Below are 57,671 nucleotides of genomic sequence, written 5' to 3' on the forward strand. Positions count from 1 at the left end.
TCTCACTTTGGCGGTGGATAGTAACCTTGATGCTAGCGCATCTAGGCCTCTTTTTCACCTGCTGTTTGAAATTGCACTTCACGTGTTAATCTAAGAATAAAAAAAATTCAATAAAAAGTTAAATAAAAAAGGCTGAATTCTCTAGGGGATTTAGCCTTTTTTTGCGATTATTCTATGACAAAATATTTTTACATAGCCTTTTTACATAGCCCCTTTACAAGACATAACTAAATAACCAAAGCAGCCCATTAATAGCGGCAATACCAACCACCATGCTGACTAGTAGCTGACGACTGACATGGTAAATGAATAATACCAACAGCAAGGCACCCATTTGCGCCAATAATAAATGCAGCTCCGTACTACTTAAACCGGTGGTTAGCGATAGATCTTGATAGGCAAGGCTGGTTAAAATTAATAATACCAAAACCGATAGCGGTAAACTCTCGTTAAGACGATGTAACCAGGGCTTATCGAGCATTTTTTGTGGTATCAGGGCTGGAATAGCACGGGTGATGAAGGTGACTCCTGCCATCGCAAAGGTGGCGGCAATCAGGTAGCTACTGGTCATTAGAGTCTCCTGTTACGGTCTGCTGTATCCAAAATGCACGCATCAAAATCAGCACCATGCAAACCGCAATAGCGACCAGCAATAACCAATTATTAGTAAATAGCGAGGCAATAACCAAACCAATAACAGCAATACCAATGGGGAAATAACGTTTGATATTTTGGAACTGCTCATAAGCTAAAATTACAAACAGACAAATCAAGGCAAAATCTAAGTTTGGTACGAGATCATTGAGGGTACTACCTATCATTACGCCAAGGGCGCTTGCCAATACCCACCAACTTTGGTTGAATAAACTCACCGGCAGTATTAGCGCTTGCCGTGTTTCAGTAGGTAAACTGGTCATGACCGAAAAGGTCTCATCAGTGAGCGCGAATAAACAATAGGTTTTGGCAAGCTTGTTGGTTGGCAAGTATTGCAACAAGGGTACGCCATAAAACACATGACGTAAATTAATAGCAGCGATATTAGTAGCGATACTACCAATCGGTAATCCAGCACTTAGCATAGGCAAGCAAGCATATTGAGCAGCACCCGCATATAATACGACGCTGAGCATGATAGTCGCCCATATTGGCACACCAGCGACTTGTGCGAGTACCCCAAAGGCGATCCCTGCCGGTAAATAGCCCATTGCTACCGGAATGCTTTTTTTGAAGCCCGCAGCCCACTGGTAGGTCGGTTGCGGTAGTTGCTTAGATTGAGTGGTCACATGAGGTCCTAAATTGTCTATCTTGGTTGTCTAACTCGTCTGCATTTATGAGAGTACTATTTTTTAAATGAATAGTGATTTTACTGGCTCGATAACACTAGTGCTTGAAGTCAGGTTATTTAATTAGGACAGGCTTCATAAACTAGGCCGTAGCTTTTCGTAGCTACCAGTAAGGTGCGCCCGGTATAAAAAACCACTCAGAATAATGAATCGTAGCAGTAATAAGCACCAGACACTGAGCCAAATGCCGGTCATAGCCCATTGCTGGTATAGTAGCCAACTGAGTGGGAAAAAGACCACGGCTAATATTAGAGCGGCGTTACGGATTATACTTCCTGCAGTTAAACCAAAAAATATTCCATCGAGCCAGTAAGCCCCGACCCCAACTAGGGGTAGCAGTATCGCGTAAATATGATACTCATAAGCCAAGGTAAATACTGGCTCAATATTAGTCATCAGCTGTAAGTAGGTGGGCATTACCAGCCACCATATGGCGCTCAGCATTAAAGCAAGGCCGTAGCTGACCACACCAGTGCGCTTGACAATAATACGAAAACGCGCCCAATCACGGCGTCCTGCTGCCTGACCACTTAAGGTCTCTGCTGATACTGCCACACCATCGAGGGCAAAGGCTGAAATGCTTAATACCTGTAATAAAATGGCGTTGGCCGCCAGTATCAAATCGCCACTTTGAGCGGACAAACGGGTTATCCAAGCAAAGCTTAAGGTCAATATTAATGTGCGAATAAAAATATCTTTATTAAGTGAGAATAGCCTCAGCATTTTTTCTTTGGCGAAATGCTGTGGATCCGCAGTAAAGAACGCTTGCCAAGACAATTGTAAGTGACGACGACTCAGCCATAACGCCAATACAACCCCCAACCAGAAGGCAATAGCCGTTCCTAATGCCACGCCTACCAGGCCCATTTGCATACCGTAGACAAAAAATACGGTTAGGATAATATTAAGTAGCGCAATAAACCCCTGTTGATAGAGCATATAACGGGTCTTGCCTTGTCCGGCAAACCAGCCAATAAATGCAAAGTTCATTAGCTCAGCTATCACGCCCCAAAACCGTACATCTAGATAGGTCTTTGCAGCAACGCCGCTTTCAGGGTTGGCTGATAACGCCTGTAAACCAAAATCAATGAGCCACGGTTTTGCCAGTAGTAGTACTGCACCGATGATAAAAGCCAATAGCAATGCCCGCTGTAAAATAGACAGTAGGGGTGATTGCATCTGCGGCTTATCACTTGCAGTACTGCTTGTCGATGCCTGATCATGATTAGCAAGTTGCCCTAGTGCCTGTGCGGACAGACCGGATGAAGCGTATTGCAAAAAGTTAAAGCTAACCAACAATAAAGACAATAGCTGTATTGCCAAACCCATACCAGCCAACTTGGCAGTATCATTCATATTGCCCACAATTGCGGTGTCAATAACGCTTTGTAGTGGCATGGCTAAATTAGCCAATAACACCGGCAAGGCAATAGCGATAATGCGCGTGTAGCGAGTATCAATCGGTGGCAGGGTACTTAGCGGCGTAGTAGAAGACATAAAACAGTCGCTTATGCGGAAACATAGGGAATATGCCTGCTACTACATCATGTGGTTACAGGGAAGATAGCTCGATGGTTAAAGCTTAACAAAATATAAGACTTATAAAGCATACAACTTATAAAGTAAAAATAGTATAAAAACAAAAGCACCTATTGGGTTAGGTGCTTTTGTTTTACACTTTTTTATAGCCACTCGAAGCAACTTCTTCGTGAAATGCTTATCTTGGCATGTTAGCTTTGAAACATTAGTTTTGAAACATTAATCTTAAAATATTAGTCTTGTTCGAACATTTTTGGGTCATTAAAAGTAACAATCTCTTCTTCAAACTCAGGCTTAACCTTCACAACAAAATCGTCACGTGACAGCCCCATAGCTAAGGGGATAGAGCTTGAAATATAGATTGACGAGTAAGTACCTGCGATTAGACCAATAAACAGGGCCACAGCGAACCAATATAAGCCATCACCACCTAAGAACATCATAGCCAACACTACCAACATCACTGTTGAGATAGTCATAATGGTACGACGCAAGGTTTCCGTTAATGACAAGTCGATGGTTTGGCGGGGGGTTACACCACGCACACGGCGAAAGTTTTCACGGATGCGGTCATAGACCACGATAGTATCGTTCAATGAATAACCGATGAGCGCGAGTACGGCCGCCAAAACTGTTAAGTCGAATGGGAAGCCGAACAGGGCAAACACTCCAACTGTTACAATGGCATCATGGAACAAGGCTGCTACTGCACCCACCGCTAGCTTAAATTGGAAGCGCAGAGCAACATAGCCCAGCATAGAGACGAGTGCTAAGGCCACGGCCATTACTGAGTTTAAGTATACTTCGTTACCGACTTGGCTACCAATAATATTAACATTACTAATTTCAGCTTTGTTGTTGGGTAAATTTAAGGCTTTGCCGAGTGAAAGATTAAGCCCATTAATATTATCTGATTGCGGTGGCAAGCGCACTAATAGCTCTTGACGCGTACCGAGATACTGTACGACAGCATTGTCAAAGCCATTATCTGCTAAGGCTTTAACCACTTCAGTTTGCTCAGCAGGTTGCTCGTAGCGCACATCTGTAGATACCCCACCAGTAAAATCAAGACCTAAATTAAGACCATTAACGGCGATGGCAATAATACTACCGATTATTAGCAAAATAGATAGAATAGCCATTGGCTTTTCTATGTTCATAAAAGGAATAATGCGCTGATTGCCAATGGCTTTAATACCACCTTCCGCTTTTGCCGCCGCATCATCAGCCGCGTTATTCATCGACTCATTAGGGTCTAGATCGACCTCAGAATCGGGCATTTGGGTTGTTAGCGCTTGACTGCCTTGGCCACTGCGGCGAGCCTTATCTTTTTTGCTTAGTGATGCTTGCTTAGTTGAGCCTTTGGTCTGGTTGTTGCTGCCTTTACCGTCGCGGCGTGGTTTATTACGGCGGCGATTGGTTTTATCATTTGGGTCTTTCGGGTTACCGTCTGAGCCACCACCTGAACCAGTAGAAGTTGGCGTATTTTCTTTTCTTGGGGGATTTTTCTGTTCAATCGCCATAGTTTTCTCCTAACCGATGCTCAAACGTTTGATAGATTTACGCTTACCGTAAGCAATTTGTACCAGCGCGCGTGTGACTAAAAGCGCTGTAAATAACGAGCTGACAATACCGATTGCTAAAGTAATTGCAAAGCCTTTAATAGGGCCGGTGCCGATAGCAAATAGAATAAAGGCCACTAATAATGTAGTGATGTTAGCATCGAAAACACTACTAAAGGCCCGATCAAAACCTGCCGTAATAGCAGATTTGGGTCGGACCCCATTTGCCAGCTCTTCACGTATGCGTTCAAATATGAGTACGTTGGCATCTACCGCCATACCAATGGTCAATACAATACCGGCGATACCAGGTAGCGTCAGCGATGAGCCTATAATAGACATAATCGCCATTATGATAATAACGTTAATCGCTAATGCGACGTTGGCAATCAAACCAAACAGACGATAAAAGACAATCATAAAGGCGAATACTAATAGATAGCCGACTTGAGTTGAAAACAAGCCTTTATCAATATTTTCTTGGCCCAGTGACGGACCAATCGTACGTTCTTCAACGAAATACATTGGAGCTGCCAGTGCCCCTGAACGTAGTAATAATGCCAGCTCAGCGGATTCAGCATTGCTGTCTAAGCCAGTGATACGGAATGACGAACCGAGTACCGCTTGAATGTTGGCACGGTTAATGACTTTAGTTTCAGCATAAGGTGTACGTATTTCAATAGTCTCACCAGTAGCGGGGTCTTCCTCATAGGTGATTTTTTGCTTATTTTCAATGAACAATACTGCCATTTGCTCACCAACTGCGGTACGCGTGGCATTTTGCATCAGTTTACCGCCCGCGCTGTCCAAGGTAATATTTACTTCAGGACGACCACTTTCATCAAGGCTAGACTGAGCGTTAGTGACCTTGTCACCGGTGACAATAGCTTGGCGATCTAACAATACTGGCGGACCATCAAGCGTTCTAAACGGGAAGGCTTCAGTACCAGCAGGTGGAATACCACCCATGAAGTTTTCGCTGTCTTGGGCGACCATTCGAAACTCAAGGTTTGCGGTACGACCAAGTACTCGCTTGGCCTCAGCAGTATCCTGCACACCAGGCAGCTCAACAACGATACGATTAGAACCTTGTGACTGCACCAACGCTTCTGCAACGCCAAGTTCACTAATTCGGTTACGTAGAGTGTTCAAGTTTTGGTTGACTGCGTAGCTATTAATTTCATCTAAGGTCGCATCGTTATACGACATAATCAGGGCAGGGCCTTGGTTATCAATAGAGGATTGTAGGTTGAAATCATTACCCGCTGATCCTTGCAAGATATTTTGAGCGCGGTTACGACTGTCAGTATCAGCAAAATGCAGCACGATACCTTGAGCTTCCGTTTTAATGCCCTTAATAACGACACGCTCAGCACGTAGGTCACGACGCACATCGCGACTGGCACTCGTCAAACGCTGCTCAAGTGCTTTATTCATATCCACTTCAAGTACGAAGCGTACGCCACCGCGTAGATCAAGACCTAGCTTCATCGGTTTAGCACCAATATCACGCAGCCACTGCGGTGTAGTCTGCGCTAAGCTAAGCGCCACCACATAATCGTCACCCAAGTTCTGCCTCAACACTTCTTGTGCTTTGAGCTGAGCTACTGGGTTATCGAGACGCACTAGCGCACTATTGCCCTCAAAAGTGCCGTCATGAGAGTCCACACCAGCCTCTTGTAGTAAGGTTTGTGACCGGATCAAGAGATCTTCAGACAGCTGAGTACCTGCCGCTGCACTGGTAACCTGCACCGCAGGCTCATCAGGATAGAGGTTGGGTGCAGCATACAGACCGGCAACGACCAGCACGATGGCAATGAGTACGTATTTCCAAGCGGGATATTGCATAATCACTTCTTTAAGTTGATAAAGTACTGGCGACACAGGCCACAAGTCAGCAGATGGAATGTTAGCGATTGCAATGGGTAACTGCCATGTTTAGCATTTGGCACCTTTATCATTTGCAATTGTCCACCATCGCGACCATCCGCTATGATAATAGAGCGTAGAACGGTAGCGTATAAAATACTATAGGGTGTAAAGCGATATCGCTTCCCAATATAACTATTTAATTTATCTTTAAACATTTTATTAAAGGTTATACAGCCTTTAAAACGATAAATTAGGCTATTTCTAAGGTCACAATGTATAGCGATAAGTCTGCTATTTGAAGCTTGTCCGGCTGTGCTGCCGCTTTATTTGACTGACTAACAGCGGAAAATGACCGTAAACAATGAACGGTCATTTTTATAAATACGATGATAATAGATAAATACAACGATTTTAATAGCAGTCTGATAGCAATCAAATCTGATCGTGATCAATTATTACTATCAACAACTGCAATCATAATCATTAATAACGACCATAAGTCATTATCGCGGTTACTTATACGCTCTCAATAGTGCCTTTAGGCAATACTGAAATCACAGACGCGCGCTGTACCTTAACATCGGTATTATTGTTTAAGCTAACAACAGCATAGACCTCTTCAAGGTCTTTGATACGACCCATCAAACCGCCGGCAAAGATTACTTCACTGCCAACCGTCAAAGAACTGACCATCGCGCGATGTTCTTTAGTACGTTTAGATTGTGGACGGATCACCAAAAAGTAAAAAATGGCAAAAAATGCTACTGGTAATAAGATTTGACCAAATTGTTCCATATCTCTCTCAATGAATAATAGACAATAATAAAATTAGACGCATAGTAACAAAAAATCCCATACTTGGTAACTGTTAATCATGGGATGAGCGTATTTTTCTTGACAGACCGGCATACTATCAGCCGATACCTATCAGGACAATCCTTTTGGGTGGCTAAAAGCAATAAGATCACTATGTAAAAACACCTTAGCAGACAGCTATTAGATTTGTACATTGATATCAAAGGCACTAATGAAAGGCACTGATTATGGTGATAGACTGCAATAATGTTAGTAGCCATACTCACTTTGCTACTATCTTTCTATAGTAGATTGTTTTACTCAAAAAAAGTAGATAGCATGACAAATTATTGTTAAACCTTAGTATCAATGCTAATATCAAATTGCTGCACTTATTACTGTTAAATTTAACAAAAATTGCTTAGTGATATCCAATAACATTATTATATTAGATAGTAGTTTTTTTATTGTATGTAAAGTAATTGCTTGTCCCGTATTTTATCCTTTTTCGTTTTCTCTCTTTGTTTAGGTTACCCAACTTGTTCCCCACTTTTTTGTTTACACCACGTTTGTGTCGTCCACGCGCTTATCGTAAAGAAGCGTCTGCTAAACCTCCCCCGGCGATGCGATATCACGCCCGTTTTGGCGTTATAGGAGTATCTGCAACTTTACTGTTGGCAATATTATTGATGATGTTGCCTCATCCTGCACTGGCAGTTGAAACTCTAGCAGAGCCGACGACAGCTAACGTATTATTCCTGTTGTTGTTCGTTTTGATCGCCATTGGGATTTCATTTATCTGCTCATTGGCAGAAGCCGCATTACTGACCATGACCCCGTCATATATCGCTGACGTCCAGGAAAATAATCCCAAAAAAGCGAATATGCTAAAACGCCTAAAAGTCGATAATATCGATCAGTCGCTAGCCGCTATTTTGACCTTGAATACCATGGCTCACACCTTAGGCTCTATTGGTGCAGGTGCGCAGGCAACTATCGTCTTCGGTAGTGCTTGGTTTGGGGTGTTCTCTGCGGTTATGACTTTTGCCATTTTGATATTCTCAGAGATTATCCCAAAAACACTAGGGACAATGTATTGGCGGCAATTGAGCGGTTTGGTGACCTATTTTGTACGCGGTATTATTATTCTTTTATATCCTATCATCTGGTTGTCTGAGCGCCTGACTAAATTCTTGGTGCGCGGTAAAGAAGCTGATGTCTTTAGTCGCCGTGAGTTTTCTGCCTTGGCCAGTATCGGTGAGGAAGCAGGACACATCGATCCGCTAGAGGCGCGCATTATTCGTAACTTATTAGCGTTTGGCGCGATTAAGGTTGAAGATATTATGACCCCACGCTCTGTAATGCTGGCGTTTGAGCAGACCAAGACTATCGCTGATGTGATGGCAGATCGACCCAAATTAACCTTTTCGCGATTGCCAATTTATGATGGCGATCTCGATAATATCACGGGCTTTGTATTAAAAACCGATATGCTATTAGCGAAGGTCAATCATGCTATGCATAAGCCACTGATTCAGTTTCAGCGGGAGATTACTTATGTATTCTCAAAAATGAAGCTGTTTGATTTATTAGACTTGATGCTAAAAAATCGGATTCATATCGCTGTTACCGTTGGCGAGTACGGTGAAGTAAAAGGGCTGGTTACCTTAGAGGATGTGCTTGAAACCTTGTTAGGTCTTGAAATTGTCGATGAAATAGACCGCGTAGAGGACATGCAGGCGCTGGCACGGCAAATGATGGATAGGCGCGTAGAGCGTCTAGGTATGAAGCTTAGTGACGACGAAGAATATGACAATGGTAATACTTAAACTAAACTTTGAGGTCAAACTCCAAAGCGACCGCACCAACTAGAGCTTCACTCAAACCTAATCTAACAATAGTATTATTATGAGTGAGACAACAAAAGCAGTGGCCAGTAGAAGATGAAACGCTGGCTGTTGCCAATGATATTTACCTCATAATATATGCAAGAACGACACATGCCGTCACACAGCTGTGAGGATTTGATGATAGTCTGAAGCTCTAAATTGTAACAAATTAATTTCTAGTGCTGCAGTATGCTGGCATAGACATTAAAATATAGTCAATCAGCAATATATAGGCACTCAGAATCATGGTACAAACACCGTCGCTTGTGCAAATACTAATTACAAGCATTAATCAAAACTACTCGACTAAAAAATAAATAGATCTCTAAGCAATTTAAAAAAGCGTTATTTGAACACCAGTAACGTCAATCAAATCTCAAATAAAAGAAAATCCTTGATTAACTACAATTACGAGTATGATCTCGCTAAGGCCTATTCGACTAAGGAATATGATGAAACGACTATGGGAAAAAGGGCTGTTGGCTCTGTTTATTAAGTCTGCTAGCGCGACCGCTGTAGTGGCGATAGCAAGTACCGCCAGCATCAGTGCTCAAGCGGCACCGATGACCCAAGGCGCGGTACAAAGCTATGCAACGGCTATGAAGTCAGCGGCCAACAGCCAAAATATTAGCCAAGTGGCAAGCTTAGTTTCTGATGATGCGCTTATTTCATTATCAAGAAAAGGCAAGTCTACTAGCTTAGACAAAGATGCCTACTTAAAGTTATTGCAAAATAGCTGGAATCAAACGTCGAACTATCGCTACGATATCACTATCGATAACATTGTCATTACTGGAGTGCAGGCCAAAGCCAATGTAACGACAAACGAAAGCTGGGTAAAAGAGGGGAGAAATGTTTCATTTGTGACGACCTCACGAGTGACGCTGACCTCACCAACTGGTAATGCAGTACTGTTACGTGCAGTATCGCAAGTGACTATTGAATAATAAAAAACAACGAGTGAATAATAAAAGATAACGAGTGAATAATAAAAGACAAGAAGGATACGCCCTAGTAGCATTACTCCAACCGACTAGTCTTTCTAGTACTCCGGTTTATATAGCCAGCATTTATAGTGTTAGTTTTAAGCCTTAAGACAATCGCTTACGTTTTGTCTGTTATCTTTTATATTACACTGGTCTTTGCTTTACGTTGCATACTATACTGTCAATTAATTTTATTTCCATCTATTCTTGTTGTTAGGAAGCTCCTATTATCATGTCTACTGTGTCATCAACTTCTCGCTCATTTATCGCTTTGCCACTGACGCTTGCGGTGTCAGCTCTGCTCCTCAGTGCTTGTAGTAATACCTCAACAGTGAAAAGTACTGGTGCAACCAATAGCGCGCCCGTGGTCACTAAGCGCCCTGCTACTGCGGTAAAACCAATCACTAGCGCTGACTATTCAACTGCGTATTTAGATGCTGATAGCTTAGATGAGCTGGCAGATTTATTAGAAGCCAGTGATATGACCATGGTTGAAGACAATAGACTTGCCATCCAGCAATACGGAGACTTGTGGAGTCGCTTGCGGGCTGGCTATCAAATGAATGGTAGTAAAGCGGTTTATAATCAGCGTATTGAAGGACAAAAAAGCTGGTTTACCAGCCGTCAGGATTATCTAAACCGTTTGACTGCGCGTGCCAGCCGTTACCTATACCATACCGTACGTGAAGCGGAACGTCGCAATATCCCTACTGAGTTGGCCTTGTTACCCGTTATTGAGAGCTCGTATGACCCTAGTGGCACGAGTAGTGCTGCTGCGGCAGGTTTATGGCAATTTATTCCGAGCACGGGCCGTATTTACGGTTTGAACCAAAGTAGCAGCTATGACGGTCGCCGTGACGTTATCGAGTCCACCCGCGCAGCATACGACTTCTTGACCGCATTACACAATCAGTTTGGCAGCTGGGAGCTGGCTTTAGCAGCTTATAATGCCGGCCCTGGTCGTGTTCAAAAAGCTATCGATGCCAATGCGGCTCAAGGATTGCCAACTGATTACTGGTCACTCAGGCTACCGACTGAAACCATGAATTATGTTCCGCGCTTTTTAGCCGTTGCTGAAATTGTTGCTCAACCTGAGCAATATGGGGTTTATCTGCCAGCGATTGCCAACCGTCAGCATTTTCGTAGTGTGCCGGCCAACTATGGCGTGAGCTTATCTGAAGTGTCGCAATTGACAGGGGTCAGTTACGACGAGCTAGAAAAGCTTAATACAGCTCTAACTTCATCACGTATTGACTCATCAGGTCCACAGCGGGTCATTATCCCTAATGACGTTAACTTGACGGTTGATGCCAAGCTAAGCGCATTGAGAGGTAATGGCACCAGTAATGTTATTGCTTCAAGCAACAGCAATACGGCGGCGCCAAGCTATTCAAGCCCAACGACTCCTAGCTACAATAGCAAGCCTTATAGCAGCTCATCATTGCCTACTACGGGTAGCGGCCTAGCTGATTATGCTGCCAGTGCTAGTGTGCCTCAGCAGACGACCAGTTACATTACCCCAACCAGCACGCCTAACAACAGCTCGGTCTATAGTAGTAACGCGTCCGTCCGTACTGAACCACCACTGACTAGTAAAGAGACCAATAAGATTAACGCTGAGCTAAAAAATAGCAATAGCTTACCAACGACTTCAGCAATGATTACTCAAAATAACACCATTGTTCAAGAGCCACCACTAAGCAAACAAGAGCGCGACTTCATCGTACAACAAATTCAGTCACAAACCCCTGAAACCAACGTGATTAGCGCCATCGATGGTAATATTAAGCTATCTGCAATTCAGACGCAGCAATCTATCTTAGAAGCCAGCGGTAAAGAGAAAACGCTTAGTTTCGCTAAAAATTCAGCAAGCAAACCAAAACCACAAGGCACACGGACTACCTATTCGGTAAAACGTGGCGACACCCTATCTAATATAGCCAGCCGAGCTGGTGTTAGCTGGCGTGATATCACGGAGTGGAACCAAATAGATGCTAGTGCAACTCTATTATCTGGTAGTACCTTATATCTATACAATGCCAAAACTATTGAGCCGCTAAGCAGTGCTGGTGCCACAACAGCAAGCCAACCTGAAAGTTACGTGGTACAGGGAGGTGATACTCTTATTGGTACCGCTAATCGCTTTGGTTTATCAGTGACCCAGCTGGCAACCTACAATAATTTGAGTAGCCGTGCTGATTTGTTAAGAGGTCAAAAATTATGGTTGATTGCCGGTAAAGTGACGGCACCTGCCGTTACCCCTGCCGCTCCGTCTTCAAAACCTAGCCGTAAGTCGACCGCCGCGACTAAGAACTACAAGGTAAAATCTGGTGACGGCCTAATTGCACTAGCACGTCAATTCAATATTTCAACGGATGCTTTAGCCAGTCTCAATAGCCTTGGCACGACCGATTCGTTATATGTGGGTCAAACGCTCAAAGTACCTACCAGCGTAGATTTCACAGCTCCTAGCAGTAGCAGTAATAATAGTAGTAGTGCCAGTGCCAGCAGTTCAACGCCTACTAGTAACTATAAAGTAAAATCAGGGGATACTTTAATTGGTATTGCCAATAGTATCGGTGTTAGTGCGGGGCAAGTGGCTGCTGTCAACAGCAGCTTTGACGCTAACGCGCGTTTACAACGTGGTCAGACGATTAAAGTTCCCGTTTCTAAGATAGAAGTAAGTCGTCAATTAAACAACCAGCCAACCAGTTATAAAGTGCAGCCAGGTGATAGCCTAACAGGTGTGGCCAATCGATATAATATTGGTTTGAGCGACTTGGCATCAGCCAATGGTCTAAGTAACACGTCCAACTTGATACTTGGCCGTACCATCACTATTCCTGTAACTGGTGGTAGTAGCGCGAATGTTTCAGCTAGCAGCAATACCTCTAGCAGTACCGCGACCAACAGTAGTGGTAAGAAGCTTAGTAATACAGAAAACTATAAAGTGCAGTCAGGTGACGGCTTAATCGCTTTAGCGCGCAGTCTAGGGGTTTCAGTAGAAGACTTAGCTGCGACTAATAATCTAGCGCCTAATGCACAGCTACAGCGCGGGCAAACGATTAAAGTGCCAAAAGTCACGGTCAGTTATACCGTAGGTTCAGGTGATAGCTTGATCGGTCTAGCACGTAAATATGGGGTTTCAACCCAAGAGCTGGCTGATATGAACAAGATTGCAGCCGATACTATGTTACAGCGTGGCCAGCGTCTGACCGTACCGAACCGCTAATAGCTGTTTTATAGCCATTACTTTAACTGATGATTTAAACTTGTCCTTATCCCACAAAAAAAGCTGCTCTTATCAAAGAGCAGCTTTTTTGTCTGAAGTTTTTTACTTGAAAGAGTCTATTAAACCATCTCGGTTTTCATGGTTTCAAGATAACTTCTAATATTACTGACATAGTCCATAACCTGACCAAAACGACTATTTGACGCCTCATTTTCTGATAGATAGGCATAAATATTTGCCCAGCTCTTATCATCAATCCCGTCTGCTCTAAGCTTGCGCTGAATACCTTTAACCGCATTCGGCCCCATGTTATAGCCGGCGAGTGCGAACCAAATGCGGTCTGTTTTTGGTACATCTGCAAAGTCGGACTTCATCTGCTCTAAATAACGTGCACCGCCACTAATACTTTGGCCGGGATCAACACGGTTAGAGACCCCCATTGCTTTAGCGGTATTATTGGTGAGCATCATGATACCGCGCACTCCTGTAGGCGATACAGCATTGGCATCGAGATGCGACTCTTGATAACCCATTGCTACCAATAATTCCCAATCATGATTGTAGTATTGCGCTTGCTCTTTAAAAGAAGACTGATAATCAGGGAGTTTTTCAGTCATAGTCTTTTTAAAATGCTGCTGACTGTAGGCATCTTTGAGTAAGTTTTGATTGTAGAACGCCGCTAACTTTTGAGTTTCTTCTAGCTTAATGCCGTTACATAAGAAATAGCTGGCTTTTTTTGACAGTGGGTCATTTGCTTGGTTGAACGTCCAGCTGACTCTGGGATGTAAGCCATTTTTAGTCAAGCTGGTGTCATAACCACAGCTTAAATTTACTGAGGGTAGGCCAAATTGACTTTTTAGTTGGGTGCTAGCAGTGGTTAGTGCCATATCAGCATTACCTGATTGTAGCGCTCTTAGTGCTGCTTCCTCGCTAGCGTAGGCTTTTAGGTCAATAGTTACCCCAAGCTGATCAGCATAGCTACGCAACAAATCATAGCCGAAGCCATGTTGGAAGCCATCGGTGGCAAAGTAGGTGCTATCACCAGGCACGGCTGCAATAGTCAATGTCTGTTCTAGCATCACATGATCATAGGCTGGCACAGGGTCGCTCATGGTCGTGAGACTCTCAGCGGGTAGGGATAGTAATGCAATGCCGGATACTTGTATAAATTTCTTAGACTTGGCAAAACGAGTAGATGGAACGAGGTTACTTCTGGTGTTAAGCAAGCGTCTAGCAGGATGCAGTAAATAAGAAATACGGCGTTTGGCACCTTGCGCGGATACTTTGACACGATAAGTAATACGTTGCATGCATGTCTCCTAATTTTAGCCATCCTGCTTACCGTAAAATGAGTCATTAACGAATGCTTATATCGCTAGCATTCGCTAAATTTACATTTTAAGTGCTGTTCACTCCTCAATAGGAAAAGTGAATATCACCTTGCTTAAATATAAAAGCCACCATTATCAATGTTATTTGTATTGGTTATTGATACAAATAGCTAATATGAAGATGGGGTTCAACCTATCCGCTAGCGTCAATTTAAAAAGACTTAAACGCTGCACAACCAAAGATACGAATCACACAATTCGTTAGCAAAGCTCGCTACAAAAATAGGGTAAAAATTATATTAAACATAGGTAAGGCCATGAATAAGTTATTGAGACATAGGCATAAACAGTAATATTGATATGGTAGTGGTAAAACCCAACTAAAAATCTAAATCAACGTCTACTGTGCTCATATTAACGACCATCTGCTCTACAAGTAACTTATAGAGTAGAAGACGTAATAATATGCCATCGTCTAGCAATACAGATAAATAATGAATTTTATGACCGTCACGTTTCAAATAGAAAGTGAGGTCAAAAAATCGTTCTATACTGTTATTGCTACGCTAAATATAGGATACATAGTGATCATTAAATATATGGTGTCATCACAGGGTACCACTGCAAGTCGTTACTCAGATTTTCATCAGTACTAGTAGCCTTTACAAAAATAGGCTAACGCATAACACGGATAAATAGCCACCTGCCTCAGAAAACTGCAGGTAGAATCATAGGCCGTATCATGTAATGAATATATGAATAACTACCGCATCATTTAGCACTATAACCGGAAGCTATAATAAATGGGAAGTTTCATGACAAAACATTCTCTTACAAGTTGCTAATATGCGGGTATTAGTTGCAGTATTCAAGTTAAGTTAAGAAAAGAGTGATAAAACTTAACAATTAGGTGGTAGACGGTCAAAAATAGATATATTTTGCTTAATTTTTAACCAACTAAAGTCTATCGAAATAACTTAATAAATATCCATTAATTTTCTATCCTAGCTCGCTGAATCTAAACGCAGCCTTAATACTGTTATCAAAAATACTGTTATTAAATCGTATAAAATCTTTCGCTTAATTGAGCGCAGACCCTAATATAATGCAGCAGGGATAGTTTTAACTCCTGATTACGCTGGATTATCAATATCAATAAAAGTCACTGGTACGCTAAAGTGTTGTGCAATTAACTCACCTAATGCCCGAATACCGCCACGTTCTGTAGCGTGATGACCGCAGGCAAAGTAGTCAATACCAAGTTCGCGAGCGATATGAGTGGTACGTTCTGATATTTCACCCGAGATAAAAGCATCACAGCCCATTACTGCTGCCTGTTCGATCATATCTTGCGCGCCGCCCGTACATATCCCAATACGCTCGAGGCGCTTCGAGTGAGTAGCGGTACTATTATTATCAGCCGTATTATCAGCCGCATTATAGTCGCCAGAGATATGTAGCGGCGCACGTCCTAATGCTTCGGTGATGATAGCGCTTAGACTATGGGCAGTTTGCGGGGCACACGTTGCGATGTTGCCCACCGGATGTGAATCATTAGGATAGAGCGCCTCAGTGATGGTCATGTTTAGCGCCTCTGCAAGTTTGACGTTATTACCAATTACTGGGTGACCATCAAGGGGTAGGTGATAAGCGATTAACGAGATGCCGTTCTGCAGCAATTTACGAATACGTTGTCCTTTCATACCTACTATAGGGGCAGGTTCACCTTTCCAAAAGTAACCATGATGTACCATGATCGCATCGGCATTATCAGTAATCGCCGCATCGATCAAGGCTTCACAAGCAGTAACGCCAGTGACAATGCGCCGTATAGGTCGGCCACCATCCACTTGTAAGCCATTAGGAGCGTAGTCTTTAAAAGCAGCAGCACTCAGATAGTCGTCACAAAATTGTGTCAAGGTCTGAGCGGTTACGGAAGGGCTGGATTCTTCAGTTATGACGTCTTTAGTAGTCATTATGGTTTCCTGTTTTGGTTTAATTAAGTCGGTTTAATTAAGTGAGATTAACTACTGTGATTTGATTAATCTAACTTAATTATTTAGATTCGATTGTTATTGTAACTTACTAATATTTCGTATTAGCTAAGTACTTGCTGTCAATAAAAGCATATAATATGGATGACAGTTATTTTATCATACTGCTGAAAAAATTCTGACAAGCATACTAACTGAAACGGTACACGATCCGTTACAATTTAACCTTGTTGCCAGTTATAATTTACAGACGAAATATTGTTGGTCTGAGAGTCTCAGACGCTGTACGTCTGTATCAAATACATAGAGGTTTTTCTATATGTCGTCATCCCTGAACACCAATAACAAGGCCGGTTTCTTAAAATGGCTACCTTGGGCCTTATTGCTGATAGTTATTGCAGCTTTTGTCTGGTTGTTTGCGAGTATGAAGACCCCGTCAGAGGCCAAATGGGAGCCACCAAGAACCACGGCTGTTGAGCAACAAGCATCCGCTTCAGTGTCTGACACCCCAGCACCTATCTCTTCTTATCACAATGCAGTTGCCCGTGCCTCGCAGTCGGTGGTAAATATCTACACGACTCAAGTGATGGAAGAGCATCCCTATATGGATGATCCGGTCTTGCGCCGCTTTTTTGAGTTTCATAATGAGGGTCCGCAAGGACAAGGTCCTACCAATTTAGGCTCTGGAGTCATAGTGTCAAAGGATGGCTATATTGTCACTAATGCTCATGTCATAGAAAAAGCGGATGAAATTACTGTCGCCTTCAACGATGGTCGTAAAAGTCGTGCCACACTCATTGGTACCGATCCTGACAGTGATTTAGCCGTCATTAAGGTAGACATGACTGGGCTAACACCGCTTGGTTTTCGTGAAATTCCTATTCGCGTGGGTGATTTAGCATTAGCGATTGGTAATCCATTTGGCGTGGGGCAAACGGTGACTCAAGGGATTATCTCAGCGACCGGTCGTACTGGGCTTGGGGTGAATAAATTTGAAGATTTCATTCAAACGGATGCCGCTATTAATCCAGGTAACTCAGGCGGCGCGCTAGTTGATGCTCGTGGTGAGCTAGTGGGGATTAATACTGTTATATTTTCACGTTCTGGTGGCTCGATGGGTATCGGCTTTGCCATTCCAACGGCTTTAGTGGAACAGGTAATGAACGCGCTGATTAAAGATGGTCGTGTGACTCGGGGCTGGCTAGGGATTGAAATCCAGTCACAGCTACAAGATCCGACCCGTCTTGAAACCTCAACGGGTGTGGAAGTACTCAAAGTTATCGATAAAGGCCCAGCGGCAAAAAGTGGCCTAAAGGCCGGTGATGTGATCCTAACCATTGATGGTATTGAGATGACTGATGCCAATACTCTGATACAATATGTGGCTCGCAAACCCATCCGTACTGAGCTCAACACGCAGATATTGCGTGACGGCAAAAACAAGCAAGCCAAAATTATGCTAGCCGAACGCCCACAGCAAGAGACAGTTGAGCCACCAACTACCATCGATAAGAGCAGCTTAAATGGTCAGCCAAGTTATCATGGTGGCGATCAAGACGGACCGATGATGTCTGAAGAAGAACGGTTACGTATGCGTGAAGAATTGCTACAGCTGTTCGAAAATGACGCCGCTACTCAGCAGCAGTAGAGCTCATAGTAAGTCATAAAAAAAAGCGCGCTATCTTGATTAAGATAACGCGCTTTTTTATGGCTGCTGATAACGGTTCTACAAATTAGTCTTTAATAAACTCATGCTCGATATAAATAACGCCTTGTACCCGGCAACAACAAGCTAGGATCTCATCGTCCTCAATCATAGCCAGTGGTGCAAACGGATAATCGACCGGATGTGAGCCTGCAATCCGGCGTATACGGCAACTGCCACAATAGCCTTCCTTACATTGGTAGTTAACCTCATGACCAGTCCGCAGCAGCCCATCTAGTAGGCTCTCATCGTCATGTAAGTAGAACTGCTGTTTACTAGTCATTACCCATGTCATAGTTGATCCTATCGCGATTAGTCCTGTCGTATGCTATCTGTTTGTCAATCGACCTTATTCATTGTTAATGAGACACCAAGCTAAACTTTTACTCAGCTGGCTACCATTCTCTATAGCTCAAAGTCATCAAAATCATTATTTGATAAATCTGAATCAATCTGACCGACTAAATATGAACTGATTTCAGTTTCTTGTGGCGCGACCTGAACATTATCAGAGGACAGCCAGGTATTGATCCATGGAATGGGGTTCGATTTAGAATTTGGGAATGCTGATGGTAGGCCAACCGCTTCCATACGCAAGTTGGTGATGTATTCAATATATTGGCATAAAATATCTTTATTCAGGCCAATCATTGAGCCATCTTTAAATAAATAGCTGGCCCATTCTTTTTCTTGCTCAGCGGCCTTGCGGAATATCTCGATGCTTTGCTCATAGCACTCATTGGCAATCTGTACCATTTCTGGATCGTCTTTACCATTGCGCATTAGGTTCAGCATATGCTGTGTACCAGTCAAATGTAAGGCTTCATCACGAGCAATTAGCTTGATTATTTTGGCATTGCCTTCCATCAGCTTACGTTCAGCAAAGGCGAACGAGCAGGCAAACGACACATAAAAGCGAATCGCTTCAAGGACGTTAACCGCCATGATGCACAGATATAGCTGCTTTTTTAGGGAGGTCAAATCAACCGTCACTTCTTTGTCATTAATAGTATGCGTGCCTGCGCCGAACAAGCTGTAAATCTGCGAGTTGTGATATAGCTCGTCATAGTACTGGGCGATATCAGAGGCGCGCTCTAAGATATGCTCATTGGTCATGATGTCATCAAACACTAGGCTTGGGTCATTGACGATGTTACGAATGATATGGGTATAGCTGCGCGAGTGAATGGTCTCTGAAAATGACCAAGTCTCAATCCAGGTCTCAAGCTCAGGAATGGAGACCAACGGGAGTAGCACCACGTTTGGGCTACGACCTTGGATAGAGTCGAGTAGGGTCTGGTACTTCAGGTTACTCAAAAATATATGCTGCTCATGCGAGGATAGGTTGCCAAAGTCCATACGGTCTTTTGACACGTCGACTTCTTCTGGACGCCAAAAGAACGACAATTGCTTTTCAATCAACTGCTCAAAGATAGGATGCTTTTGTTGATCATAGCGGGCAATATTGACGGGCTGACCAAAAAACATCGGTTCTTTCATAGCGTTGTTGGGCGTTTGGTTAAAGATTGAGTAAGTCATGGTCTTGCCTTTTTATGTTGTACAGATTATTAGTCTAAAATTTTGAAAATAGTTGTAAAAACGCGCTATAGGCTTTCTACTATAAGTTCTCTAAAGATATTTGTACTGGTACTTGTCCATCATTCATATAAGCTTTGAGCATTTCGCTTAGCTCTATATCATCCAATGCTTCTAATTCATCGATATCACTCTTTTGAAGTGTACCTAGGCTAAGGTCTTGAGGTTCTTTCGATGGTTGCTTTGGCGTCTGTTTCTTCAATTGTTTCTTAGGTTCTTTTGTTGCTTCTTTTATTGCTGCTTTTTTTGGTTCTTCGCTTGAGTTTAATTGCTTACGAACGTCTTCGATGTCTACTTCCACTTGTGCAATGTATGAGCGACCATCGTTTAGGTCTGAAAATACGTTAGGGATAAATAGACCACCGTCTTTGATGATTGCGGTATATTGCACGTCTATGACCTCCGTCGTTTTTATTCTTTGTGTGATTTTCAATTGTAGCGATAAAGCCACAGTGTTTTACTTGATATGGTGCGTTTCATGTACGGTTCAATAAAAGAGTAGCTATATAAGTGAGTTTTCTCGTCCTATTTTCTATGTCTAGTAATGCTCTTATCGCTTGTATGAATTTAGGTTTTATACGTTATAAGTGCGTGGGACGCACCTTACGCTGACTGTATCTGCGTTAAGTTTTTCAATGTTAGACGTAGGATGGATTAGTTTTACCAAATTATTATAGAGAATGACAGTAAAACGTAAATCAACAATTCTAATTTCTCTTAATCATTTGGTAGGTTACACTTTGGCTAATCTACCCTGCGGCAAATGAGTTAAAATCTAGCGTACACCTTCTTATTTAAACAGAGTTATTAAGATATAATTTTACCAACGCTTTGTTTTGTAAACCAGATTTGCTATTACCTAAATCTTTTCTCATTGCTTTATATACGTTATCAATATTAGATAATGTATCAGAGCTATCACTATCTCCGGCTTGGCTTCGGAATTTAGACCATGCTTTTATGACTTCTGGTGATGCCCATAAAGTAAAATCTTTAGAGAGCTTTATAAAATATTTTTCAAGTTCTTGTTGGCTTATAGATTCCATATCTTCTCTAGTCTGCGAAAATACATAATCTATAGTAAAATTAATAAATTTCGAGTACATCTCTGTTTTAAATGCACGATGAGCTTCTTCAATTTCTCTATTTTTACTAATCATTTGTCCAACAACTACTGTAAAGGCTGTCGCCATAATTGTGCCTGAAGCTGCGACTAAGGCGGCTACTACAGTAACATCAGCCTGCAAAAAGATATCAATAACAAACTTTAGTACATAAGCTATAACTGCGATTATAAACATAACTATTAATAAGCCAAAAATCATAAAGAACAAGTTCTGAGTTTTCTTCATGAAAATATACCCTGATCTGAAGGCCATTAATATTTAGATATGCTCTAACACCGAAATTAACGGAAAGCGAGGTCAGCTTCAAAAGCCAAACCCGCCATCCGTCGGAAATTCTATTTAAAGAATTTTTCTTGTGATCCTTGAGGAAGGATAAAGCAAAGCATTGCTTCGTCCCGACGCAAGAGAAAATTTATAATTTTCTAGCAGCGCAATTTTTTAACGGTTCTCAAATCTTACAAGCCCCACCAGCACAATCATCTTCCATATCTGCTTGGGCATCGTTCGCGCCATCACGAGTATTGTGATAATACAAAGTTTTTACACCCAGCTTATAGGCAGTCAATAAGTCTTTGAGCAAGACCTTCATAGGCACACGACCCCCTTCAAAGTGAGTTGGGTCATAGTTAGTATTGGCTGAGATACTTTGATCAACAAACTTTTGCATGATGGCGACTAGCTTTAAGTAACCATCATTGTTGGGCATTTGCCACAATAGCTCATACTGACCTCTAAGCTTCTCAATTTCTGGCACCACTTGTTTCAAGATGCCATCTTTCGACGCTTTAATAGACACCAGACCGCGTGGTGGCTCAATACCGTTAGTCGCATTGGCAATCTGACTAGAAGTTTCAGACGGCATCAAGGCAGTTAGGGTCGAGTTACGCAGACCATGCGTGGTGATGTCAGTACGTAGGGTTTCCCAATCGAGATGTAGTGGCTCTTGACAGATTTTATCCAAGTCTTTCTTATAGGTATCAATCGGCAAGATACCTTGTGAATAAGTGGTCTCATTAAAGGCAGGGCAGGCACCTTGCTCTTTGGCCAATTTATTTGAGGCTTTCAATAAATAATATTGTAGCGCTTCAAAGGTTTGATGAGTCAGACCCAATGCTGAGCCATCTGAATAGCGCACGCCATTTTTCGCAAGATAATAGGCATAGTTAATCACGCCCACACCTAATGTACGGCGACGCATGCTGCCATTTTCAGCGGCTTTGACCGGATAGTCTTGATAATCGAGCAAGGCATCCAGTGCCCGTACAATCAGCTCAGCAGGCTCTTCGATATCGCTGACATGCTCAACTTTACCTAAGTTAACCGCAGATAGTGTACATAGGGCAATCTCGCCTTCTTCGTCATTAATGTTATCGAGGGGCTTAGTCGGTAGCGCAATTTCCATACATAGATTTGATTGGCGGATAGGCGCAACGCTGGCATCAAATGGACTATGAGTATTGCAATGATCGACGTTTTGAATGTAGATACGACCGGTGCTAGCACGCTCTTGCATCATTAGGCTGAACAGCTCAGACGCTGGGATTTGACGGCTACGGATGGAGTCATCTTGCTCGTACTTAGTATACAATTCTTCGAATTTGTCTTGATCTCCAAAGAAGGCGTCGTATAAGCCTGGCACATCAGATGGCGAAAATAAGCTAATATCTTGGCCTTTAATCAGACGGCTATATAGGGTCTTGTTAATCTGTACGCCATAATCCATATGACGAACACGGTTGTCTTCAACGCCACGGTTATTTTTGAGGACTAGCAGCGACTCTACTTCTAAATGCCATAATGGATAGAATAAGGTTGCAGCACCGCCACGAACACCGCCTTGTGAGCAGCATTTGACAGCGGTTTGGAATAGCTTATAGAAGGGTACACAGCCAGTATGTTGCGCTTCACCGCCGCGAATAGGGCTACCAAGGGCGCGGATACGACCAGCATTGATGCCGATGCCAGCACGCTGTGATACATAACGCACGATGGCGCTAGTGGTCGCGTTGATGGAGTCCAGGTTATCACCGCACTCAATTAGCACGCATGAGCTAAACTGACGTGATGGGGTACGTACGCCTGACATAATCGGTGTTGGTAGAGAGATTTTAAATTGTGAGGTAGCATCATAAAAGCGCTTCACAAAGTCTAGACGCTCTGATTTATCATAGCTGCTAAATAAGCACATACCGACTAACATATATAAGAACTGCGGGCTCTCATAAACGGTCTTGCTGACACGGTCTTGTACCAGATATTTACCAGCCATTTGCTCAACAGCAGCATAGGCAAGATTCATATCGCGCCAATGATCGATATAGTCATTTAGCTCATCAAATTCGGCAAGGCTGTAATCGGCTAGGATATGTTGATCGTATTTGCCAGCGTCAGTGAGCTTTTGTACATGATCAAACAAAGAGGGTGGGGTAAATCTATTGTAAGCGATTTTACGTAAGTGAAAGATCGCCAAACGTGCCGCTAAATATTGATAATCAGGCGTGGTTTCAGAAATTAAATCAGCGGCAGACTTAATAATAGTTTCATGAATATCACGAGTTTTGATACCTTCATAGAACTGAATGTGCGACTTTAGCTCAACTTGTGATACTGACACATTATCTAACTTGTGAGCGGCCCACTCGATGACTTTATGAATTTTATCTAAATCAATTGGTTCGAGACGTCCATCACGTTTGGTGACTTGAATGCTATCGATATGTGTCATGCTAACCTCTATTGTTGATTGCTAATATTGTTCGTTATATGGCTAAATCGGCTAGCCATTTATTTATTGTATTGTTGCTTATCATTGTGACTGACTATTGTTATTTATCACTGTTGCTTACTACCGCTAATTACTACTATGCGTCAGTTTCTATCAGGCTAACTCAGCTTTTTTCAGGCAAAAGAATAGCAACGCTCATAGTGATGATAAAATCATTGAGCACTACATATAGCGTTTGTGTTAGTAGATAGGCACAATATAGCGGGAATATTTTGAAAAAGCTATATTGATTTTAGGAGTAAACTATGTTGCTACGAGGTTGTGGCGTGCTTATATTTTAGCAAAGGGCGATGGAGTAAGGGCTAGCTGAGATTACTAGAAATAATAAAATTTTTGTAAAAACTATTTATTATTTTAGGTCGGCCATGCTACAAAAATTCTTGTAGAAATTACTAGGGTAGCGGCCATAATTGCGCTGACGATTGTACCTGAGACGAGCAAAAATCGCCACTCATATGAGTGACGATTGTGATTATTATTACCGCTAGGTTTTTACGTACTACATGTGGTGGGTCGCAATAATCTTACAGTGCCATGCGTACGGTTTTGGCATTATCAAGCGCCGCATATAGGGTGTTGACCTGTTCAGCTGAGGTCATGTATAGATTAACCCGTGCCGAGTGAAAACGGCCGGTTTTGGACGGTTTAACCTTAATAGAAGCCAAATCAAAATCAGGGAATTGGCTACCAAGAATCAGCTTAACTTCATTAAGTAAGCTGTCGTGCTCACCTTCATGACCGATAATACTTAACGGATAATCCATAGGAAAATCCCAGAGTTCAGGATTCTGGATATCAGTTTTTTTACCTTTGATCTTGTCATTCTCTAATGACAGATTAGAGACAGTGACTTCTTTTTTTGGATCTTGTTGATTATCGCTCATTATAGAGTCCTTATTTTTGATTGTCTTATTTAATAATGGTTATTCAATGGCTATTATTCAACAGTATAGCCTGGCGGTGCTGTTCAGCACACTTATCGACAGGCCACAAAAAAGCTGAGACTCGCTCAGCTATTAGGTCTATATCTGGTGCTATGCTTAAAAGCTAAACCCTTTATAAGGGATTAGCTTGTGCCTTTAAAGAAGCACTCATTTTCAAAAACCAATCACTTTCAAAAACCAATCACTTTCAAAAATTAGTCATTTTCAAGGAATGAGCGAAGATGCTCAGAGCGTGATGGATGACGTAATTTACGTAAGGCTTTGGCTTCGATCTGACGAATACGCTCACGAGTCACATCGAACTGCTTACCGACTTCCTCCAAAGTATGATCGGTGGGCATATCGATACCAAAACGCATTTTTAGCACACGTGCTTCACGTTCAGTTAGATTGCTAAGCACATCACGAGTCGCTTCACGTAGGCCAGCTGAGGTAGCATCATCGACTGGGCTAGAGATGGTCTGATCTTCAATGAAGTCGCCTAGGTGTGAATCTTCGTCATCACCGATAGGGGTTTCCATAGAGATTGGCTCTTTAGCGATTTTGAGCACTTTGCGGACTTTAACTTCGTCCATCTCTAAGCGTTCGCCTAATTCCTCAGGCGTTGGCTCGCGTCCCATCTCTTGGAGTAGCTGGCGAGAAACACGGTTAATCTTGTTAATCGTCTCAATCATATGCACTGGAATACGGATGGTGCGCGCTTGGTCAGCGATAGAGCGAGTAATGGCCTGACGAATCCACCAAGTGGCATAGGTTGAGAACTTATAACCACGACGATATTCAAATTTATCAACCGCTTTCATCAGACCAATGTTACCTTCTTGAATTAAATCTAAGAACTGTAAACCACGGTTGGTATACTTCTTAGCAATAGAGATAACTAGACGTAGGTTAGCTTCAACCATTTCTTTCTTGGCGCGGCGAGCCTTGGCTTCACCGATTGCCATGCGGCGTGCCACATCTTTCATTTCTTGAATGGTCATATCGAGCTTGTGCTCGTAATCACGGATGGCACGTTGTAAAAGAATAACATCATCGGTGACTTTTTCTAAGGTCCCAGCAAACGCCGGCTTACCAGCTAGACGTTCAGTGAGCCAATCAACGTTGGTCTCATTACTTGGAAAAGTCTTACGGAACTCTTCACGCGGCATACGGCCACGGCGAATAACCAAGCGCATGATTTGACGCTCTTGTTTACGCACATCATCATACACATCATGCATGATGGCCATTACTTGATCTGACAAGCGGTTGTTAAGCTTGAGCATCATGAAGCGCATGGCAAGCTGTTCGTAAGCTTCATTGGCTTGTACGCTACCCCGACCGAAATCTAGCAAGGCTTGTTTGGCTGCAATGAATAGGCCTTCAATCTCTTCTAAACGTACCCGCACTTCTTCTGGATCAATACCGCCGGTTTCTTCTTCGGCGTCATCATCTTCAGTAGCTTCACCGTCTTCACCATCTTCGTCATCTTCGCGCTCAGCTTTCGCTTTGGCTTTTGACTTGATGACCATGATTTTTTCTTCTTTTGCGGCGGCGGTCTCAGCATCAGTTTCAGGATCTAAAAAACCAGTGATAACGTCAGAGAGCTTCTTATCACCATCTAATACGCGCTGATATTCGTCCAGTACATATTGCACCGTTCCTGGCCAATAAGACATCGCATGCTGAACGTCACGAATACCTTCTTCGATACGCTTAGCAATGGCAATCTCACCTTCGCGGGTCAGCAAGTCCACTGTACCCATCTCACGCATATACATACGGACAGGATCAGTGGTGCGACCAGGCTCAGTCTCAACAGCAGCTAATACTGCCGCTGCTTCGTCAGCTGCTGACTCGTCATCACTTGAATCGTCATTCATCAAGATATCATCAGCATCAGGCGCAGACTCAAAGATTTTAATACCAACATCCGTTAGCATTTGGATAATATCTTCGATCTGATCGCTTTCGGTAATGGAGTCGGGGAGTTGGTCATTCACCTCAGCATAGGTCAAATATCCTTGCTCTTTACCCATTTGGATCAAGGTGGCCAGCTGAGATGTGGACTTAGAAACTGACTTATCGTTCATAAATACTCACTTTGTTTGCGTCGGACATTTTCGTGATATGACGGGCTACTGCTTGTTCAGGGCGCTGATCTAATCAAAAGATTGATCACAAAAAAGCGTAGGCGTAGTCAATAACAACAAAAATGAATTGATATGAATTAGAATTCAAAAAAATACAATAAAAATACTCAAAAATGGCTAAAAGTTAAAAGCCTAAAAAGTTCAAACCTAAAAAATTTAAAATAATAATAATAAGGTTCAGTACGGTTATGTCAATATGCTTGCTCAAACCTTACTTAGTGCTAAAAATTCACTTAACAACCTGTCGTTAAACAACAGAAATAGGACCGTAAATATAATAGCGGCACAGTTTAACACAGACCTTAGTAAGCAAGCACAATGTCGCTGACGACCTTTTATAATATTTTAGCAATAAGCTGCTATCGATTGCTGGCCATAATCATAAATAATGGGGTCAGCAGGCCTTAATTTAAAGAGCGAGCATATTATAAACAAAAAGTTGAGCTTAAAAAATTAATATCGACGGTCAGTTTTTACGATTAATAAAATAAATTCAAAGCAAACTGGCTATTTTTTTTGCCTAACGACCGGGTAAATACGCCAATACTTAAGTGAGATTCGTTGACTTCACTATTTATAAGCTGCTGAAATCGCTGATTTAGGCCCATTGAATCGTCGTAGCCACGACCATTTATAATACTGCCTGTATTAGATACTAATCATTTGCGCTGATTGTTCCGCTTGCTGGGCACGTAACCAGTTGCTTAATAGCTGCGCCTGAATGCGTACGATAGTGGCCTTGATATGATCAGGATTTTTTACCAACTCTTGTATTTTTTTCTTCATATTGCGCTCTAAGAGTTGACTCACTAAGTTTTCAATCTGCTCATCAAGGCTTAAAATATTTCTAGTGATCAGGGTTTTATAAAAGGATCCCCAATTACGGCTAAGCGCTTCTTGAGTTAACGGGTTTAGATTAGATAAAATAAAATGTGCGGCGGCGTTGGCATCGGTCGGCAAATAAGCCAGACAGCGCTTAATAGTACTAACGACATCCAATAAGGCAGCATCTTGTAAATCTTCCCAAGCCAAGGGTCGCAATGCATCAGAGGAGGCCTTTTGCTTGATATGTGCGGGCAGATTCAAACCATCAATACCGGTCTGTTGCCAAATGGACTCTATAGGATCATCAATCAGGGCACGCGGCTGAAACAAAAAACACAGCTGTAATTGCTGGCTGATGGTCATATCACCATCGAAGTCTAGTAGCGCATCCTTTGCCTCAATATTCTGGCTACGCTTACCGCCCAGCTTTTGATAAATGTCGTTGTTGAGCAGGTAACGAAAGCTACTGCCTTTGGGCAATAAAGCGGTTAGCGTACGCACTTGCGACATCAGCTTCGCTTTACCTTCTGCTAATGTTAAGTCATGGCGCTCACTTAGATAGGCAAAAATATACTGCGATAGCGGCATCGCCGTTGCAATTTGCTCGTGCATAGCCTCTGCGCCATGACTTTTAATAAAAGTATCGGGATCATGATTATTTGGTAGGGTCAAAAACCGCAGCTCTTTATCGTCGCCGAGCACTGGTAGACTGACTTCAAGCGTACGCCAAGCCGCTTTTTGTCCCGCGCTATCACCATCGAAGCTCAAGGTTAATGTAGGGTTTAAGGTCAATAGGCGTGATATTTGAGCTTCATTAATAGCCGTGCCCATTGAGGCAATGGCACCATAGATACCGGCTTGGTGTAGGGCGATGACATCCATGTAGCCTTCGACCACTAGCCAGCGGTTTGCCCGCTGCTGGCGTGATTCGTAGTAGCCATATAGCACGTGCTGCTTATGAAAAACTGGTGAGTCTGATGAATTAATATACTTGGGCTTTACCTCATCATCGAGTGCACGACCCCCAAAGCCAATGATACGACCTTGATTGTCACGAATCGGAAAGATAACCCGATCGCGCAATAAATCATAATCACGCCCCGATTCTGAACTACGGACTAACCCCAGTGCCTTGAGTCCTTCGATATCTTGTGGGAATTGATGTTCAAGATGCTGCCAGCCGAATGGGGCATAACCCAACCCAAAAATATCTAAGCTCTGTTCAGTGATACCACGTGCGGCAAAATAATGCTGAGCATGGGGATGGGTGGTTAAATTATGCTGATAAAACTGCTGAATCTGGGTCAATAACTCATATAAATTGCCGTCTTTATCAGCGGACGCATGGTCTATATCTGAGCCTACAAACCCATCGTCACCTGTCAGCCAAGCGGGTGGTTCTGTATTATACTCTGCGCTATTATAATCATTGTCATAAGGAATATTGGGTGGTAAGCCATCATACCTGCCACTATTTTCATAGTCATACTGGTCAGAGTACTCGTTAGCAGTATTAATATTATCGTTATCAATACTGCCATCGTTACTACTATCAGGTGGGGCAGTTGCTGACGATGGGTTATCTACTGACGACAGTTGCTGGGTCGTCGAGTTATTGAACGACGGCTTGGGCGTCTGGTGTTGTGGTTTGGCGATAGGTTTAGGTTTGCTACGCTGATAGCTAACATTCTGTTGTTCTTCTTGTGGTACTTCGATACCGGTTTGCTTTGACAGCTCATTAACTGCTTCGATAAAGGTGAGGTTCTCATAATCGCGCAAAAAGCTGATGGCGTTACCACCGACACTACAACCAAAGCAGTGGTAGATATTTTTTTGTGGATTGACATAAAATGATGGCGACTTTTCCCCATGAAATGGACAGCAGCCTTTATACTCGCCACCGGCGCGTTTGAGCGTAGTATGACGCCCAATAATGCTGATCAGGTCAGCTTGGCTATTTAATTGCTCGAGAATATGGTTTGGAATGCTCATGGAAGAAATATTTTACCATATGGCTGTGATCATAGTGCGGTGATTGTAGGGTAGTGGCTTTTGAACAAAGAGATTGTTTATTAAAGTGGCTCTCAAGCAAGGTGGCTTTTAAGTAAAAAGATTGTCGTATAAAAAACGGTAGCACAAAGACAGAAAAATAAGGCCAACGGGGTCGTTGACCTTATTTTTTTAATATCTTTTTTATTCTTCAGATTTTATCAGTTAAGGCATTTTTTATTAACTGTTTCAGTTAATAGTTCCTAACATCAACGCTCAGCTATCGTCATTTATATTGATATTTTATGGCTCGACAGCAGCTTCTTTAGCAGCAGCGCTAGAACTACCTTGGCCAGAGACTTGTTCAGTGGCGCTATCAGGCAGACCTAAACCTACCTTGATTCCGCTAGAGCGGGCTGGTGTGCTACTGATAATGGCAGTATCGGCAGCAGTAGCATCGTCGGTAGGCAATCTGAGCTGATTTGCATTACGAATCATTTGGGTTTTGGTAGCGCCATTATATTGACCCTCAGCAATTGAGGTGTTTTGTATGCTGGCACGTCCAAGCTGACCAAAAGTCAATTTATTCAACCAGGTGCGGTCACTTTTGGTAGTAAGCTTGACGCGTCCGTCATTGGTAAGCAATTCTGGATAGTTAATTTGTAGCAGCGTCTTATAGTCTTTTGCTAAGTCCGTCAGCCCTAATTTATCATGGCTATAAGCAAGAATAGCAATAGCTTCCGGTACTGACTCGCTTAGTGGATAGTATTGAAATACCCATTTAGCACGATTGGCAGCAGCCACATGCGCCTCACGCTCAATATACCAGCGAGCTGCTGTCAGCTCACTTTGGGCAAACTGATTATAAATAAATAGCATGCGCTGGGCAGAATCTGGTGCATAAGGGCTGTTAGGGTATTTATTGATAAGCTCTTGAAAGTTAGCAAAGGCGATCCGCAGATAAGCAGTATCACGTTCGGCTTGATTCATTTTGAATATTTGGATGCCGTCAGATGCGCCTTGCATATTGGCGACACCGCGCACGTAGTAAGCGTAGCTGACTTGCGGGTTAGACGGATATAGGCTAATAAACTGCTCAGCACTGCCTGCCGTAGTCTCATAGCTGCCACTTTCGAATTGGGCATACATGATATCGAGCAATGCTTGTTCAGCGTATATTCCGGTAGGATAAAAGGTACGCAGATTGGTCAAATCTTCAATAGCTTGCGTATAGCGACCTTTATCAATCTGGGTAATGGCGTCATTATAGTAGGCTTGTTCTGACTTCTCAGCAGTTTCGACTGCATCCACATCCTTACTGGTCAAATTTTTAAAAGTTTGACAGCCCACCAAGTTCACACTTAATGCAAGCAGGGTTACTGAGGATAGTTTGATAAACGTGTTGCCAACAGGGCGCATACTTCTTCTCCGACACAAGACGCATAATAGCAATGGTGCTATCACACTATATAACAGGTTAATGATCAAAAGGCGATGATTACGGCAACAATTGATTACGGCAACAGTAAAGAGTCTATCATTAAGTTTGTCTACGATTAAACCTAACGGTGCCTAGATGTGACCATAGTTGCTCGGGCGTGACTATAATTAAATAGAACTTTAAATGATTTCTGATTAGACACAGTGCCATAGCATACAGCAAAATCTCGATTAATTTATAGAATAACTCGAGACGGGTCTATTTTTTCGTTATCCGTTTTGTAGTTATCTGCACTAGGGTGCAGCAAATTTTAGAGTGAGATAAGGTTTTATACTTATTGTTCTAAATGACAACGGTCTTCAACCGCTCTAATTGACTCTATCTAGGCGGTTGTCTGTTGAGATATTATCAATTGATACAGACGATATAGTATTTGGTCAGCACCTAGTACTGACTGTTTTAATAAGCGATGACCATGGTCGTCCGTACTAGCCAAGATACAGTAAATTACCATAACGTCATATTATAGAGAGTTAATAGTGGATTATTAGTGTGCTCAATGATGAGTATCAAATGACAGATAACTGTTAGCTACTATAGGGCTTGTGCTTTTGGCATGGTACACTATAGCAACACTAAACTCGCTTTTTTTTGGCTATTTTAATTTTTGATGGCCAGCTGATTGCCTTTCTGTTTTCTTATAAAGCTCACCTTGGTGACTTTGCCCTATATGAATCTGCTATGAATAATGAAGCTATGACCACAAATTTAACGCCCAGTCAGTTGCTAGATAACGATCTAACCACGCAAGATGAGCTACCAAATAACAGTGAACCACGTGATGGTGGTCAGGTATCGTCAGAAGATGATAATGATGACGACAACAAGTCACTAGATGATGTACTTGATACTGATTCACTCGACGATGACGATGACGATGATGATCAAGGCGATGAGGCACCGCTAGCTAGACAAGCTGTGCTAGAAATAATCGATGTGACTTATACGGCCTCTGAAGATGAAGCTGGCCTACGCATTGATAAACTTGCTTCGCTAGCTTTTACGGACTTTTCGCGTGCCCAGTTACAAGGCTGGGTTAGCGACGGTAGCTTACTGTGTAACGGCATTGAGCAAAAGCCAAAGTACCGGGTCAAGGCTGCAGACGTGTTGCATCTGTCCACCACCTTGCAGCAGCACAGTGAAGATCAGCCGGAAAATATAGCTATCGATGTGGTTTATGAAGATGATGCGGTATTGGTTATTAATAAACCAGTAGGTATGGTGGTGCATCCAGGTGCTGGTAACCAGACGGGCACGCTAGTCAATGCGTTGCTATATCATTATCCACAACAGCATCATTTGCCACGGGCAGGTCTGGTACATCGTATTGATAAAGACACCTCAGGACTGTTACTTATCGGTAAAACCAAACCGGCCCAGATGGCATTGATGGCGCAGCTCAAAGATAAGTCAGTCTATCGTCATTATCAATGTGTGGTAGCCGGGGATCAAGCGAGCCTAATGCGTCATCGACGTATTGACGCGCCGATTGGTCGTCATCGTAACCAACGTACCAAAATGACAGTGATGACTGCTGGGCGAGAGGCCGTCACGCATCTATTAGAGGTTACCGCACTTAATGACAACTATACGCTATTGGATGTTGGGCTTGAAACTGGTCGTACCCATCAAATTCGCGTGCATTTGAGTCACATTACTTACCCAATCGTCGGCGATCGGGTCTATGGTGGTCGTCGCCAATTGCGTGCTGGATTGACAGAACAGCAGCGTAATATAATCAGTAACTTCCCGCGCCAAGCCTTGCACGCTTATGCCTTAGGTTTTGTTCATCCCACTACCGGTGAAGACATTAAAGTAACGACGCCTATTCCTGAAGATATGCAAAAGTTAATGACCGTATTAAGTGACGGCTATTACCCTGAAGAAAAAGCACCGTATAAAAGTTACTAAGAGAATTAATAAGAAAAGCCACTAAAAAAATCTATTAAATAAGCTGCGACGAACCAAAAGTGATGACTGAGCGATGATAAATAAGCCATGACTACTAAGCCTCCGATTACATTATTGGCGCAGTTTGATGACGTGGCTATTTTTCAAACCGCGGCTTATGAGAACGCTGATTTCGAATATGCTGACTTTGAACATGCTGATATCGAAAGTACTGATATTAAAAGCAATGAACAAAAAAATCAGCAACTGTGTCAGTTAGGACGAGCGAGCTATGGTGAGTTAAATTTGGGCTTACATGTCAATGACGATGCCGCGCAGGTATTGACCAATCGGATGCGCTTGCTGGCGGCAATTAATGAACAACTAAGTGCTCAACCATTAAAACAACAGCGCTCACCTATCACTAGCTTGCACTGGGTCAATCAGGTTCATGGCAAGCAAGTTTATGACGTCGATAGTGCGTCATTTAGCATGCATCTAGTAGATGCTGACGCGATGATTAGCCAGCAAGCCGACTTAGGGCTAGCGATTATGACTGCTGATTGTGTGCCTATCGTCTTATATCAACCTGCAAGTGGACAAATAGCAGCCATTCACGCCGGCTGGCAAGGGTTAGCTTGCGGTGTCATTAAGGCAACGGTTGAGCGCTTTATGGCCAAAGGGCAGGTTATGGCATGGATTGGTGTCAGTATCAGTCCGGTGCATTATGAAGTCGGCAATCATGTTGCTGATCGGCTGTTAGCGGGTTGCGTAGAAAATCAATCATTAACACAAGCTAGCATTGATAATTTTGCTCAGATCTACTGTATAGCTGCTGATACTAGCGATTATCCTAATACTGTTAATAATTTGGCTACCAATACCGAGTGCGTAGATAAGACCGTCGATAACCCATCCGTTCACACTCCAGTAGGCGCGGATAAGATAAAGCTAAACTTACCCAAGCTGGCTCATGACCAATTAGTATCTGCAGGTATTATAGTGTGCACTGATTTACCAGTGGGTTGTAGTTATGCTGATCGCCATTATTATTCTTATCGGCGTCAGACTCATTTACAGCAGCCAGCAACTGGACGTATGGCCTTAATCATCGTGCGTAGTTTATCGGTTTAATATTTATCTATGACGTATAGCAAAAAGAGATAGCAGGTTTTTAGCCGGCTATCTCTTTTTATTGATGGACACTGAACAATTATTTAATGATGGTTGATAACTAATAGCAGCCATTAGTCTGTATCAGCAGACAGAATCGTTCGATTTTGGCACCGATAGTCCGAATAAGGGACGTAAGTATAAAGCCAATAAAGTGCCCGCTAGTGCGAGTATGCCCCAGACATAACCGTGCAAGCTGAACGAGGCAATACCACCGAAATAAGCACCGATGTTGCAGCCGAATGCAAGGCGTGCACCATAGCCCATCATCAAGCCACCAATAACTGAAGCGGCGAAATTGCCCGCAGTAACCTGGGTGAACTTGAATAGTCCGCCAGCAGCTGAAGCGATAAAGGCACCAAGAATTATACCGATATTCAATACCGTGGTCGAGTCTGCAAAGATAGAAACATCAAGCGCCGCAGCATTAGCCCCTTGCCAATAGCCCCAATTAGTCACATCGACCCCTAAGGTTCTAGCAATTTTAGAGCCCCATAATGCAAACGCAGAAGTGATGCCCCAAGGCTGGCCACGGGTCATCAAAGTCAGTGCGTTAAGCAGGGCTAACACAATCGCTGCCGCAAATAGTGGCCAAGAGCCACGTAAAATTCGCTTCCATCCGCTTGTAGAAGGTACCGGCGCCATTTTAGGGGCCTTTGTTTTCTTTTCAACAACCAAGGTTACCCAAGCGATTAAACCGAAAAATGCCAAAGACAAAAGCCAAGCACCGCTGTAGCCAAGATTAGTCGACGTAGCAAGTGAGTAGGGTTCAAACGCTGGCATCTCTTCGGTCCAAAATGGCAAATGATAAGCACCAATGGTGGCGCCAATTATAAAGAAAATAAACGTCACGAACATGACAGAACGCCCACCGCCCAGAGCATAAAGCGTACCGGAAGCACAACCGCCACCAAGCTGCATACCGATGCCGAACATGAAAGACCCTACTATGAGGCTGACGCCCACTGGTGCGACATAGCCTGCGAGCGGCCCGCCAAAAAATGTGGCGCCGTAAGCCAAGATTGGCGCAAACAATGTGACGGCGACCGCTAGCATTAGCATATGAGAACGCATAGCCTGCCCATTCCCTACTGACATTATACGCCTGAAGGCAGAGGTAAAACCAAAACGAGCATGGAACAGGGTATAACCTAGCAGCAAACCGATTCCCAGCAGCAGCGATTGAGAAACATGCTGGGTATCGAGTAAATAAATCAGTAGTATCAGGCCAGCAATGGCGCCGCCTGCTATTAATATTTTTTGCGGTGCATTTAATGCCAAACTGTCTGTGACAATCGGACCTTTTGTATCGTTCACAGGTTGAACTCTAGTAATCGTAGTCAATGTAATAACGTCCCTTTCCAACGCAGTTCGCTGGAATCAATTTCTATAATATATCGGAATACTTAAGTTGTTTTTTCGAGTGGGTTAATGATCAAAAAGCCAATAGTAAAAGGTCATCATGTTATAGCTTTTTCCGTAACGGCAAGCGTCAATGGTGTCAATAGCGGCAAGAAAAACGCACTGTAAAAAGCGAAAATGCGGCTATACCATACTAGATCTCTTGAAAATGTTGAATGGCTAATTGCACCATCATAATCTTATTGTCATTGAAGTAAACATAGAGACACTAGAAGAATGAGAATCAACATATGATTATATGGAATAACAGAGATTCTACAGGGACTAATTTGTTGGCAGCATTGTTGGCGAATGGCGGAAGCACATATTAATGATTTTAATAGGATTTTTTATTTTTTCTAATACTAGGGCGTGTTGCACGTCCACAAATAAGCACTGCTGATAATCTATTAAATTTCGCTACAGTGTGTACCAATAAACAGCATGACCTAATAAATTCAGCGTTAATAAAAATGCAGCTGTTAAAATAAGGTTGAATTTGTCACTGTCTGCCGCATATCAGTTAACCGATGCCGGTATTACCACCTGTACTGATATTCTTTGTCAATGCAGCTATAATAGTCAGAGTTATTATCCCTATGGGTGTCAGGTTTATTCACAGCAGCCAGCAATCTGACTTATGGCATTGATTATTGTGCGCAGCTTGCTTATTACGGATGCCAATCGTATCCAGCAGGTTTTAACCTATTAATTTTTGTTATTAAATCAAACACTTATTACCTATTATTAGAGTTCGTATGAATACAACTGTAGCGCCTTCTTTATCAACGTCTTCGCAACTTTCTACTAGCAAGCCTAGTGTATCAATAGCAGTTATTTATCATAGTAGCTATGGCCATACTAGGCGCGTCGCTGAAGCGGTAGTCGTAGGGGCACGTCAACAACTACCACAATCCCAGGTAAGGGCGATAGATATTCATGATGTAGATTGGGACTTTGTCGACGCAGCAGATCTGCTGGTTTTTGGTAGTGCCGTATATATGGGTAGTGCGCCAGCCGCATTTAAAACTTTTATGGATGAGACCTCGAAGCGTTGGTATCACAGAGAATGGGAAGGAAAGTGGGCAGCAGGTTTTGCCAATTCAGGTGGGTTAAGTGGTGACAAACTTGCCGTATTACAGCAAATTTGTATATTTGCGATGCAGCATGGTATGAATTGGGTTGGCATGCCACTGATGCCTACAGGGCACGAAGTGAATGATTTAAATCGACTGTCTAGCTTTTTGGGATTAATGACCCAATCCATTAATGCGCCCCCTGAAGAAACACCTGGCAAAGGCGATATTGATACTGCCATTTGGTTTGGCGATCATTTAGCAAAGACTATCATCAAGCATCAGCCAACAGGATCAGAACCAGCAAAATCAGTACAAGCAAAATCAGTACAAGCAAAGTAAGCGTGCGTCAAAACAAATAGCCAATAAAAATTGAGTAAATAAAAAAGCAGATATCAATATTGATATCTGCTTTTTTTTGTTTTTCTAAACACTATTTATTTATTGGTTTCGATCATCAACATTTTTCAACAGCAAATTTATAGACAAGCTTGAGTAATGTTAAGCTTTATGCCGTTTTAGGTCTTGAGGTAATATTAAGCTATTTGCTGTGATGTTCAGTAGAGTTTACTGGAATAGGGCTGTCAAAAAACTGAAACAACGCTTGGCAGCCTGTAAGGAAGGTCATCAGTGTGAATATAAACGTACAAGCAAATGTCTTCATAGTTATTCTCAGTGGACTATTACTAATAATAAAAACCGACCATAAATCAAGTCACATCATATACAAAACTCGGTATTAATCAATAGGGCGCCGCTATTGATTACAGAGGTGATACGGTAATTATCCCAACTATAAGACACTAATCAAATAGAATTAAGCGGCGTGGTTTAGTTTCTGTATTGGCGTAAAATCGCCATTGCTCATATTAGGGCGCTCATGATGGTAGTGATATAGTAAATCCAATTTAAAAACGACACAGTAGTGCGCTGACACAAATGTATCTATTTTATTTTGAACTGACTATATAGCCAAGCTTCAGCTTCTTGACGGACTTGATCTAAATTAGTAAACAACTCTTGGTTTAGCCAATCATAACGCATCGTTCTATTATAGCGTTCAACATAAGCATTTTGTTGTGGATTACCAGGTTCAATACAATTAAGAGTAATGCCTTGTTCGGCTTGTTTGAGGATGCTCATCAGTCAATATCAATTAACCTGCTTATTTCTTACTGTAACTTTTGTAAAAAAACGTGCACTACGAATAATTAAACAAGCAATCTTGATCAAAAAGTTTTATTTTAGTAAAGAGTGTTCAAGGTCATTCGCTAGCGGTATAAGGATATTATGAAGCCAATTTCTATGATGTTGTCAGCACTGGTGCTTAGTATGGTTTCTAGTGCTGTAATGGCTGATGGTGTTAGCCTACTAGCTATCAGTTTACCCAATGTAAGCCCAGCCAACAGTGATTTGGCCAATCGTGGGGCTTATATTGCCCGTACTGCTGACTGTATGGCCTGTCACCGTGAAGACTATAGCGGTGGTGTAGCGATTGAAACCCCCATTGGCACCATTTATTCGACTAATATTACCCCTTCTCAGCGTTATGGTATCGGTAATTATACCGAAGCTGACTTAAAAAAAGTCTTGCAGAAGGGCCGTACTCCTAATCATCAGATTTATCCTGCGATGCCATATCCGTCCTATCATGGTATGAAAGATGAGGATGTTAGCGCATTATTTGCTTATTTTCAGACTGTACCTGCCGTTGAGATCCCGCCCGAGCGTACGACTAAGTTGCCGTTTCCCTTAAATATACGCAGTTTAATGCTGGCTTGGAATATTATAAATGTACCTGCTACCGAAAATCGCTCAGGCCTCACCCAAACGCAGCAGCGCGGTGAGTATCTGGTTAATAACTTAGAACATTGCGGTACTTGTCATACTCCGCGCAACCTCACTCAGGGGCTCAATAAGGATAAATATTTATCTGGTGCGCCGCTCGGTAAGTGGTATGCGCCCAACATCACTCCTGATGATGAGAGTGGTATTGGTCGCTGGAGCGAGCAAGATATCGTCACTTATCTGCGTACTGGAACATTGTATCAGCGCGCTTATGCTGGCGGGCCGATGGCTGAAGCCGTCGCTCACAGCACTCGTTATTTAACAGACGAAGACTTGAGTGCAATGGCTTCTTATCTAAAGGCCGTACCCATCATAAAAACGGACGATAAGATGATTCCGGTAGACATATCGCGCTTGCCTCAGCCGTCGAGCCATTCTATTACCTATAATCTAATCGAACAAAAAGACTATTTAGCGCAGGAAAAAGTGAATGCTAGGGTTGGTACTGATACTAATGCCAATACGTCACCAAAAGCGCTGTACCTTGCCGCTTGCGCCAGCTGTCATGGGGCAGATGGTTACGCGCAGCCAGATGCTCGTTATGCATCTATCGTAGGATTGAGTAGCATACGCCGTGATAAACCTGATGCACTGATTAATGTTATTGCTTATGGTGCCAAAGGGGCTTTAAATACCGCGCCTAAAATGCCTGGCTTTTCTAAAGAGTTAAGTGATGCGCAGATTGCCAGTATCAGCAATTACGTCCGTGTCACTTTCGGCGGTCATAGCCGTAGCGAGGTCAGTGCCACCGATGTCAAACGCCTACTAAAGTAAGTCTGAATATTAATTATAGTTATGAAAAAAATCACTATCTGCGGTCATGGATGAGTGCGCTCTTACAAGGACAATAAAATGAACGATCTATTTCAATCGCCCACACGAAGACAGTTACTCGCGATGATCGGTAAGACCGCAGGGGCAACGGCGATGTATCAAGCGATGACTACGCTTGGGTTTGCTTCGGAGTCTAGCTTTAAAAAAGAAATGGACTTAAAAGGAGCTCCTGCTGGTGCCAGTATTGTTGTTCTTGGCGCAGGGTTAGGTGGTCTCACTGCTGCTTATGAGCTGCGTAAAGCGGGCTATAAAGTAACCGTTCTTGAGTTTCAAAATCGTGGTGGTGGGCGCAGTTGGACCTTGAATAGTGGTGATAAATACACTGAGCTGGGTGGCGGAGAAGTGACCTGCGACTTTGAAAAAGGTAATTATTTCAATGGTGGACCATGGCGACTACCGGTTCATCACTATGCGGTATTTCATTATTGTAAGAAGTTTGGGGTAGCGTTACAGCCATTTATACAAACCAACGACCGTGCCTACTTACACCGTATCAATCATTTTAATGGCGCACCGCAGCGCTTAGGTGAAGTGCAAAGTGACGTACGTGGTTATGTTTCAGAGTTATTGTCCAAAGCGGTTAACGTAGGCAGCCTTGATAGTACCGTGAATAAAGAAGACAAAGAAAAACTGTTAGAAGGTTTAAAAGGTTGGGGTGTGCTTGATAATAACTATCGCTATACCAAAAGCCATGATACCAGTAAGCATCGCGGCTATAGTGTCTATCCAGGTGGCGGGCTGATGCCTGATGCCAAACCTTCAACACCGATACCAATGAATAAATTATTAGATTCGGGCATGTGGTCAGATATTTATGCCAACTATACCATCTACGATCACCAACCGGCGATGTTCCAGCCGGTCGGTGGTATGGGCAAAATCGGTGATGCGTTCACCCGTGAGTGCCGTGACATGATTGAGTTCAATGCTAAAGTTACTAAGATCTATCAAGACGATAGCGGCGTGACTGTTGATTATGTCGATAGCACTAATCCAGATAGCGCATCCAAAACCATTCGCGCGGACTGGTGTGTCTGTAATATTCCATTATCAGTCTTAACCCAAATTGACATCAACGTTTCAGCGCCAATGAAGCAAGCAATGGCGGCTGTGCCTTATGATACTTCTTATAAAGTGGGCTTGGAGTTTAAACGTCGGTTTTGGGAAGAAGACGAATGGATTTATGGGGGCATTAGCTATACCGATATGCCCATCTCTCAAATTTCTTATCCCTCACACGATATGTTCACCAGCGGTTCAGGGGTGCTACTTGGCGCGTATGGGTTTGGAGAAGCCTCTTATAAATTTAATACGCTAAGTCCAAAAGAGCGCATTAGTGCGGCACTAGAGTATGGCAAATATATTCATCCGCAATATACCAAAGAGTTCCGTGCCGGTACTTCCGTGGCATGGCATCGTATTCCCTGGTCACTGGGGTGCTATGGCCTTTGGAGTGAATCAAGCCGCGATCAATATTACGATACCCTATGTGCTATTGATCACCGGATTGTACTGGCAGGTGAGCACTGCTCGCACATTCCTGCATGGCAAGAAGGGGCTATTTTGTCAGGAATGGATGCAGCCCAGCGCTTACATCAAAAAGCAAAAAAGCTGGGCTAGTAGCAACAGCTATCAATTAGCTGTAATGATTAAGTAGGGACAGTCGTTAGTAATAATAATGAACTCAGAGGTAATCATGAATATGATCAAACCAAACCTGCTTACTGTGGTAATGATGTTGAGTGTCGGAGGAACCGTTGCGCTATCAGGCTGTAGTCGCTATAACAAAGACCAAACCGCTCATACAGCAGCCACCCTTGCTAATCTACAAGCAGCGCAAGTGGTATTTGATAATCAAGCCAGCCGCAATAATGGCGCGTGGGGTGCAGTCTATATGTCTAAAGAAGAACTTAGATCGCCGCGAGCCAATATCGTTGATGTTAGCTCGCTACCAAAAATGTCAGAGGATGTAAATCTACAGCAGTGGCTAGCAAAATTTGAAGGTAGTTTAGAAGGTAAAACCGGATTCTTTACTACCAATGGTAAAAAGCTCTACGACGACTCCTGTGCGGGCTGCCATATGCAAAAAGGCGAAGGCGCACAAGGCGCTGGCTATTATCCGCCGCTAGCTGACAACAGTAAGATGCAATCTAAATACTACATTATCAGCGTGGTGATCAATGGTCTTCGTGGTATGCCCTCATTTCACAGCATGATGACTGATCAACAAATCGCGGCGGTCACGCAATATGTGCAAAGTGACCTTAATAATTTTACCGATACAGTCACTGCTGCTGATGTCGCTCAGCTGCGCCATGACTTCCCGCCCGGTTCTGATCCGAGTGAATAGCCTTAACGCGTGATAAATAAACCGTTAATCATTGCACTAAATATAAAAAACGTAACTATAGTTGTGCTGGTGTTATTTATTTAGGACTGGCGGACCACACTGGTGAGCGGAGAGTCCCTTGACCTGATTTACCGAACGATTCTCCACCGTTGAGAGACTTAATAGTGAGAATGCCTTTGCCGCCCTGGGTTGAGGCGTAGACCACACGTTTGCCATTGGGTGAAAAGCTAGGTGCTTCATCAATACCGGTGTTGCCCAGATTGGCAGTTACTGTACCGCTGCTATTCATAATCGCGGCTGAACGGCCATTTAAAAAAGCGATTTGCGTGCCATCAACACTAAACTGTGGGCTGGTCGCATAGCCGCTGTTAGACACTTTAGTGGTGCGTCCTGAGCCGAACTCATAGCGGTAAATTTGTGGTTTATTAAATCCCGTTTTATCAGAGACAAACACAAAAGATTTGCCATCAGGCGCGTAGCTTGGTTGCACCTCACTGCTTGGCCAATTGATAATTCGTCTAGGCTGGCCGCCGTTGGCACTTATCTCATAAATATCAGAGCTGCCCTCAAAACTGCTAGAGAATAATATTCTGCTACCATCGGGTGAGAATGAAGGGCTCAAATTACTGCCCGGAAAAGGGGTCAATACACGGGCACTGCCACCACTGATATTCTGTACATAAATAACCGGATGTGATTTTTCACGTTGTACAGCGTAAGCGATCCGGTTGGCATCGGGCGACCAAGCTGGCGAAAATATAGAGCCTTTAACTTCAGTGATGGTACTGGCATTTTCACCGTCAGCATCCATAACTTTTAATCGTGAGACTTTATCTTTACCGCGGCCAATCTCCTCAATATAAGCAATGCGCCCTGAGAAGTCACCTGGAGTTCCAGTGATAAGCTCATAAACTTTATCGGCGATAACGTGACCGGCATAACGCATACTTTGCGGGTCTTTATCTGACGATAAGCTTTGCTTGCCCTCTATAACTTGCCCTGACTTAACATCAATCACTTCATAATCAATAACGATCTTACCGCGATTAGTACGAGTACTACCGATGACTAGATAGGGAATGCCCATATTTTGCCAGACTGGTAACGTACCAGCCAGCTCACTACTAGTACGAGGCTGCTGTGGCAGATTTTTGCTAGTGACTTTAAGTTCAGTCCGGCTCAAGTCGCTTAGGACAATGGCTGACAATATCGAATCACCCGCAAAAGGCACAAAGGCGACTTGGTTTTGTTGTACCGGAATCTCATAATCCAATTCTAACACCACAGGTGCTGCGAATAAACTAGGAGCGGTTAACAGACTTGAGGTGCTGGCAAGTAAAGTAATCAATAGTTTTTTATGGGTACGCATGACCAAATTGAACTCCTAAAATGGTGTAAAATTATTTTTTATAGGCAATAAGTGGCCTATTACGTTAAGGTAATATGGCAGAGGGTGCAAGGAGCTTAAGGTAAAATCAGCGCATACATGATTGCGGGTCGCTGACTAGTTGCTACCTTTAAACTGGATGGTAAAGGTAGGGTATTTGGGGTCATCAGTATCAATGGGTAGATTACGAGTACTCAATACTGCCTGCTTCGCCGCTTCATTGACCGCATTATCAGGGCCTGAGGTAGAGACAGTCACCACATCGCCATTGGCATTGACCGTAATCGTCAAGGTGGCGCGCTGAGTTGACCCTTTAGCGGCTATGGGTGGGTTATAGTTACGTTTGATTAAGGTGATAATCTCGTTATTACTGGCTCCACTATTACCATTTGATGCAGAACGGTTGCTACCTTTTGCGGTGCTAGAAGTCGCCGTGTCACCTGATAGGGTAGATTGTCCCTCTGACAAGTTATAATTTTTGCCGCCACTACCTGAGCTACCGGTGTCAATTTCAATATTACGTTGACTGCTATTGGGGCGTTCAATCTTGGGAGGGTGGTTCTTTTTATTGCGAAATTCTTTTAGCTTTTCGCGCTCTTCTTCAAGATTACTTTGTTTGTTTTGTTCAACGCGTTCCAGTCTTTCTAGGGTAACAGCATCTTGCTGTGCTCGCCATTCATCGAGGTTACGCTCATACTCTTCTGACTGTTCGATAAAGCGTTGTTCCTGTTCTTGACTCATGAGGATTGGCGCTTCATTATAACTGTCAGAAGGATTGTCAGATTGTAAAAAAACGGGCGCTCTTTGCGAGCTCGTTTGACCATTATTAGGTGCGGTGTTGTTGTTATCATTTGGGTTCAGTGGCTCATTATTTACCGCACCGCTAAGACTACTATCTGTTTGTGAGCCATTAGAAGCCGCCGCACGATTGGCCAATATTTGTCCTTGCATCTCAGCCAGTTGCTCAGGTGATACCATAACAGTTTCAATACTGCCTGCGGTCTCTATTTCAGTATGTTGGTAAGTATAAATCAATATTCCAATGACTAGACCATGTGCCAGCACGCTTAATAAGGTAGGCAGCGTCAGCCCATTACCTTCAGGCTGGGTAGGGACGTAGACGGCAGGACCATTATTCATTATATTGATACTCATGGACGTGATTCATCGGGTTATCTACTTTATTGGACCACACTCACTTAGGTGTTTTTTAGGCGATATATTATTGCGTGGTAATTTATTGTGAGTAGGTTGCTAATAGCTATAGTATGAGACAGCTATACGGTTATAAACGGGTTATTACTTATAAGGTAGGCGTGGGTAGGGGTGTACCTGTTAATAAGCCTACTTTCTTAATGCCGGCTTGCTGCAAGTTTGCCATCAAACCCATAATTGCCCCATATTGGTTATTCTGATCGGCATTAATCATGACTTGTAATGGTTGCTCACCAGTATCACTGTTTTGTGATTGTAAGTTTGATAAGGTATCAATGAGCTGAGGCTCACTAATTGGCATATCGATATTGTTCTCATAGCTAATAAAAATCTCACCACTGTCTGTTAATGACACAATCACCGGCAGTTGATTTTGGCTCAAAGTATTGGTTTGCTCTCTTGGCAAGTCCACATCGACTCCAGTAGTCAGCATTGGGGTAGTTACCATAAATATGACTAGCAGCACTAACATCACGTCGATATAAGGGACAACGTTCATTTCTGCATTCAGTGGTACTTTTTTACGGGCGTAGGGACTTGGCTTCATAGTCCTTTTACCTGACTGGTTGGCGTGGTTGGTGTCACCGCTATTGGATTGTCTGTGCTGGTTTCACGTTGGAGCATGCCGGTCATCTCATCACAAAATAACGCGCGCGAGTCATAAAGGCGACTGGATATGGCGGTAAAGTGGTTATAGGCTAGAACCGCTGGAATGGCTGCAAACAGACCCATGGCTGTCGCGATTAGTGCTTCAGCAATACCAGGTGCCACGGAGGCAATGGTCGCTTGTTCAGTCTGTGATAGTCCTAAAAAGGCATTCATAATGCCCCATACTGTACCAAATAATCCGACATAAGGCGCCACCGAACCAATACTGGCTAGAGTGGTCAGTCCTGACTCTAATAACTGCTGCTGACGACCTAATCCCACTCGTAATTTACGCTCGACCCCATCGATGATATCGTCTTTAGGCTGGCGTTTTTTATGCATTCTTAGATATTCAGAAAAGCCCACATAAAAAATCTGCTCAAGGCCCTGGCGTTCAGGCGAACCTTGGATACCTTGGTACAGCTTGGCCAAATCTTCACCTGACCAAAACCAGGTTTCAAACTGCTCATCGAAGTTTTTAGCGGTGCCTAGGCGTGCGCTCATCCGAAAAATAACAACCCAACTGAGTAAGGAGGCTAATAATAATAATGCCATCACAATCTGTACCAGTAGACTGGCTTGGGTGATAAGATCGATAATGTTTAATGATTCAGGCATGTAATAGACTCACGGATAATTAATAACAAGCTAAGTTGTAGTCAATTCAAAATAATATAAACACAAAAAAACTGAGCGTAGGCTGTATCTTAATGCAGTAAAAGAGGTTTACGATGTCGTCGTTTCATTATGAGCGGACTAGAACCACTTGATACAGATAGGGCTTCTAACAACTGAAATGTTATGAGCTTAAAAAAGTCAAATTTATATCTATCGTTGACGTGGTTTTCTTATACATAATTTTTTATATGGTTTTCTTATGAAATTCCGATGCACAATCAACGCTGTGCGCTCATTTTAACCCGCTAGTGTACTGTTAAATGAACAAAAGGTCATTTATTAATGTGTTAAAGATATAGTGGACAGTCGTTTTATAAAATATCTGACGACAACCCCTTTGACTATAATATCGTCCCTAATATATACCAAATTGTAACTTTATATTCACAAGGTAACAGTAATGATTGAATTTGTAGGTTGATTTCACTAAAATGTTAGTATTTGTTTTTAAATTTTTCTCATTATGACACTGTCTTTTTTCTGCTGTCGGTATTTTTATCTGTAATCGAATAGTCAGTCGGTTAGAAACATCATCCATAGTCGCAATTTGGAAGCGTTATTTATGGTCGCAATTTGGAAGCGTCAGTCATAGTCGCACTTTAAAAGTGTCACTTACATCCTCAATTTAAAAAAGACGTTTGCTTACAGCCGCAATTTGGAAGCGGCATTTACTTAATGCAATTTGGAAGCGATATTGATTTAACGCAATCTGGAAGCTGAACTTATGAATGCAATTGAACGCTATTTTGGGATTAATGGTGATAACACCACCATCAAAACAGAAATTCTCGCTGGTGCAACCACGTTTTTAACGATGGCTTACATCATATTTGTTAACCCCAACGTATTGGCAGAAGCTGGCATGGACAAAGGCGCAGTATTTGTCGCCACTTGTTTAGCTGCTGCGGTGGGTTGTTTTATAATGGGTCTTTACGCCCGTCTGCCAGTCGCATTAGCGCCAGGCATGGGACTCAACGCCTTCTTTACTTACGGTGTGGTCTTGGGTATGGGCTATGCGTGGGAAACCGCGTTGGGTGCGGTATTCCTATCGGGTTGTATCTTTGTACTATTAAGCTTGTTTAAAATTCGCGAATGGATTATCAATGCGATTCCAACCGCTCTTAAACAAGGTGTGGTCGCTGGTATTGGCGCGTTTTTAGCCTTCATTGCCTTGCAAAGCTCTGGCATTATCGTTGGGCAAGACGCGACCTTGGTTGCCCTCGGTGATATGACCACGTTTTCACCCGTGATGGCCTCGTTAGGGTTTTTTGTCATCGTCGGCCTGTCTTACAAAAAAATTCCTGGTGCAGTAACGATTGGTATTTTACTGGTCGCCTTGATCAGTTTATTAACAGGTAATACTCAGTTTACGGGGATTATATCTACGCCGCCATCAATTGCGCCTACCTTAATGCAGCTTGATATTGCAGGTGCATTTGACGTCGGCATGATCAGTGTCGTTTTTGCCTTCTTATTCGTAGATTTGTTTGATACTGCAGGCACCTTGATGGCGACCACTAATCAGGCTGGTCTGGTTGACAAAAATGGTAACATTCCCAACCTAGGCAAGGCGCTAATAGCGGATTCAACAGCGACTGTTGCCGGCTCGTTGTTTGGTACCTCATCGACGACCAGTTATGTTGAAAGTGTCGCAGGGATCGCCTCAGGTGGCCGCACCGGATTGATGGCAGTAACAGTCGGTGTGCTATTTTTACTCAGTATTTTCTTTGCGCCATTAGCCGGTATGATTCCAGCCTACGCCACTGCCGGTGCCATTTTTTATGTGGGCGTATTGATGCTGGCCACACTAAAAGAGGTCAATTGGGGTGATGTTACGGATGCCGCACCTGTGGCAGTCGTGCTATTGTTTACACCGCTAACATACTCTATCGCTGACGGTATTGCGCTTGGTTTTATCACCTTTACTGCAGTCAAATTATTGGCGGGTAAATTTGCTGAAATCACCCTCGCGGTTTGGGTATTGACGCTAATCTTATTAGCCAAAATCATATTTCTTTAAATTTTAAGGCTAGATAAACTCAGATGTCAGCTCTCGAACCTTCCTTATCATTGAATGATAAGGAAGGTTTTTTGCTTCAGTATTCAGGTAATGTTCAACTATTTATTTAGCATTACTAATTGGTAGAATTATGCCCAATAGCCAATAGTAAACAAAAAACCATAACTTGAGCGTCATTGTGGTGGCCACCCTGCTATCTAATTGTTTTTTAATGGTATATTTATTATCGTAAACGGTCGATATCGTTAGTTTGAAAGTTTTTTTCGTGATAACATAGCGGAGTTAAGCGCATCACCTCAATCAACGCCGTAGAGGTTTTTCTTACAGTGAATTAGCGTCATCTAAGATCACAAATTAACGATATTAAGGCCATGTTTCGTCATACCTTGATAGTTGGATAATCTACTGGTCATACTCGTTTCACTACCAACAAGAAGAAGGCACTAATGCCGCCTAACTGTTCGTTGTTGCCTTTGCATTGTTAACGTAGTTCGTTGAACGTTCGAACGACATACTTAACCGTCTCCAGCATATGCTGGATTTGCTCGTTTTGTGATGGCGCCGTTCGGTTCTTTGTTGATAGTTTTTATAAATTAACCGCTTGTGTAAATAACTGGCTTTTATAAACCGCTCTCATAAAAAGTTCCTGCGCACCATTTATTATGGTTTTTAAACGATAGTTGTGGAGTTGGTATGAATCCAATAGACCAGTTTGCCCCGAAAGAGCCGATTTTATTTAATCCCACCGATTTGTTGGTGCCAGAGTATATCGAGCAGTCAGCAGATGAGCTGTATGCGCGTATCTCGCCACTATATAGTGTGGACGAAGACCGCTGGTTAACCGACTTGCTGCCACTTGCCAAGCCTAGTGATGAAGAGCGCGAAGCTGCTGCTCAGCAGACGCGCAAGCTAGTCGAGTATGTGCGCAATGATGGTAAAGCCGTCAAGATGGTAGATTCACTATTGCTTGAGTATAGCCTTGACACTCAAGAAGGTATCTTACTGATGAGTTTGGCAGAAGCCTTAATTCGGGTGCCAGATAACTATACCGCTGATGCACTGATCCGTGACAAGATGAGCGTCGCGGATTGGAAGAAGCATCTTGGAGGTGACAATGGTTTTATCACTAATGCCTCGACCTGGGGATTGATGATGACCGGACGCGTGGTCAGTATTGATAGTGATACGACAGCGTCAGGATTTTTGGATCGTATGACCAAAAAAATGGGCGAGCCAATGATTCGCGGGGCCATGCAAAAAGCCATGCGTGTTATGGGTCATCAATTTGTATTGGGCGAGACCATTGAGGAAGCCAACAAAAACAGTCAAAGCTATCGCAATAAAGGCTATACCTATTCGTTCGATATGCTAGGTGAAGCCGCGGTTACTCATAAAGATGCCGAAAATTACTTTAACGACTATTTGCATGCCGTTAAGTCTACGGCCAATATCAAAGTTAAAGAGGGCATGCCCAAGCCTTCTGTATCTATCAAGTTGTCAGCACTACATCCTCGTTATGAAGCGACCCAAGAAGCACAAGTGATGGGTCTGCTACGTCAGCGTTGCTTATTGCTCATTGAAGCGGCACGCGAAGTCAACGTCGACCTCAGTATCGATGCCGAGGAAGCGGATCGCCTAGAGATTTCTCTAAAATTATTTGAATCGCTATATCGTGACCCGCTAACCGTTGGCTGGGATGGTCTTGGTCTGGTTGTTCAAGGCTACGCAAAACGTGCTATTGCTATTTTTGCATGGGTGGCTCGTTTGTCTACCGAAGTTGGTGACCGTATTCCGCTACGTCTAGTAAAAGGCGCATACTGGGATACTGAAATCAAATTGGCTCAGCAAAAAGGTCTGTCCGGCTATCCGGTCTGGACGCGCAAAGAAGGCACAGATACTGCCTATCTGGCGTGCGCGCGTTTCTTATTATCAGAGCATTTACGCGGGTTGATTTGGCCGCAGTTTGCGACTCATAATGCCCACACGCTAGCAACAGTAATGACCATGAGTGCGCATAGAGACTTTGAGTTTCAGCGTTTGCATGGTATGGGTGATGCGCTCTATGATCACATCTTACAAGCGTATAATATTCCTGTGCGTATCTACGCACCCGTTGGTGCGCATAAAGACTTGCTACCATATTTGGTGCGTCGTCTGCTCGAAAACGGTGCGAATAGTTCATTTGTCCATCAGTTATTAGATAAATCTTATCCTATCGACAAGCTAGTCGTGCATCCGTATGACAAGCTACTCACTAATGACACCTGGCACAATCCAGATATTCCGTTGCCACTTGATATCTATGGCGAGCGTCGTGCTAGCTTTGGTCCTAATATATTTGTCGAGTCACAGTGGCTACCGCTTAAAACAGCTATTGATGGCTATTTGCATAAATCATGGACAGCAGCGCCTATTATTAATGGCCAAACCATTAGTGAGCATGCTGTCGATGGTGTATCTAACAAGCTAGATAACCATACGATACGCGCCCCTTGGAACCATGAAGTCATTGCTGGCGAAGTAAACTATGCCAACGCTGAACTTGCTCGTAACGCTATAGACGCAGCAGTTGCTGGACAAGAAGCGTGGCAAGCGGTATCAGCCTCCAAGCGCGCTGCGATATTGCGTAAAATGGCTGATTTATACGAAGAAAACTACGCTGAGCTAATGGCTTTGTGCCAAGTTGAAGCTGGCAAGACCATACAGGACAGTATTGATGAAATTAAGGAAGCCGTTGATTTTTGTCGCTTTTATGCGGATGAAGCCGAGCGCTTAGATAAAATTGTACATGAAATCAAAGACTTGTCAGGTAAGCCGTTGCGCCAAGCATATAAGGCGCGCGGTACCTTTGTTTGTATTAGCCCTTGGAACTTTCCACTGGCTATTTACACCGGCCAAATTGTTGCGGCCCTAGCGGCAGGTAATACGGTAGTTGCCAAACCTGCTGAACAAACCAGCTTAATTGCCCACTTTGGTGCACAATTGATGTATCAGGCGGGTGTACCTGCTGAGGCGTTACAGTTTGTCACGGGTGCTGGCGAAGTAGGGGCAGCGTTAACAGCGGCTGACAATTTATCTGGCGTTATCTTTACTGGTTCAACCCAAACCGCTCAGCGTATCAATCAAAGCTTAAATGATCATGCGCAAGCCAGCGGCGAGCTACCGGTATTGATTGCTGAAACGGGTGGTCAAAATGCCATGATCGCCGATTCAACTGCCTTGCCTGAGCAAGTGGTTAAAGATGCGGTATTATCTGCCTTTGGCTCAGCCGGTCAGCGCTGCTCGGCGTGCCGTATTTTATGTGTACAAGAAGAAGTGGCAGACGGCATCATTGAGCTACTACAAGGCAGTATGGCCGAGTTGGTTGTGGGTAATCCTCTTTATGCTGCCACTGATGTGGGTCCAGTCATTGATAGTGATGCCAAGCAGGGTCTTGAGGCGCACATTGAACGCATGACCGCAGAGCCAACGGCCAAAATCTTAGGCCAAGCCACAATGAGTGCCAGTTCAATAGTCAGTCAAGATCAGTCTACCTTTGTATTGCCAACAGCAATTGAAGTGAACAGTATTGATGTTATTGGCGGTGAGCATTTCGGCCCTATATTGCATGTATTGCGATATCAAGCGCGCGATTTAGACAAGCTTATTGATGCTATTAACGGTACTGGCTTTGGTTTAACCTTAGGCATTCATAGCCGTATTGAAAGTATCGCTGAGCGCATCGAACGCCGTGCTTGTGTGGGTAATACCTATGTTAACCGTAACCAAATTGGGGCGGTAGTCAACGTCCAGCCTTTCGGTGGCTATGGTCTATCAGGTACAGGTCCAAAGGCCGGTGGCCCACATTACGTGGCACGCTTAATGCGCCTTAGTGATCTAAGTAATGCTACAGATAGCAGTGATACCACTGTCTCAACCCAGACCACTCAAACTGATGTCGCATAAGGAGTAGCAACATGGCAATTGAATTCAAAAAAAATCATGCCCAAGCTTGTGAAGCTTGGCGGCTACTTAGCGCGGTCAATCGCGCCGCTCACCTTGAAGCGGCGATCCCTAAGTTGGCATTGCTTACCGGCGATGCTAACAAGGCGCGGCGACTATTTAAGCATTTATTAAGCTTTGCACCCACGCTTGATGAAGTACACCGTATGACTGGGGCTACTGGTGAGTCTAACGACTTATATGTGACAGCTCGCGGCAAAACCATGGTTATTGGTGGCGAATCCGCTAAGACTATGGCCGTACTTGGCCAGCTCATTGCAGCATTGGTGACGGGTAATGAGGTAATACTACATTGCCCAAGCCAAGATGAGATGTGCATCGAAGCCGTAAAAGTGCTTTATGAGACTGGTATCGATAATGATGTCATTAGTATTGCTAATGACTCACAAACCGTGACGCTATTATATATTGATCGTCTCGCGCAAGTAGCCGTGGCCGGTAGTCCTGCTGAAGTACAAGCAGTCAGCCAAGAGCTTGCCAACACTGACGGTATCTTGACGCAAGTGATTGCGGTAACCGATATGGGTGGTTTGTCTGATATGCTCACGCCTGACTATTTATATCACTTCACCACTGAACGAGTAAGAACTATCAACACTACCGCAATTGGTGGTAATGCTAGCCTACTTGAGCTTGGTACTGAATAAGACTGTTGCTGGCTAAATAATATTTAGCCGCGCATGCGTTACGGTTAGTGTCTATTTACGAGAGTCTTAGGATTCTTATAAATGGACACTAACCGTTTTTTTGTGCGTGTAGTTCCCGTGCCTATTATTTTTATAGGTTTTTGTCATAACTACAGGCGCTGCGCTTATATAGAAGCAGCCAGTTACCAATAGCGAATGAGGTTGAATTTATCAATCATTTACTGTTACGAGGCCAATGACCTCTGAACGCTGATCTTTAAAGCAAACAGAACGAATTATAATATCAATCTTGTAGGTGTTGTAGGTGTTGTAGGTGTTGTTTTGACCCAATACTTCTTAAGTTTTCTAAGATAGAAAGCTTAGGCTTAGCGACAGAAACTTAAGCAGCACTGTACGTTTTCGTTGAACTCATTTGGTCGAAAAGTCCTAGAGGAACTGTTCTTATAAGTTGTAAAGTGAATAAAAACAATGCTAATATGCTAGTAATTGACCGTATGGTCAAGTGTTAGTTAACTTCCAACTTCAAAAATCTCTCAAGTGTTTTTTAACACTGTTCAAGCATTATTTGAGAGCTGCGTAATCGCTGATAACAAATATTATAACTCAGTTAAAGCCGCTTTTTTATGTAGTGCGTGGTATCAAAAACGGCCTAGGCATTAATTTACGGCCATATTAATCAAGGATGATTAATCATGTTTAAATTTTTCTTATCACAAATTTTAGCATCACAACATAGTTCCGAACAGTTCCGAGTGTATGTATCAGCTGAACGATAAGCCTCGCTTTTAGGCTATTCGCCTTGCTGCTTTACAGCGCCTGTTTAACCTTATGATTGCTACCTTTACCCCAAATTTTTATTAATAGCCTGCGCTAACCGTTTGAGGTTTCGAAGAATATTTGAGTTTTCAGATGTCGTTAAGTGCCGCCTTATTATTTTACTTTAGCCGAGTATTGCTATGATTAATTTCTATCTGAATGGAAAGCACCATGAGCTAACCCAACTTAACCCCAATACGACGGTGCTTGAGTATTTGCGCTTACATGTGCGTCAAACGGATACCAAAGAAGGCTGCGGCAGTGGGGATTGCGGTGCCTGCACCATTATGGCGCAACGCTTGCCTTTTAACGCTACTGATAACTCTAGTAGCAACGCTAGCAATAGCAGCGAACCTTTCTATACGTTGAATTCTTGTATCACTCTATTGTCGCTCATGGATGGTCATCATTTGATGACCGCTTCTTATCTAGCGGACAATCCTGAGAATCACCCAGAGCGCGCGCTACTACATCCTGTACAGCAAGCGATGGTTGAGTGTCATGGGTCGCAATGTGGATTTTGTACCCCTGGGTTTGTGATGTCGTTGGCGAGTGTCTATGAAAATAAGCGCATGCAACGACTTAACCGACCGACTCAAAGCGTATCTAGCGATGGATCAAATGCAAATAACTCAGACTCTGATGATCTAAGCCATGAAGACCTAAGCTATGAAGACCTAAACTACGATGAGATCGTTGCCTCCATATCAGGAAATCTATGTCGATGTACAGGCTACCGGCCTATTATCGAAGCCGGTTTGATGATGGAAAAGATTGGTCAGCAAAGAGATGCTGATCAGGCCGCAGTGAAAGATTTAACCATTGGTTTAGCCACCGATGTGATGGCCAGTACTAATATAAGTGCTGATATTAGTACTAGCATTAATGCTGGGGTAAGCACAAAAGAGTCCTCAATAGCATCTATCGAGCCTGCACTTATTGACGCTGGGCGAAAACTATTTATCCCACAATCTGTTGATGAACTTAATCAGATTCTAGCTGCGAACCCAACAGCGACTATTTGGGCAGGTGGCACGGACTTGGGATTGAGTGTGACTCAGCATTTGGTCGATCATGAGGTGATTGTTCAGCTATCCGCTATTGAGTCGTTAAAATCCTGGTCGTTATCTGATGTTGAGGAAGTCTTTAACAGTGACGCAAAGCCATCAACAGCTCAAATATCGCAAGAGCTAATCTTTGGTGCTGGCATGAGCTACGCAAAAATGTTGCCTGTATTAGAGCAGTATTTTCCTGAGTTTGCTCAACTGTTCGAACGCATTGCCTCTCCGCAAATCCGTAACATGGGTACTATTGGTGGTAACGTTGCTAATGCTTCGCCTATTGGGGATTTGCCGCCGATTCTATTGGCATTAGGGGCGCGCATTCATTTGCGTCATTGCGATGGCAATGTTTATGACAATGTTAGTGTTGATGCTTATGTTGATGACAATGCTGAAAGCCACGCTAATAGTAGTGTTAACGATGATAGTAATGAACAGCCATATACTGACGAGGTTATACCTTTATCAGACTTTTTCTTAGATTATAAAAAAACCAAGCTGCTAGCTGGCAGTTATGTGGTTGCCATTCATATTCCACTGATGCAAGACCATCAGCACTTATTCATTCATAAGATTAGTAAGCGTTACGAAGATGATATTTCTGCCTGTCTACTGGCGGCAAAAATTGAGCTGTCAGTGGATGGCACAACCATTAATAACGTAAAATTTGGTTTGGGCGGTATGGCAGCGATACCCTTGTTGGCCGCACATTGCCAGCAAGCACTTATCGGTCAGCCTGTTGAAGTTGCTAGCTTTGAAAAGGCGGCACAAGCTTTGCCTTTAGACGTCTCACCATTAACCGATGTCAGAGCCAGCCGTGAGTATCGTATGCATGTCGTACAACGTTTATTAATTAAATGCGGCAAGCAATTAGTTAAAAATTCGCAAATAGAGACTGCTTAATAGTTTATTACTGAAAACTGTCATTTAGCACATACTGTTTAACACATATTTTTAACATACAGTTTTCACAATATCCTCCTATAAAGCACAGTTTGCGCGGCATCATTACTTCTTGCACCAAAAATTATTAGTAAAAAATACCATAAGCTAAATATATATCTTATGTCAAAAATAAAAGAGCATCAATAAAAGAGAGAGCCATTATGAGCCACCAGTCCTCGTTATTTGACAGCTACAGTATTCGCCGCGTGCGTCCGCCCAAAAATAAAATTGGTACCTCAGCTAAACATGACAGTGCGATTAGTCATGTCATGGGGACCGCAACTTATGTGGATGACATGCTAAAGCCGCAGGGCACTCTGCACTTAGCTGTAGGTAAAAGCAAGCACGCTCACGCACGCGTATTGAGTATGGATTTAAATGCTGTCAAAGCGGCCGACGGGGTAGTGGATGTTTTAAGCTTTAAAGACTTGCCTGCCAAAACGGATATTGGCGCGGTTTTTGATGGTGAGCCGCTAATGGTGGATGAGATCACAGAATATGTGGGCCAGACATTATTTGCGGTAGTAGCGACCAGTCATCGCGCCGCAAAACAAGCGGTACTCCAAGCTATTGTAGAATACGAGACCTTACCGTCGGTACTCACTATTGATGAGGCATTAGAAAAGGATTACTTTGTCCGGCCCACTCATACCATGCAGCGCGGCGATGCCCAAGTAGCGCTTGAGAATGCGCCTCTACGCATCAAAGGTCATATTCATATGCTGGGCCAAGAGCATTTTTATCTTGAAGGCCAAGTCTCATATGTGGTGCCTTGTGATGATGGCGGACTGGAAGTTTATACTTCATCGCAGCATCCAAGTGAAGTACAGCAGCTGGTCGCTGAAGTGGTGGATTTGCCTTTTCATGCAGTCAATACTATAGTGCGAAGAATGGGTGGCGGTTTTGGTGGTAAAGAGACCCAAGCCGCAGCATGGGCGTGCCTGTGCGGTATTGTTGCCAAACGTCATAATGTACCTGTCAGTATGCGCTTAGATCGGCAAGACGACATGGTGGTCACGGGTAAACGCCACGAATTTTCCAATCGCTATGAAGTCGGTGTAAATGAGTCTGGCCAAGTACTTGGCGTTGATATGCAGTTGGCAGGCTTATGTGGTTATGCGCCGGATTTATCCGATGCGATCGTCGATCGCGCCATGTTCCACTGTGACAATGCCTACCATTATCCTGCCGCCCATGTGGCAGGACATCGCTGCAAAACCCATACGGTATCTAATACTGCCTTTCGAGGTTTTGGTGGGCCACAAGGTCTTCTCACTGCTGAATATATGATGGATGACATCGCTTACACCTTAGGGATAGACCCTCTGCAAGTGCGCTTAACTAATTTATATCAAAATGGACAAAGCACTCATTATGGACAGCCGATTGAGCATTTTGATTTGGCAACTATCATCAATACACTGGCAGAAGACTGTGAGTATGATAAGCGTCGCCAGCAAATTATCAAGGTTAATCAGCAAGCCGAAGCTGAGGGCAGTGATAAACGCCTTGGTCTGGCTTTAACGCCTGTGAAGTTTGGTATTTCATTTACAGTGCAGACGCTGAATCAAGGTGGCGCTCTAGTACATATTTATACCGATGGTAGTATTCACCTCAATCATGGTGGTACCGAGATGGGTCAGGGGCTCTATATCAAAATTGCCCAAATCGTTGCTAATGAATTCGACGTTGATTTAGATACGGTCAAAGTGTCGGCCACGCGGACGGATAAAGTACCCAATACTTCACCAACGGCTGCTTCATCAGGTACTGATATTAATGGTAAAGCAGCACAAAATGCTTGTATAACCATTAAAGGTCGCATTATTGAGTTTGCTGCTGAGCATTTTAAGGTAGCAGAAAGTGACATACGTTTTGAGCGTAATCATGTCTATATTGGTGACAAAGAAGATCTCACCTTTGCTGAAATAGTGCTGTTGGCGTATCAGCATCGTATTAGTCTGTCTTCGACGGGCTATTATAAAACCCCAAAGATATTTTATGATCGCTCCAAAGCATGGGGCCGCCCCTTCTTTTATTTTGCCCTAGGCGCATCGTGTTCTGAGGTCGAAATTGATACCTTAACGGGTGAGTATAAGGTACTGCGCTGCGATATCTTACATGATGTGGGGCAGTCGATTAATCCGGCTATTGACATCGGTCAGATTGAAGGCGGCTTTATTCAAGGTATGGGTTGGCTCACGGCTGAAGAGCTCACTTGGGACAAAAAAGGTAACTTAGCATCCAATAGTGCGGCCAATTATAAGATTCCTACCGCTCATGACTTACCGAAGCAGTGGCAAGTTAAATTGTTTGATCGCAAAAATGAAGAGCAGACCATTTATAACTCTAAAGCTGTTGGTGAGCCACCATTGATGTTGGCCGCTAGCGTCTGGTGTGCGATTAATAATGCCGTAGCAAGCTTAGGTGACTATAAGAAAAACCCAGAGTTGACTATGCCTGCGACCCCAGAGGCGGTACTAAAAGCCGTGATGCGTATGCAAGGCGTGCCGTGGGAAATTAACGCTAA

The 57,671-nt window shown here is 43.3% G+C and carries 37 protein-coding genes and 1 pseudogene (1 of these 38 running past the window's edge); 15 read left to right on the forward strand and 23 right to left on the reverse strand.

Annotated features, from left to right (window positions below):
• Nucleotides 1-214 precede the first annotated feature (214 nt).
• The 6 genes from RCH20_RS07480 to yajC form a co-directional block, all read right to left on the reverse strand.
• Entirely contained in the window at nt 215-571 is a 357-nt protein-coding gene (locus RCH20_RS07480) for an AzlD domain-containing protein (RefSeq protein ID WP_209957790.1), read from the reverse strand.
• The gene (locus RCH20_RS07485; RefSeq protein WP_327193137.1) at nt 561-1,283 is read right to left on the reverse strand and encodes an AzlC family ABC transporter permease; all 723 of its coding nucleotides are present in this window, start codon (nt 1,281-1,283) and stop codon (nt 561-563) included. Before RCH20_RS07485 ends, RCH20_RS07480 begins: the two co-directional genes overlap by 11 nt.
• 135 nt (nt 1,284-1,418) lie before the next feature.
• Nucleotides 1,419-2,840: an MATE family efflux transporter gene (locus RCH20_RS07490; RefSeq protein ID WP_327193138.1), complete on the reverse strand. Its 1,422-nt coding sequence runs from the start codon at nt 2,838-2,840 to the stop codon at nt 1,419-1,421.
• A gap of 275 nt (nt 2,841-3,115) precedes the next feature.
• On the reverse strand, nt 3,116-4,123 hold the full coding sequence (gene secF / locus RCH20_RS07495; protein WP_442793113.1) for a protein translocase subunit SecF: 1,008 nt from the start codon (nt 4,121-4,123) through the stop codon (nt 3,116-3,118).
• Between the two features lie 291 nt (nt 4,124-4,414).
• Nucleotides 4,415-6,292 carry a protein translocase subunit SecD gene (gene secD, locus RCH20_RS07500; RefSeq protein ID WP_209957784.1) on the reverse strand — a complete coding sequence of 626 codons (1,878 nt, stop codon included), beginning with the start codon at nt 6,290-6,292 and terminating at the stop codon, nt 4,415-4,417.
• Between the two features lie 540 nt (nt 6,293-6,832).
• The gene (yajC, locus tag RCH20_RS07505; RefSeq protein ID WP_209957782.1) at nt 6,833-7,111 is read right to left on the reverse strand and encodes a preprotein translocase subunit YajC; all 279 of its coding nucleotides are present in this window, start codon (nt 7,109-7,111) and stop codon (nt 6,833-6,835) included.
• A 623-nt stretch (nt 7,112-7,734) separates the two neighbouring features.
• Here yajC and RCH20_RS07510 point away from each other — a divergent pair.
• The 3 genes from RCH20_RS07510 to RCH20_RS07520 all read left to right on the forward strand — a co-directional run bounded on the left by RCH20_RS07510 (nt 7,735) and on the right by RCH20_RS07520 (nt 13,218).
• Nucleotides 7,735-8,940, forward strand: a complete 1,206-nt coding sequence (locus RCH20_RS07510; protein WP_442793114.1) for a CNNM domain-containing protein — start codon at nt 7,735-7,737, stop codon at nt 8,938-8,940.
• 512 nt (nt 8,941-9,452) lie between these two features.
• Nucleotides 9,453-9,947, forward strand: coding sequence for a hypothetical protein (locus tag RCH20_RS07515; protein WP_209957781.1), 495 nt, complete (start codon nt 9,453-9,455; stop codon nt 9,945-9,947).
• Between the two features lie 271 nt (nt 9,948-10,218).
• A complete protein-coding gene (locus tag RCH20_RS07520) occupies nt 10,219-13,218 on the forward strand; it encodes a LysM peptidoglycan-binding domain-containing protein (protein ID WP_327193139.1) in 3,000 nt (999 codons plus the stop codon).
• 119 nt (nt 13,219-13,337) lie between these two features.
• Here RCH20_RS07520 and RCH20_RS07525 read toward each other — a convergent pair whose 3' ends face one another.
• Together RCH20_RS07525 and RCH20_RS07530 are read right to left on the reverse strand one after the other, a co-directional pair.
• Complete coding sequence (locus RCH20_RS07525; RefSeq protein WP_209957779.1) at nt 13,338-14,528, reverse strand: transglycosylase SLT domain-containing protein; 1,191 nt, start codon at nt 14,526-14,528, stop codon at nt 13,338-13,340.
• Nucleotides 14,529-15,682: 1,154 nt separating this feature from the next.
• Nucleotides 15,683-16,525 (reverse strand): Nif3-like dinuclear metal center hexameric protein, encoded by an 843-nt coding sequence (locus tag RCH20_RS07530; protein WP_327193140.1) that lies wholly within the window; start codon nt 16,523-16,525, stop codon nt 15,683-15,685.
• A 337-nt stretch (nt 16,526-16,862) separates the two neighbouring features.
• Between RCH20_RS07530 and RCH20_RS07535 the strand changes: the two genes are divergently transcribed.
• A complete protein-coding gene (locus RCH20_RS07535) occupies nt 16,863-18,191 on the forward strand; it encodes a S1C family serine protease (protein ID WP_327193141.1) in 1,329 nt (442 codons plus the stop codon).
• Between the two features lie 85 nt (nt 18,192-18,276).
• Here RCH20_RS07535 and yfaE read toward each other — a convergent pair whose 3' ends face one another.
• The 9 genes from yfaE to RCH20_RS07580 form a co-directional block, all read right to left on the reverse strand.
• Nucleotides 18,277-18,543 (reverse strand): class I ribonucleotide reductase maintenance protein YfaE, encoded by a 267-nt coding sequence (yfaE, locus tag RCH20_RS07540; protein WP_209957765.1) that lies wholly within the window; start codon nt 18,541-18,543, stop codon nt 18,277-18,279.
• A 110-nt stretch (nt 18,544-18,653) separates the two neighbouring features.
• Nucleotides 18,654-19,787: a class Ia ribonucleoside-diphosphate reductase subunit beta gene (gene nrdB / locus RCH20_RS07545; protein ID WP_327193142.1), complete on the reverse strand. Its 1,134-nt coding sequence runs from the start codon at nt 19,785-19,787 to the stop codon at nt 18,654-18,656.
• Nucleotides 19,788-19,866: 79 nt separating this feature from the next.
• Nucleotides 19,867-20,235, reverse strand: coding sequence for a hypothetical protein (locus RCH20_RS07550; RefSeq protein WP_327193143.1), 369 nt, complete (start codon nt 20,233-20,235; stop codon nt 19,867-19,869).
• A gap of 403 nt (nt 20,236-20,638) precedes the next feature.
• Nucleotides 20,639-21,196: a hypothetical protein gene (locus RCH20_RS07555; protein ID WP_327193144.1), complete on the reverse strand. Its 558-nt coding sequence runs from the start codon at nt 21,194-21,196 to the stop codon at nt 20,639-20,641.
• Nucleotides 21,197-21,419: 223 nt separating this feature from the next.
• Complete coding sequence (nrdA, locus tag RCH20_RS07560) at nt 21,420-23,696, reverse strand: class 1a ribonucleoside-diphosphate reductase subunit alpha (RefSeq protein WP_327193145.1); 2,277 nt, start codon at nt 23,694-23,696, stop codon at nt 21,420-21,422.
• Between the two features lie 584 nt (nt 23,697-24,280).
• Nucleotides 24,281-24,640, reverse strand: a complete 360-nt coding sequence (locus tag RCH20_RS07565) for a YbeD family protein (protein WP_327193146.1) — start codon at nt 24,638-24,640, stop codon at nt 24,281-24,283.
• Between the two features lie 254 nt (nt 24,641-24,894).
• Nucleotides 24,895-26,775 carry an RNA polymerase sigma factor RpoD gene (gene rpoD, locus RCH20_RS07570; protein ID WP_209957752.1) on the reverse strand — a complete coding sequence of 627 codons (1,881 nt, stop codon included), beginning with the start codon at nt 26,773-26,775 and terminating at the stop codon, nt 24,895-24,897.
• A 708-nt stretch (nt 26,776-27,483) separates the two neighbouring features.
• Nucleotides 27,484-29,652: a DNA primase gene (locus tag RCH20_RS07575; RefSeq protein ID WP_327193147.1), complete on the reverse strand. Its 2,169-nt coding sequence runs from the start codon at nt 29,650-29,652 to the stop codon at nt 27,484-27,486.
• A 300-nt stretch (nt 29,653-29,952) separates the two neighbouring features.
• Nucleotides 29,953-31,068: an outer membrane protein assembly factor BamD gene (locus RCH20_RS07580; protein ID WP_327193148.1), complete on the reverse strand. Its 1,116-nt coding sequence runs from the start codon at nt 31,066-31,068 to the stop codon at nt 29,953-29,955.
• 763 nt (nt 31,069-31,831) lie between these two features.
• Between RCH20_RS07580 and RCH20_RS07585 the strand changes: the two genes are divergently transcribed.
• Both RCH20_RS07585 and RCH20_RS07590 read left to right on the forward strand, forming a co-directional pair.
• Nucleotides 31,832-33,061: an RluA family pseudouridine synthase gene (locus RCH20_RS07585; RefSeq protein WP_327193149.1), complete on the forward strand. Its 1,230-nt coding sequence runs from the start codon at nt 31,832-31,834 to the stop codon at nt 33,059-33,061.
• Nucleotides 33,062-33,148: 87 nt separating this feature from the next.
• Nucleotides 33,149-34,174: a polyphenol oxidase family protein gene (locus RCH20_RS07590; protein ID WP_327193150.1), complete on the forward strand. Its 1,026-nt coding sequence runs from the start codon at nt 33,149-33,151 to the stop codon at nt 34,172-34,174.
• Nucleotides 34,175-34,297: 123 nt separating this feature from the next.
• Here the strand turns inward: RCH20_RS07590 and RCH20_RS07595 are convergent, their stop codons facing one another.
• On the reverse strand, nt 34,298-35,530 hold the full coding sequence (locus tag RCH20_RS07595) for a YeeE/YedE family protein (protein WP_327193151.1): 1,233 nt from the start codon (nt 35,528-35,530) through the stop codon (nt 34,298-34,300).
• Nucleotides 35,531-36,372: 842 nt separating this feature from the next.
• On the opposite strand from RCH20_RS07595, the gene RCH20_RS07600 reads away from it, so the two are divergent.
• Entirely contained in the window at nt 36,373-37,032 is a 660-nt protein-coding gene (locus tag RCH20_RS07600; RefSeq protein WP_327193152.1) for a flavodoxin family protein, read from the forward strand.
• A 475-nt stretch (nt 37,033-37,507) separates the two neighbouring features.
• Here RCH20_RS07600 and RCH20_RS07605 read toward each other — a convergent pair.
• Nucleotides 37,508-37,809, reverse strand: a pseudogene (locus RCH20_RS07605) (integrase core domain-containing protein); the annotation flags it as partial.
• Between the two features lie 171 nt (nt 37,810-37,980).
• On the opposite strand from RCH20_RS07605, the gene RCH20_RS07610 reads away from it, so the two are divergent.
• From RCH20_RS07610 to RCH20_RS07620, 3 genes are all read left to right on the forward strand, one after another.
• Complete coding sequence (locus tag RCH20_RS07610; RefSeq protein ID WP_209957739.1) at nt 37,981-39,312, forward strand: c-type cytochrome; 1,332 nt, start codon at nt 37,981-37,983, stop codon at nt 39,310-39,312.
• Nucleotides 39,313-39,390: 78 nt separating this feature from the next.
• Nucleotides 39,391-40,992 (forward strand): flavin monoamine oxidase family protein, encoded by a 1,602-nt coding sequence (locus RCH20_RS07615; RefSeq protein WP_327193153.1) that lies wholly within the window; start codon nt 39,391-39,393, stop codon nt 40,990-40,992.
• A 76-nt stretch (nt 40,993-41,068) separates the two neighbouring features.
• The gene (locus tag RCH20_RS07620; protein WP_209957724.1) at nt 41,069-41,722 is read left to right on the forward strand and encodes a c-type cytochrome; all 654 of its coding nucleotides are present in this window, start codon (nt 41,069-41,071) and stop codon (nt 41,720-41,722) included.
• 76 nt (nt 41,723-41,798) lie between these two features.
• Here the strand turns inward: RCH20_RS07620 and RCH20_RS07625 are convergent, their stop codons facing one another.
• The 4 genes from RCH20_RS07625 to tolQ form a co-directional block, all read right to left on the reverse strand.
• Nucleotides 41,799-43,091, reverse strand: coding sequence for a translocation protein TolB (locus RCH20_RS07625; RefSeq protein ID WP_327193154.1), 1,293 nt, complete (start codon nt 43,089-43,091; stop codon nt 41,799-41,801).
• A gap of 135 nt (nt 43,092-43,226) precedes the next feature.
• The gene (locus RCH20_RS07630) at nt 43,227-44,264 is read right to left on the reverse strand and encodes a cell envelope integrity protein TolA (protein ID WP_327193155.1); all 1,038 of its coding nucleotides are present in this window, start codon (nt 44,262-44,264) and stop codon (nt 43,227-43,229) included.
• 148 nt (nt 44,265-44,412) lie between these two features.
• Complete coding sequence (tolR, locus tag RCH20_RS07635) at nt 44,413-44,871, reverse strand: protein TolR (protein WP_209957718.1); 459 nt, start codon at nt 44,869-44,871, stop codon at nt 44,413-44,415.
• Nucleotides 44,868-45,590 carry a protein TolQ gene (tolQ, locus tag RCH20_RS07640; protein ID WP_327193156.1) on the reverse strand — a complete coding sequence of 241 codons (723 nt, stop codon included), beginning with the start codon at nt 45,588-45,590 and terminating at the stop codon, nt 44,868-44,870. The genes tolR and tolQ overlap by 4 nt, the downstream gene beginning before the upstream one ends.
• 784 nt (nt 45,591-46,374) lie before the next feature.
• On the opposite strand from tolQ, the gene RCH20_RS07645 reads away from it, so the two are divergent.
• The 5 genes from RCH20_RS07645 to xdhB form a co-directional block, all read left to right on the forward strand.
• A complete protein-coding gene (locus tag RCH20_RS07645) occupies nt 46,375-47,670 on the forward strand; it encodes an NCS2 family permease (RefSeq protein ID WP_209957715.1) in 1,296 nt (431 codons plus the stop codon).
• A gap of 693 nt (nt 47,671-48,363) precedes the next feature.
• On the forward strand, nt 48,364-51,615 hold the full coding sequence (putA, locus tag RCH20_RS07650; protein ID WP_327193157.1) for a bifunctional proline dehydrogenase/L-glutamate gamma-semialdehyde dehydrogenase PutA: 3,252 nt from the start codon (nt 48,364-48,366) through the stop codon (nt 51,613-51,615).
• Between the two features lie 11 nt (nt 51,616-51,626).
• Nucleotides 51,627-52,319 (forward strand): 1-pyrroline-5-carboxylate dehydrogenase, encoded by a 693-nt coding sequence (locus tag RCH20_RS07655; RefSeq protein WP_209957710.1) that lies wholly within the window; start codon nt 51,627-51,629, stop codon nt 52,317-52,319.
• A 956-nt stretch (nt 52,320-53,275) separates the two neighbouring features.
• Nucleotides 53,276-55,099 (forward strand): xanthine dehydrogenase small subunit, encoded by a 1,824-nt coding sequence (locus tag RCH20_RS07660; protein ID WP_327193158.1) that lies wholly within the window; start codon nt 53,276-53,278, stop codon nt 55,097-55,099.
• 203 nt (nt 55,100-55,302) lie between these two features.
• Nucleotides 55,303-57,671, forward strand: partial view of a xanthine dehydrogenase molybdopterin binding subunit gene (xdhB, locus tag RCH20_RS07665; RefSeq protein WP_327193159.1) — the 5' portion only. The gene runs 199 nt beyond the window's last position; 2,369 of the gene's 2,568 nt are visible here — the first part of the coding sequence; its start codon is at nt 55,303-55,305; its stop codon lies beyond the right edge, outside the window.

Source organism: Psychrobacter sp. PL15 (genome assembly GCF_035984995.1).
GTDB lineage: Bacteria > Pseudomonadota > Gammaproteobacteria > Pseudomonadales > Moraxellaceae > Psychrobacter.

Coding starts and splice junctions, on each gene's coding strand:
- RCH20_RS07490 (WP_327193138.1), bottom strand. CDS start 2,840: ATGTCTTCTACTACGCCGCTAAGTACCCTGCCACCGATTGATACTCGC.
- RCH20_RS07630 (WP_327193155.1), bottom strand. CDS start 44,264: ATGAGTATCAATATAATGAATAATGGTCCTGCCGTCTACGTCCCTACC.
- RCH20_RS07510 (WP_442793114.1), top strand. CDS start 7,735: ATGCGATATCACGCCCGTTTTGGCGTTATAGGAGTATCTGCAACTTTA.
- secD (WP_209957784.1), bottom strand. CDS start 6,292: ATGCAATATCCCGCTTGGAAATACGTACTCATTGCCATCGTGCTGGTC.
- RCH20_RS07520 (WP_327193139.1), top strand. CDS start 10,219: ATGTCTACTGTGTCATCAACTTCTCGCTCATTTATCGCTTTGCCACTG.
- RCH20_RS07535 (WP_327193141.1), top strand. CDS start 16,863: ATGTCGTCATCCCTGAACACCAATAACAAGGCCGGTTTCTTAAAATGG.
- tolQ (WP_327193156.1), bottom strand. CDS start 45,590: ATGCCTGAATCATTAAACATTATCGATCTTATCACCCAAGCCAGTCTA.
- RCH20_RS07525 (WP_209957779.1), bottom strand. CDS start 14,528: ATGCAACGTATTACTTATCGTGTCAAAGTATCCGCGCAAGGTGCCAAA.
- secF (WP_442793113.1), bottom strand. CDS start 4,123: ATGAATAACGCGGCTGATGATGCGGCGGCAAAAGCGGAAGGTGGTATT.
- RCH20_RS07600 (WP_327193152.1), top strand. CDS start 36,373: ATGAATACAACTGTAGCGCCTTCTTTATCAACGTCTTCGCAACTTTCT.
- RCH20_RS07575 (WP_327193147.1), bottom strand. CDS start 29,652: ATGAGCATTCCAAACCATATTCTCGAGCAATTAAATAGCCAAGCTGAC.
- tolR (WP_209957718.1), bottom strand. CDS start 44,871: ATGAAGCCAAGTCCCTACGCCCGTAAAAAAGTACCACTGAATGCAGAA.
- RCH20_RS07625 (WP_327193154.1), bottom strand. CDS start 43,091: ATGCGTACCCATAAAAAACTATTGATTACTTTACTTGCCAGCACCTCA.
- RCH20_RS07515 (WP_209957781.1), top strand. CDS start 9,453: ATGAAACGACTATGGGAAAAAGGGCTGTTGGCTCTGTTTATTAAGTCT.
- rpoD (WP_209957752.1), bottom strand. CDS start 26,775: ATGAACGATAAGTCAGTTTCTAAGTCCACATCTCAGCTGGCCACCTTG.
- RCH20_RS07620 (WP_209957724.1), top strand. CDS start 41,069: ATGAATATGATCAAACCAAACCTGCTTACTGTGGTAATGATGTTGAGT.
- RCH20_RS07480 (WP_209957790.1), bottom strand. CDS start 571: ATGACCAGTAGCTACCTGATTGCCGCCACCTTTGCGATGGCAGGAGTC.
- RCH20_RS07645 (WP_209957715.1), top strand. CDS start 46,375: ATGAATGCAATTGAACGCTATTTTGGGATTAATGGTGATAACACCACC.
- RCH20_RS07655 (WP_209957710.1), top strand. CDS start 51,627: ATGGCAATTGAATTCAAAAAAAATCATGCCCAAGCTTGTGAAGCTTGG.
- RCH20_RS07660 (WP_327193158.1), top strand. CDS start 53,276: ATGATTAATTTCTATCTGAATGGAAAGCACCATGAGCTAACCCAACTT.
- RCH20_RS07565 (WP_327193146.1), bottom strand. CDS start 24,640: ATGAGCGATAATCAACAAGATCCAAAAAAAGAAGTCACTGTCTCTAAT.
- nrdA (WP_327193145.1), bottom strand. CDS start 23,696: ATGACACATATCGATAGCATTCAAGTCACCAAACGTGATGGACGTCTC.
- RCH20_RS07590 (WP_327193150.1), top strand. CDS start 33,149: ATGACTACTAAGCCTCCGATTACATTATTGGCGCAGTTTGATGACGTG.
- putA (WP_327193157.1), top strand. CDS start 48,364: ATGAATCCAATAGACCAGTTTGCCCCGAAAGAGCCGATTTTATTTAAT.
- RCH20_RS07580 (WP_327193148.1), bottom strand. CDS start 31,068: ATGCGCCCTGTTGGCAACACGTTTATCAAACTATCCTCAGTAACCCTG.
- RCH20_RS07585 (WP_327193149.1), top strand. CDS start 31,832: ATGAATAATGAAGCTATGACCACAAATTTAACGCCCAGTCAGTTGCTA.
- RCH20_RS07610 (WP_209957739.1), top strand. CDS start 37,981: ATGAAGCCAATTTCTATGATGTTGTCAGCACTGGTGCTTAGTATGGTT.
- yajC (WP_209957782.1), bottom strand. CDS start 7,111: ATGGAACAATTTGGTCAAATCTTATTACCAGTAGCATTTTTTGCCATT.
- RCH20_RS07530 (WP_327193140.1), bottom strand. CDS start 16,525: ATGACTACTAAAGACGTCATAACTGAAGAATCCAGCCCTTCCGTAACC.
- yfaE (WP_209957765.1), bottom strand. CDS start 18,543: ATGACATGGGTAATGACTAGTAAACAGCAGTTCTACTTACATGACGAT.
- RCH20_RS07615 (WP_327193153.1), top strand. CDS start 39,391: ATGAACGATCTATTTCAATCGCCCACACGAAGACAGTTACTCGCGATG.
- RCH20_RS07555 (WP_327193144.1), bottom strand. CDS start 21,196: ATGAAGAAAACTCAGAACTTGTTCTTTATGATTTTTGGCTTATTAATA.
- nrdB (WP_327193142.1), bottom strand. CDS start 19,787: ATGACTTACTCAATCTTTAACCAAACGCCCAACAACGCTATGAAAGAA.